The sequence below is a fragment of the Actinokineospora sp. genome, assembly GCF_052390155.1.
GTDB lineage: Bacteria > Actinomycetota > Actinomycetes > Mycobacteriales > Pseudonocardiaceae > Actinokineospora.
Genome location: NZ_JBQTHF010000002.1, coordinates 56,135 through 112,038, shown reverse-complemented (window position 1 = coordinate 112,038; position 55,904 = coordinate 56,135). Strand labels below are relative to the sequence as shown.

At 70.5% G+C, this 55,904-nt stretch carries 55 protein-coding genes and 1 pseudogene (2 of these 56 running past the window's edge); 26 read left to right on the top strand and 30 right to left on the bottom strand.

The genetic code is table 11. From position 1 onward, the window contains the following. Window positions 1–1,312, top strand: the 3' portion of a protein-coding gene (gene groL, locus ACT4N7_RS00580; protein WP_444826527.1) for a chaperonin GroEL. It extends 311 nt beyond the left edge of the window; the window shows 1,312 of its 1,623 coding nt (coding positions 312–1,623); its start codon lies off the left edge, out of view; its stop codon occupies window positions 1,310–1,312. Window positions 1,313–1,428: 116 nt separating this feature from the next. Here the strand turns inward: groL and ACT4N7_RS00575 are convergent, their stop codons facing one another. The 12 genes from ACT4N7_RS00575 to ACT4N7_RS00520 all read right to left on the bottom strand — a co-directional run bounded on the left by ACT4N7_RS00575 (window position 1,429) and on the right by ACT4N7_RS00520 (window position 11,232). Further along, window positions 1,429–1,848, bottom strand: a complete 420-nt coding sequence (locus ACT4N7_RS00575; protein ID WP_444826526.1) for a VOC family protein — start codon at window positions 1,846–1,848, stop codon at window positions 1,429–1,431. 64 nt (window positions 1,849–1,912) lie between these two features. Continuing rightward, on the bottom strand, window positions 1,913–2,209 hold the full coding sequence (locus ACT4N7_RS00570; protein WP_444826525.1) for a hypothetical protein: 297 nt from the start codon (window positions 2,207–2,209) through the stop codon (window positions 1,913–1,915). Window positions 2,210–2,224: 15 nt separating this feature from the next. Further along, window positions 2,225–2,884 (bottom strand): hypothetical protein, encoded by a 660-nt coding sequence (locus ACT4N7_RS00565; RefSeq protein ID WP_444826524.1) that lies wholly within the window; start codon window positions 2,882–2,884, stop codon window positions 2,225–2,227. 17 nt (window positions 2,885–2,901) lie between these two features. Continuing rightward, window positions 2,902–3,153: a hypothetical protein gene (locus tag ACT4N7_RS00560; RefSeq protein ID WP_444826523.1), complete on the bottom strand. Its 252-nt coding sequence runs from the start codon at window positions 3,151–3,153 to the stop codon at window positions 2,902–2,904. A gap of 159 nt (window positions 3,154–3,312) precedes the next feature. Beyond that, the gene (locus ACT4N7_RS00555; RefSeq protein WP_444826522.1) at window positions 3,313–4,575 is read right to left on the bottom strand and encodes an ABC transporter substrate-binding protein; all 1,263 of its coding nucleotides are present in this window, start codon (window positions 4,573–4,575) and stop codon (window positions 3,313–3,315) included. After that, window positions 4,572–5,768: a branched-chain amino acid ABC transporter permease gene (locus tag ACT4N7_RS00550; protein WP_444826521.1), complete on the bottom strand. Its 1,197-nt coding sequence runs from the start codon at window positions 5,766–5,768 to the stop codon at window positions 4,572–4,574. Before ACT4N7_RS00550 ends, ACT4N7_RS00555 begins: the two co-directional genes overlap by 4 nt. Next, on the bottom strand, window positions 5,761–6,639 hold the full coding sequence (locus ACT4N7_RS00545) for a branched-chain amino acid ABC transporter permease (RefSeq protein ID WP_444826520.1): 879 nt from the start codon (window positions 6,637–6,639) through the stop codon (window positions 5,761–5,763). The genes ACT4N7_RS00550 and ACT4N7_RS00545 overlap by 8 nt, the downstream gene beginning before the upstream one ends. Further along, entirely contained in the window at window positions 6,636–7,433 is a 798-nt protein-coding gene (locus tag ACT4N7_RS00540) for an ABC transporter ATP-binding protein (protein ID WP_444826519.1), read from the bottom strand. The genes ACT4N7_RS00545 and ACT4N7_RS00540 overlap by 4 nt, the downstream gene beginning before the upstream one ends. Next, a complete protein-coding gene (locus ACT4N7_RS00535; protein ID WP_444826667.1) occupies window positions 7,430–8,242 on the bottom strand; it encodes an ABC transporter ATP-binding protein in 813 nt (270 codons plus the stop codon). Before ACT4N7_RS00535 ends, ACT4N7_RS00540 begins: the two co-directional genes overlap by 4 nt. A gap of 188 nt (window positions 8,243–8,430) precedes the next feature. Further along, entirely contained in the window at window positions 8,431–9,051 is a 621-nt protein-coding gene (locus tag ACT4N7_RS00530) for a response regulator (RefSeq protein ID WP_444826518.1), read from the bottom strand. Further along, window positions 9,048–10,229, bottom strand: a complete 1,182-nt coding sequence (locus tag ACT4N7_RS00525; protein WP_444826517.1) for a GAF domain-containing protein — start codon at window positions 10,227–10,229, stop codon at window positions 9,048–9,050. Before ACT4N7_RS00525 ends, ACT4N7_RS00530 begins: the two co-directional genes overlap by 4 nt. A gap of 55 nt (window positions 10,230–10,284) precedes the next feature. Continuing rightward, window positions 10,285–11,232, bottom strand: a complete 948-nt coding sequence (locus tag ACT4N7_RS00520; protein WP_444826516.1) for an o-succinylbenzoate synthase — start codon at window positions 11,230–11,232, stop codon at window positions 10,285–10,287. Window positions 11,233–11,270: 38 nt separating this feature from the next. Here ACT4N7_RS00520 and ACT4N7_RS00515 point away from each other — a divergent pair, with 38 nt between their 5' ends. The 3 genes from ACT4N7_RS00515 to ACT4N7_RS00505 are packed head-to-tail and all read left to right on the top strand — an operon-like array spanning window position 11,271 to window position 13,099. Beyond that, window positions 11,271–11,792, top strand: a complete 522-nt coding sequence (locus ACT4N7_RS00515) for an NADAR family protein (RefSeq protein ID WP_444826515.1) — start codon at window positions 11,271–11,273, stop codon at window positions 11,790–11,792. Window positions 11,793–11,833: 41 nt separating this feature from the next. After that, entirely contained in the window at window positions 11,834–12,271 is a 438-nt protein-coding gene (locus tag ACT4N7_RS00510; protein WP_444826514.1) for a PPOX class F420-dependent oxidoreductase, read from the top strand. A gap of 21 nt (window positions 12,272–12,292) precedes the next feature. Further along, window positions 12,293–13,099, top strand: a complete 807-nt coding sequence (locus ACT4N7_RS00505) for a serine hydrolase domain-containing protein (RefSeq protein WP_444826513.1) — start codon at window positions 12,293–12,295, stop codon at window positions 13,097–13,099. Window positions 13,100–13,156: 57 nt separating this feature from the next. On the opposite strand, the gene ACT4N7_RS00500 is transcribed toward ACT4N7_RS00505, so the two are convergent. Continuing rightward, the gene (locus ACT4N7_RS00500; RefSeq protein ID WP_444826512.1) at window positions 13,157–14,818 is read right to left on the bottom strand and encodes a DNA repair helicase XPB; all 1,662 of its coding nucleotides are present in this window, start codon (window positions 14,816–14,818) and stop codon (window positions 13,157–13,159) included. A gap of 229 nt (window positions 14,819–15,047) precedes the next feature. On the opposite strand from ACT4N7_RS00500, the gene ACT4N7_RS00495 reads away from it, so the two are divergent. Next, entirely contained in the window at window positions 15,048–15,596 is a 549-nt protein-coding gene (locus ACT4N7_RS00495; protein ID WP_444826511.1) for an LppU/SCO3897 family protein, read from the top strand. 180 nt (window positions 15,597–15,776) lie between these two features. After that, window positions 15,777–16,571: an LppU/SCO3897 family protein gene (locus ACT4N7_RS00490; RefSeq protein WP_444826510.1), complete on the top strand. Its 795-nt coding sequence runs from the start codon at window positions 15,777–15,779 to the stop codon at window positions 16,569–16,571. Between the two features lie 51 nt (window positions 16,572–16,622). On the opposite strand, the gene ACT4N7_RS00485 is transcribed toward ACT4N7_RS00490, so the two are convergent. The 5 genes from ACT4N7_RS00485 to ACT4N7_RS00465 form a co-directional block, all read right to left on the bottom strand. Continuing rightward, the gene (locus ACT4N7_RS00485) at window positions 16,623–17,414 is read right to left on the bottom strand and encodes an ABC transporter ATP-binding protein (RefSeq protein WP_444826509.1); all 792 of its coding nucleotides are present in this window, start codon (window positions 17,412–17,414) and stop codon (window positions 16,623–16,625) included. A 4-nt stretch (window positions 17,415–17,418) separates the two neighbouring features. After that, window positions 17,419–18,201, bottom strand: a complete 783-nt coding sequence (locus tag ACT4N7_RS00480) for an ABC transporter permease (protein ID WP_444826508.1) — start codon at window positions 18,199–18,201, stop codon at window positions 17,419–17,421. Then, complete coding sequence (locus ACT4N7_RS00475; protein ID WP_444826507.1) at window positions 18,198–18,908, bottom strand: ABC transporter permease; 711 nt, start codon at window positions 18,906–18,908, stop codon at window positions 18,198–18,200. Before ACT4N7_RS00475 ends, ACT4N7_RS00480 begins: the two co-directional genes overlap by 4 nt. Before the next feature lie 91 nt (window positions 18,909–18,999). Next, a complete protein-coding gene (locus ACT4N7_RS00470; protein ID WP_444826506.1) occupies window positions 19,000–20,040 on the bottom strand; it encodes an ABC transporter substrate-binding protein in 1,041 nt (346 codons plus the stop codon). A 419-nt stretch (window positions 20,041–20,459) separates the two neighbouring features. Further along, window positions 20,460–21,494 (bottom strand): ABC transporter substrate-binding protein, encoded by a 1,035-nt coding sequence (locus ACT4N7_RS00465; protein WP_444826505.1) that lies wholly within the window; start codon window positions 21,492–21,494, stop codon window positions 20,460–20,462. Between the two features lie 632 nt (window positions 21,495–22,126). On the opposite strand from ACT4N7_RS00465, the gene ACT4N7_RS00460 reads away from it, so the two are divergent. Genes ACT4N7_RS00460 through ACT4N7_RS00445 form a run of 4 tightly spaced genes read left to right on the top strand, consistent with a single transcriptional unit; the run spans window position 22,127 to window position 26,851 of the window. Continuing rightward, window positions 22,127–25,102 carry a nitrate- and nitrite sensing domain-containing protein gene (locus tag ACT4N7_RS00460; RefSeq protein ID WP_444826504.1) on the top strand — a complete coding sequence of 992 codons (2,976 nt, stop codon included), beginning with the start codon at window positions 22,127–22,129 and terminating at the stop codon, window positions 25,100–25,102. Then, window positions 25,099–25,524, top strand: a complete 426-nt coding sequence (locus ACT4N7_RS00455; RefSeq protein WP_444826503.1) for a roadblock/LC7 domain-containing protein — start codon at window positions 25,099–25,101, stop codon at window positions 25,522–25,524. The genes ACT4N7_RS00460 and ACT4N7_RS00455 overlap by 4 nt, the downstream gene beginning before the upstream one ends. 30 nt (window positions 25,525–25,554) lie before the next feature. After that, complete coding sequence (locus tag ACT4N7_RS00450) at window positions 25,555–26,265, top strand: DUF742 domain-containing protein (protein WP_444826502.1); 711 nt, start codon at window positions 25,555–25,557, stop codon at window positions 26,263–26,265. Next, on the top strand, window positions 26,246–26,851 hold the full coding sequence (locus ACT4N7_RS00445; RefSeq protein ID WP_444826501.1) for a GTP-binding protein: 606 nt from the start codon (window positions 26,246–26,248) through the stop codon (window positions 26,849–26,851). Before ACT4N7_RS00450 ends, ACT4N7_RS00445 begins: the two co-directional genes overlap by 20 nt. 56 nt (window positions 26,852–26,907) lie before the next feature. Here the strand turns inward: ACT4N7_RS00445 and ACT4N7_RS00440 are convergent, their stop codons facing one another. Beyond that, window positions 26,908–29,151: a helicase-associated domain-containing protein gene (locus ACT4N7_RS00440; RefSeq protein ID WP_444826500.1), complete on the bottom strand. Its 2,244-nt coding sequence runs from the start codon at window positions 29,149–29,151 to the stop codon at window positions 26,908–26,910. A gap of 70 nt (window positions 29,152–29,221) precedes the next feature. Here ACT4N7_RS00440 and ACT4N7_RS00435 point away from each other — a divergent pair, with 70 nt between their 5' ends. From ACT4N7_RS00435 to ACT4N7_RS00420, 4 genes are read left to right on the top strand one after another with little or no spacing between them, the layout of a single operon-like run. After that, a complete protein-coding gene (locus ACT4N7_RS00435; protein ID WP_444826499.1) occupies window positions 29,222–29,404 on the top strand; it encodes a hypothetical protein in 183 nt (60 codons plus the stop codon). Between the two features lie 51 nt (window positions 29,405–29,455). After that, window positions 29,456–30,850, top strand: coding sequence for an NAD-dependent malic enzyme (locus ACT4N7_RS00430; RefSeq protein ID WP_444826498.1), 1,395 nt, complete (start codon window positions 29,456–29,458; stop codon window positions 30,848–30,850). An 18-nt stretch (window positions 30,851–30,868) separates the two neighbouring features. Continuing rightward, complete coding sequence (gene moaC, locus ACT4N7_RS00425; protein WP_444826497.1) at window positions 30,869–31,348, top strand: cyclic pyranopterin monophosphate synthase MoaC; 480 nt, start codon at window positions 30,869–30,871, stop codon at window positions 31,346–31,348. Then, window positions 31,345–32,328, top strand: a complete 984-nt coding sequence (locus tag ACT4N7_RS00420; protein WP_444826496.1) for a molybdenum cofactor biosynthesis protein MoaE — start codon at window positions 31,345–31,347, stop codon at window positions 32,326–32,328. The genes moaC and ACT4N7_RS00420 overlap by 4 nt, the downstream gene beginning before the upstream one ends. Before the next feature lie 231 nt (window positions 32,329–32,559). Here ACT4N7_RS00420 and ACT4N7_RS00415 read toward each other — a convergent pair whose 3' ends face one another. From ACT4N7_RS00415 to moaA, 3 genes are all read right to left on the bottom strand, one after another. Next, window positions 32,560–33,201: a transglycosylase family protein gene (locus ACT4N7_RS00415; RefSeq protein ID WP_444826495.1), complete on the bottom strand. Its 642-nt coding sequence runs from the start codon at window positions 33,199–33,201 to the stop codon at window positions 32,560–32,562. A gap of 441 nt (window positions 33,202–33,642) precedes the next feature. Further along, entirely contained in the window at window positions 33,643–33,903 is a 261-nt protein-coding gene (locus ACT4N7_RS00410) for a MoaD/ThiS family protein (protein ID WP_444826494.1), read from the bottom strand. Window positions 33,904–33,905: 2 nt separating this feature from the next. Beyond that, window positions 33,906–34,964: a GTP 3',8-cyclase MoaA gene (gene moaA, locus ACT4N7_RS00405; protein ID WP_444826493.1), complete on the bottom strand. Its 1,059-nt coding sequence runs from the start codon at window positions 34,962–34,964 to the stop codon at window positions 33,906–33,908. Window positions 34,965–35,099: 135 nt separating this feature from the next. Here moaA and ACT4N7_RS00400 point away from each other — a divergent pair, with 135 nt between their 5' ends. Then, on the top strand, window positions 35,100–35,498 hold the full coding sequence (locus ACT4N7_RS00400; RefSeq protein ID WP_444826492.1) for a TOBE domain-containing protein: 399 nt from the start codon (window positions 35,100–35,102) through the stop codon (window positions 35,496–35,498). 96 nt (window positions 35,499–35,594) lie between these two features. Next, complete coding sequence (locus ACT4N7_RS00395; protein ID WP_444826491.1) at window positions 35,595–36,461, top strand: metallophosphoesterase; 867 nt, start codon at window positions 35,595–35,597, stop codon at window positions 36,459–36,461. Between the two features lie 23 nt (window positions 36,462–36,484). Here ACT4N7_RS00395 and ACT4N7_RS00390 read toward each other — a convergent pair whose 3' ends face one another. After that, window positions 36,485–36,859, bottom strand: a complete 375-nt coding sequence (locus ACT4N7_RS00390; RefSeq protein ID WP_444826490.1) for a YccF domain-containing protein — start codon at window positions 36,857–36,859, stop codon at window positions 36,485–36,487. A gap of 97 nt (window positions 36,860–36,956) precedes the next feature. Here ACT4N7_RS00390 and ACT4N7_RS00385 point away from each other — a divergent pair, with 97 nt between their 5' ends. From ACT4N7_RS00385 to ACT4N7_RS00370, 4 genes and pseudogenes are all read left to right on the top strand, one after another. Continuing rightward, window positions 36,957–38,615: an AMP-binding protein gene (locus ACT4N7_RS00385; protein WP_444826489.1), complete on the top strand. Its 1,659-nt coding sequence runs from the start codon at window positions 36,957–36,959 to the stop codon at window positions 38,613–38,615. Window positions 38,616–38,771: 156 nt separating this feature from the next. After that, a pseudogene (locus ACT4N7_RS00380) lies at window positions 38,772–40,141 on the top strand (fatty acid desaturase). Window positions 40,142–40,210: 69 nt separating this feature from the next. Then, entirely contained in the window at window positions 40,211–40,822 is a 612-nt protein-coding gene (locus ACT4N7_RS00375; protein WP_444826488.1) for a TetR/AcrR family transcriptional regulator, read from the top strand. A 49-nt stretch (window positions 40,823–40,871) separates the two neighbouring features. Next, a complete protein-coding gene (locus ACT4N7_RS00370) occupies window positions 40,872–41,483 on the top strand; it encodes an HAD family hydrolase (RefSeq protein ID WP_444826487.1) in 612 nt (203 codons plus the stop codon). Here the strand turns inward: ACT4N7_RS00370 and ACT4N7_RS00365 are convergent. Next, the gene (locus ACT4N7_RS00365) at window positions 41,480–41,671 is read right to left on the bottom strand and encodes a hypothetical protein (RefSeq protein WP_444826486.1); all 192 of its coding nucleotides are present in this window, start codon (window positions 41,669–41,671) and stop codon (window positions 41,480–41,482) included. The two genes, ACT4N7_RS00370 and ACT4N7_RS00365, sit on opposite strands and share 4 nt — an antisense overlap. Before the next feature lie 197 nt (window positions 41,672–41,868). Between ACT4N7_RS00365 and ACT4N7_RS00360 the strand changes: the two genes are divergently transcribed. Then, window positions 41,869–42,255: a cold-shock protein gene (locus ACT4N7_RS00360; protein WP_444826666.1), complete on the top strand. Its 387-nt coding sequence runs from the start codon at window positions 41,869–41,871 to the stop codon at window positions 42,253–42,255. A gap of 4 nt (window positions 42,256–42,259) precedes the next feature. Here the strand turns inward: ACT4N7_RS00360 and ACT4N7_RS00355 are convergent, their stop codons facing one another. The 3 genes from ACT4N7_RS00355 to ACT4N7_RS00345 form a co-directional block, all read right to left on the bottom strand. Continuing rightward, window positions 42,260–42,715 carry a DUF2771 family protein gene (locus ACT4N7_RS00355; RefSeq protein ID WP_444826485.1) on the bottom strand — a complete coding sequence of 152 codons (456 nt, stop codon included), beginning with the start codon at window positions 42,713–42,715 and terminating at the stop codon, window positions 42,260–42,262. Between the two features lie 10 nt (window positions 42,716–42,725). Further along, complete coding sequence (locus ACT4N7_RS00350) at window positions 42,726–44,633, bottom strand: MFS transporter (RefSeq protein ID WP_444826484.1); 1,908 nt, start codon at window positions 44,631–44,633, stop codon at window positions 42,726–42,728. Window positions 44,634–44,718: 85 nt separating this feature from the next. After that, window positions 44,719–45,507, bottom strand: a complete 789-nt coding sequence (locus ACT4N7_RS00345; RefSeq protein WP_444826483.1) for a glutaminyl-peptide cyclotransferase — start codon at window positions 45,505–45,507, stop codon at window positions 44,719–44,721. A 58-nt stretch (window positions 45,508–45,565) separates the two neighbouring features. Here ACT4N7_RS00345 and ACT4N7_RS00340 point away from each other — a divergent pair, with 58 nt between their 5' ends. Beyond that, window positions 45,566–46,495: a DUF3027 domain-containing protein gene (locus ACT4N7_RS00340; protein WP_444826482.1), complete on the top strand. Its 930-nt coding sequence runs from the start codon at window positions 45,566–45,568 to the stop codon at window positions 46,493–46,495. Continuing rightward, window positions 46,492–49,425, top strand: coding sequence for a sacsin N-terminal ATP-binding-like domain-containing protein (locus ACT4N7_RS00335; RefSeq protein WP_444826481.1), 2,934 nt, complete (start codon window positions 46,492–46,494; stop codon window positions 49,423–49,425). Before ACT4N7_RS00340 ends, ACT4N7_RS00335 begins: the two co-directional genes overlap by 4 nt. Here ACT4N7_RS00335 and ACT4N7_RS00330 read toward each other — a convergent pair whose 3' ends face one another. Beyond that, window positions 49,426–50,616, bottom strand: coding sequence for a peptidoglycan DD-metalloendopeptidase family protein (locus ACT4N7_RS00330; protein WP_444826480.1), 1,191 nt, complete (start codon window positions 50,614–50,616; stop codon window positions 49,426–49,428). It lies immediately after the preceding gene. Between the two features lie 423 nt (window positions 50,617–51,039). After that, window positions 51,040–51,324: a DUF2530 domain-containing protein gene (locus ACT4N7_RS00325; protein WP_444826479.1), complete on the bottom strand. Its 285-nt coding sequence runs from the start codon at window positions 51,322–51,324 to the stop codon at window positions 51,040–51,042. Window positions 51,325–51,341: 17 nt separating this feature from the next. Between ACT4N7_RS00325 and ACT4N7_RS00320 the strand changes: the two genes are divergently transcribed. From ACT4N7_RS00320 to ACT4N7_RS00310, 3 genes are all read left to right on the top strand, one after another. Then, the gene (locus ACT4N7_RS00320; protein ID WP_444826478.1) at window positions 51,342–52,802 is read left to right on the top strand and encodes an NCS2 family permease; all 1,461 of its coding nucleotides are present in this window, start codon (window positions 51,342–51,344) and stop codon (window positions 52,800–52,802) included. A 91-nt stretch (window positions 52,803–52,893) separates the two neighbouring features. Then, window positions 52,894–53,331 carry a MarR family winged helix-turn-helix transcriptional regulator gene (locus ACT4N7_RS00315; RefSeq protein WP_444826477.1) on the top strand — a complete coding sequence of 146 codons (438 nt, stop codon included), beginning with the start codon at window positions 52,894–52,896 and terminating at the stop codon, window positions 53,329–53,331. Window positions 53,332–53,468: 137 nt separating this feature from the next. Further along, the gene (locus ACT4N7_RS00310) at window positions 53,469–54,725 is read left to right on the top strand and encodes an MFS transporter (protein ID WP_444826476.1); all 1,257 of its coding nucleotides are present in this window, start codon (window positions 53,469–53,471) and stop codon (window positions 54,723–54,725) included. Window positions 54,726–55,011: 286 nt separating this feature from the next. On the opposite strand, the gene ACT4N7_RS00305 is transcribed toward ACT4N7_RS00310, so the two are convergent. Then, window positions 55,012–55,904: the 3' portion of a glutamate--cysteine ligase gene (locus ACT4N7_RS00305; RefSeq protein ID WP_444826475.1), read on the bottom strand. It continues 607 nt past the right edge of the window; only the last 893 of its 1,500 coding nucleotides appear in the window; the start codon falls outside the window, past its right edge; its stop codon occupies window positions 55,012–55,014.

The following is a 55,904-nucleotide window of genomic DNA, read 5'->3' as shown; positions in this document are numbered from 1 at the left end:
CAACGTCGCCGCGGGCGCCGACCCGATGGCGCTCAAGCGCGGCATCGAGCAGGCGGTCGAGGCCGTCATCGAGCAGCTCCACAAGTCCGCCAGGGAGGTCGAGACCAAGGAGCAGATCGCGGCCACCGCGTCCATCTCCGCGGGCGACACCACCATCGGCGCGCTCATCGCCGAGGCGCTGGACAAGGTGGGCAAGGAAGGCGTCATCACCGTCGAGGAGAGCAACGCGCTCGGCATGGAGCTTGAGCTCACCGAGGGCATGCGCTTCGACAAGGGCTACATCTCCGGTTACTTCGTGACCGACCCCGAGCGGCAGGAAGCGGTCCTTGAGGACCCGTACATCCTGCTGTACGGCTCCAAGATCGCCTCGGTCAAGGACCTGCTCCCGCTGCTGGAGAAGGTCATGCAGTCCGGCAAGCCGCTGCTGATCATCTCCGAGGACGTCGAGGGCGAGGCCCTGGCCACGCTGGTCGTCAACAAGATCCGCGGCACGTTCAAGTCGGTCGCCGTCAAGGCCCCCGGCTTCGGCGACCGCCGCAAGGCGATCCTGCAGGACATCGCCACCCTCACCGGTGGCCAGGTCATCAGCGAGGACGTCGGCCTCAAGCTGGAGAACGCCGACATCGCGTTGCTGGGCAAGGCACGCAAGGTCGTCGTCACCAAGGACGAGACCACCGTCGTCGAGGGTGCGGGTGACGCCGAGCAGATCCAGGGCCGGGTCAACCAGATCCGCGCCGAGATCGAGAAGTCGGACTCGGACTACGACCGCGAGAAGCTCCAGGAGCGGCTCGCCAAGCTCGCGGGCGGTGTCGCGGTCATCAAGGCCGGTGCCGCCACCGAGGTCGAGCTCAAGGAGCGCAAGCACCGCATCGAGGACGCGGTGCGCAACGCCAAGGCCGCCGTCGAAGAGGGCATCGTCGCCGGTGGCGGCGTGGCTCTGCTGCAGGCAGCCGAGGCCGCTTTCGCGGGCCTGAAGCTTGAGGGCGACGAGGCCACCGGTGCCAACATCGTCCGCGTCGCCGTCGAGGCGCCGCTCAAGCAGATCGCCATCAACGCGGGCCTTGAGGGCGGTGTCGTGGTGGAGAAGGTCAAGGGCCTTCCGCACGGCCACGGCCTCAACGCGGCCACCGGGGTCTACGAGGATCTGCTCGCCGCGGGCGTGCCGGACCCGACCAAGGTGACCCGCTCGGCACTGCAGAACGCCGCGTCGATCGCCGCGCTGTTCCTCACCACCGAGGCAGTCGTCGCCGACAAGCCCGAAAAGGCCGGAGCCGCCGCCGGCGGCGACCCGACCGGCGGCATGGACTTCTGATCCACGCCGTTTAGTCTCCACAGCCAGAAGGCCCGGCCCGCAGCACGCGGGTCGGGCCTTCTGGCTGGTTCCGGGGTTTGAACACCCGTCGGCGGTTTCAGCCCTGGGGTCGGGTCCTACGCGGGGGCGAACAGTTCCAGGGCGATGTTGTCCGGGTCGCGGAACTCGATCAAGTAGCCCGCGCCGACGTCCTTGACCGGTTCGTGCGCCACGCCGAGTTCGTCGAGCCGTGCCGCGGCCGCGTCCAGGTCGGCCCGGCTGGTCACGGTGAAGCTGAGGTGGTCGAGGCCGATCCGGTTCTCGTCGAACCGGTCGCCGGGTTCGGCCATCGGGCGCAGGCCGAACAGTCCGCCGGGAATCCGGTAGATCACGCCACCGAACAGGAACCAGAGTTGCTCGCGCTGCTCGTCGGTCGGGTCGGCGGGCAACTCGAAGGCGACGTCGAAGCCGAACACCGAGTCGTAGAAGGCCCTCGACCGCGCGATGTCGGTCACGGTGAGACGCACGTGGTGGTAGCCGGTCACTGGAATGCTCATGTCCGCATGTTTTCATCGACCCGCTGGTCACGCCGTCTCGAACAGCCGAAGTCACATCCGGGCCCTATTCGACCTTCGCGAACCACCCGCCGGGCTTGGGGGCGGGCAGGCCGGTCACCCGCGACATCGTGTGCTCCATCTGCTCGGTGACAATGGCGTTGACGGCCCGGAACGCCCAGTCGTCGGTCTCGCTGGAGAAGCGGTCGTCGCTGAACATGTCCGTGCTGGGCATGTAGAGCTCCATCCGGCGCAGTGCGCGGTCGTTCGGCCGGAAGTTCACGATTCGCTCGCGGAGCAGGGTGAACCAGCCTGCCGGGGCATCCTTGAACTCCGCGGTGAACACGTTCTGAGTCGGTTGCATCGTTTCGCTCCCTTGTCACAGTCCGCTGTCTTGCTCGGCCAAGCCCTGCTGGGCGATCTCGGCCATTTCCTGGGAGACGAGGAGATATACTTCGTCGATGAGCCCGGGCAGTGAGTCCTCGATGTCCTGGAGTATGTCGTTGCCCAGCATGTCGTTGTAGATGTTGCTGTTCAAGGTGTCCAGGTATTCGGCGAGTTCGGCGTCGGTCATCTTCGTGAAGGGCATTCCCCAGAGCGGGATGAAATCGGAGTCCAGGGCCGCGCTCTTGCCGTCGCCGTCGTATTCGGTCTGGTAGTCCGCACCCCATGCCTCGGTGAGCCGGGTGTTCACCTCGTCCGGCCAGCCGGTGCCGAAGATCTCCTCCAGCCTGCCCCGTTGATCACTGGTGACCCAGCCGAACGCGTCGCCGTCTTCCGCGGCGTCCTCGCCGGAGTCCGAGCCCGCCCTGGCCTCCGCGATGTTCTCGACCATCGTCGTGATCTGGGCGCTCACCACCTGGTGGGCTTCCTGCAGGTGACCGTCGATCAACTGGCGCAGGATGGCGTCGGCGTCCTTGCTCTCCCAGAGCGCCGGGTTCTGCTCCGGCCCGTTGCTGCGCACGTAGTCGGCCGCCGCGGCGTTCCCGGTCGAGTCGAGCTGGTTCGCCAGGTCGTCGACGATTTCTTGGAGCGACATCTACCTGTCCTTTCCGGCTAGGAGGAAAACCAGCTCGAAATTCGGTCCGAGAAGCTGCTCACCGAACTCTCGATGGAATCCCGGTAGTTGTCGAACGTCGACTCGACCGCGATCTGGACCATCGACTCGGTGCTGAAGTCCGCACCGCCGATGTCATAGTTCAAGCTCGGGTCATTGGCCTCAAGAAGACTCGCGAGGGCGAAGTAGCCGTTTTCGCGCAGGCCATTGGCTGCTTGCTGGGTGTAGTAATCGTCCTGAGGTTCCGACATGTCACAAGACGCTGCCGGCCAGGCCGCCCGCAGGCTAGGCGCCGTCAGATACCCGTTAGGGCAACCGTTTTTGCCTCAGCCGGGACCCGGCGTTGCCCACAACAGAACATGCCCTGAAGGAGTTCCTTCAGGGCATGTTCCCGCACAGTCCAGCGGTGGCTACTTCTCGTGCGGCGCGGTGTAGTCCTTGGCGTCAGCGGCCTCGAACAGCGGCTTCACGTACTTGAGGCCGCCCTCCGCCGAGGGGTCCGCCTGGGCGACATAGACCCGCCGCGTCGCCGGGGCGCCGGGCTTGGAGAAGTCCAGGTCCGCGACCAGGTCGTCGGTCTTGGCCGACGTCGTCTGCTTCAGGGCCGCCGCGATGCCGTCGCGGGTCAGATCCTTGTTCTCGCACGCCTTCCTCAGCACCGAGCCCCACACCTCGCCGACCGCGTAGCCGTAGGGGACACCGGCGTTGGCCGTCTCCTTGTAGGTCGCCTTGTACTTCATGGCGACCTCCTTCGCCTTGGGCAGGTCGGCGGAGAACGGGACGCTGCTGGCGACGACGAACAGCTTGTCCAGCGCGCTCGCGGCCGGGCTCTTGAGCAGGGCCGGGTCGAACACCGGGTTGTTGCCCAGGATCGGGACGTTCAGGCCGAGCGCCTTGTTCGCCGCCGCCGCCGAGCCGGTCTGGGTGGGCGTGGTGGTGAGCAGGATGGCCTTGACGCCGTCGCCCTTGAGGCCGGTGACGATGTTGGTCAGGTCGTTGTCGGTCGAGGTGACCTTGACTTCCTTCACCGTCATCTTGTGCTTCTCCGCGTAGTACTTCGACCCGCGCAGACCGTTCTTGCCGTACTCGCCGTCGATGTAGATGTGCCCGACGGTGTCGCCGTCCTTGAGCATGCCCTGCTCCTGCAGGTAGGACAGGCCATCGATCATCTCGACGTCGTAGGTGGTGCCGACGATCATGACGAACGAGTTGTCCAGCAGCTCCGACGACCACGACGCGGGCGCCGCGACGACCTTGTCCGAGGACAGGTTCTGCTTCAGCGCCGCCACCACGGGCGAGCCGAGCATCTGCACGAAGCCGAGGATCTTCGGCTCGATCTGCGGGTAGAGGGTCTTCGCGGTGTCGGCCTTGTAGCCGTGGTCGACGGTCTCCAGCTTGACCTTGCGCCCGCAGACGCCACCCTTGTCGTTGAAGTCCTTGGCCCACAGCTCGTTGCCCTGGGTGATGCCCAGCCCGAGGGTCTTGAACACGCCGGTCTTGTCGGTCATCGCACCAAGGGTGATCTCGGTGTCGGTCACGCCGATGCCGGTCTTGACGCCCGCGGAGTCCGGCCCGGACGAGCCGGTGTCGGCGGCCTTGGTGCTGCACGCGGACAGGACAAGCACTGTGGAAAGCGTCGCACTCGCGGCCAGGCGCGTCGATCTGCGCGTCATGACTGTTCCTCCTGGGAAGATGATCTGGAATCGCCGCGGCGGTTGGCACCGCCACCGAGCCTGCCCGTGATCCGCCGGCCGATCGCCGCCAGACCCCCGGGTTCGAACAGCACGACGAGGATGATCGCCGCCCCGTACACGAACGAGCTGATCAGGATGGGGGTCAGCGCCCCGCCGCCGGTCTCGGTGAACCAGCCGTACTCGGCCGAGTACAGCGCGAGCGCCTGCGGCAGGCCGTTGACGATGAGCGCGCCCACCACCGCGCCGGGAACCGAGCCGAGCCCGCCGATGATCACCATGGCGAGGAACGCGATGGACACGTTGATGCCGTAGGTGCCGTACTCGCTCTCGTCGGGCTTGAGGATGTCGAACCACAGCGCGGTCATCACGCCCGCGAGGCCCGCGTAGGCCGACGACACGGCGAACGCGCCCGCCTTGACCCTGGTGACGCTGACGCCCATCGCGGTGGCGGCGGCCTCGTTGTCGCGCACCGCGCGCCACGACCGCCCCACCCGGCCGCGGATCGCGCCGCGGGCGAGCAGGAACGCGATCGCGGTCAGCACCAGGAACAGGTACCAGGTGCGCTCCGCCTGCCGGATCGGCACGCCGAGCAGCTCGATCTCGGGGCCGCCGTTGGTGAACGGGAATCCGAACAGCTCGAACGGCGCGGGGGTGCGCCCGGTGGACGTGCCGCCGGTCAGCGTCTCCGCGGACTGTCCCAAGTAGAGTCCGAGGAACACCAGCGCCAGCGACGCCACGCCGAGGTAGATCCCGCGCAGCCGACCGGCGACGGGGGCGAACGCAAGCCCCAGCAGCGCGGCCAGCAGCACCGCGCCGACCATCGACAGTCCCGGGTCCAGGCCGAGGCCGAACACCCGCTCGTCGTCGGTCGCCCCGGCGAGGACGCTGTAGCCGGTGGCGCCGACCAGCAGGAAGAACGCGTGCGCCAGCGAAAGCTGGCCTGCCTGGCCGACGAGCAGGGTGAGCCCGATCGCGCCCACGCCGCCGATCATCATGTACTGGCCCGCCTTGAGCCACGCCGTGTCCAGGTACAGCGGCAGCATGGCGAGCACGACGAGCAGCGCCACCCACGCGCCGCGGCGGACCCAGCGGCCCGGTCCGCGCACGTCGACGGTGGGCCGTGGCGGGGCGGCCGGTGGCGCGGCCGGGGCTTTCGTCACGGTGTCAGACACGTGTGCTCTCCCTTGTCCCGAACAACCCGGACGGCCGCACCACGAGCACGACCAGCATCACCAGGAAGACCGCGCTCTTGGAGAAGTCGAAGGAGATGTACTCCGCGGACAGCGCCTCGGCCAGGCCGACGACGAGTCCGCCGACCACCGCGCCCGCGGTGGAGTCGAGCCCGCCCAGGATCGCGGCGGGGAAGGCGGCCAGCGCGATCGAGTGCGTGCCGCGCGAGAGGCCCGCGCCGGAGAAGTCCTGGGTCGCGATGAACAGCACCGCGACGCCCGCCAGCGCGCCTGCCACCAGCCACGCCGTCGCGGTCACCCGGGACGACCGGATGCCCATCAGCGCCGCCGCTTCCCGGTTCTCGGCCTGCGCGCGCATCGCGACGCCCCAGTTCGAGTACCGGAAGGCCAGGAAGAACGCGGTGATCAGCACCGTGCTGACGCCCAGCGCCACCAGGTGCGTGCGGAACAGGGTGATCGCGCCGACCTGGATCGGCTGCGCGTCCCAGGTCTCGCCGAGGAACGGCAGCGTGACGCCGAGTCGGCGCACCACTTCCTCGGTGATGATCACATCGAGCCCGATGGTGAGCAGCGCCAGGCTGTTCGCGTCCGCCAGGCGCGACCGCGACAGCAGCAGCCGCTCCATCGCCAGGGCCAGCACGCCCGCGCTGACGATGCCGACCAGCGCCGCGCCCGCCCAGCCCAGCGCGTCCCGGGTGACCACCACGATGTAGCCGCCGAACAGGACCATCGAGCCGTGCGCGAAGTTCACCACCTCGGTGGCCTTGAAGATGATCACGAAGCCCAGGGCGAGCAGCGCGAACACCGCGCCCTTGCCCAGGCCGTTGACCACTAGCTGCAGGAAGGTGTTCACGCCGTGGCCTCCGTGCCCAGGTAGGCCCGGACGACGTCCGGGTCGGACTGCACCTGGGCCGCGGTGCCGTCGGCGATCCGTTTGCCGAAGTCGAGCACGGTGACCCGGTCGGCGATGCCCATCACCAGGCTCATGTCGTGTTCCACCAGCAGGATCGAGATGCCCAGCGCGGTGCGCAGGTCGCCGATGGTGGCCGCCATCTCGGCGGTCTCGGCGGCGTTCATGCCCGCCGCGGGCTCGTCGAGCAGCAGCAGCGACGGTTCCACCGCGAGCGCGCGGGCCATGTCGACCCGCTTGGTCGCGCCGTAGGGGAGCGCGGCGACCGGGACGTGCAGCACGTCGCCGATGCCGAGGAACGCGCAGATCTCCGCGGCCCGCTCGGCGTGCCTGCGCTCCTCGCGGACCGTCCACGGCAGGCGCAGCCCGCCGGTGATGAAGCCGCCCTTGGTCAGCGCGTGCCTGCCCAGCATCACGTTGTCGAGCACGGTGGAGTGCGCGGACAGCGCGGTGTTCTGGAACGCGCGGCCGACGCCGATCTTGGCCAGCTTGTGCGCGCGCAGCTTGGTCAACTCGGTCTCGCCGAACATCACCCGGCCCGACGTCGCCCGGTAGACCCCGCTGATCACGTTGAAGCAGCTCGACTTCCCGGCTCCGTTCGGGCCGATGAGCGCGTGCACGGTGCCGGGGACCACGGTGAACGACACGTCGTCGAGGGCGCGGATGCCGCCGAAGGTGAGGGTGACGTTCTCCACCCGCAGCTCGGCGAGGTCCGCGCGCGTCTGGGTCGCGGTCATCCGGCCCACCTCGACAGCTCGCGCACGCCCGCCCGGTGCTGCCGCGCGTCGCGCGCCTCGGCCTCGGCGGTCGCGTCGGACTCGGCGTGTCCGCCCAGGTAGAGCCGCTGGACGTCGTCGCTGGCGGACAGGTCGGCCGCGGTGCCCTGTAGCGCGATCCGGCCGACCTCCAGCACGGCGGCGTGGTCGGCCACCCGCAGCGCCATCACCGCGTTCTGCTCGACCAGCACCACGGCGGTGCCCTGGTCGTGGATCTCGCGGATGATCTCGCCGATCCGGGCGATGACCTTGGGCGCGAGGCCCAGCGACGGCTCGTCGAGCAGCAGCAGCCGCGGCGCGGACATCAGTGCCCGGCCGATGGCCAGCATCTGCTGCTCACCGCCCGACAGCAGGCCCGCGCGCTGCTTGGCGCGCTCGGCGAGGACGGGGAACAGCTCGTGCACCCGCTTGCGGGCCGCGGTCCGCGCCTCGGCGGTGCGGGCGCCGATGCCGCCCGCCCGCAGGTTGTCCTCCACGCTCATCCTGGCGAACACCTGCCTGCCCTCGGGCACCCCGACCACGCCGAGGTGCACGATGGCCGCCGGGTCGAGCCGGTCGATGCGCTTGCCGTCGAACTCGACCGAGCCCGCCAGGACCGACCCGCGGTGCAGCCGCAGCGTGCCGGAGATAGCGCGCAGCAGCGTCGACTTGCCCGCGCCGTTGCTGCCGAGGACGGCGAGGACACCATCGGCGGGGACTTCGAGATCGACGCCGTGCAGAGCGGCCACGGAGCGCCCGTAGCGCACCTGGAGGTTGCGCACGTTCAGCAACCTGGCCTCCTTGCTGTTGGTGACTTGGGTCACTGGGGCCGTTAACGTGGGCGCAATCGTGGTGCCGACTCTGCGGATTTGTCACCCCCATGTGGAGAGGTAGGGGGCAAATCGTGCTGCGCCCGTGACTGGCATGGTGGCAAACCACACGACTGTCCGATCGGGAATGGTCCGCCAGTACCTTGCGATCAGAGGAGTCCGGCCTCACTCGCCTTGCCGATCGCCTCGACCCGATTGCGGGCCCCGAGCTTGTGCAGCGCGGATTGCAGGTAGGTCTTGACCGTGTTGCGGGTCAGCCCGGTCGACTCGGCGATCTCGGGATTGGTCTGGCCCTGCGCGGCCAGTCGCAGCACCTCGTACTCGCGCCGGGTGAGCCCGCTGCGGGCGAGCGCGGCCGAGCGGGCGTCCGCGCTCGGCATGATCCGCGGATCGATCACCCGCTCGCCGCGTAGCACCCGGCGCAGGGCGGACACCAGGTCGGTGCCCGCGACGTCTTTGAGCAGGCAGCCGTCCGCGCCCGCGTCGAGCGCGGCCTGCAGGCCCTGGTGGTCGCTGTGCGCGGTGAACACCACGATCCGCGTCGGCGGGTGCACCTTGCGCAACTCGGTGATCACCTCCGGGGCCAGCATGTCCGGCAGCCGCAGGTCGAGCAGCACCAGGTCGGGCCGCAGTTCGCCGACCATGCAGATCGCCGCGCGGCCCGACTCCGCCGCGCCGACCAGCTTGAGCGCCGGGTCCGACCGCAGCAACAGCGTCACCCCGTCCCGGACGACCGGGTGGTCGTCCACGACCAGCACGTTCACCGTCATATCGGGTCGCGCTTCTCGACGTCCGGCAGCCAGGCCCGCAGGGTGGTCCCGCCGTCGTCGTCGCGCACCAGGCTCACCCGGCCACCGAGGCGCGCCGCCCGCTCGGCGAGCGCCCGCACACCCATGCCCGAGCCGACCGGCGCTTCGTCCGACGCGGTCGGCACGCCGTCGTCGGCCACGACCACCTGGACGCCGTCGTTGCTCGCGCTCAGGCTCACCACCACGGTGTACGCGCGGGTGTGTTTCTCCACGTTGAGCAGGCCCTCGCGGACCACCGACACCAGCAGCGCGTTGCGCTCGACATCGAGTGGGCGCAGCGACCCGAGCTGCACGAACCGCGCGGTCACGCCGCTGCGTGCCTCGAACGAGCGGCAGTGCTCGGCCAGTTCGACCGGCAGTGCCCGCTCCGGCGTGGACTCCGACAGCGCCAGCAGCGACTCGCGCAGCGCGCTGGACGCGGCCGAGACGTCCCGCTCCAGCCGGTGCAGCCGCTCGGCGAGGCCGGGGTTGTCGCTGATCGACGTGTGCAGGTCGCGGACCTGGGCGCCGATGGAGAACAGCATCGCGCCGACCGAGTCGTGCAGCGCGGCCTGCATCCGCTGTCGCTCACCGGAAACCGCTCTGTCCTTTGTGGAGTCGGCGAGGGTGGCCAGGTGTAGCGCGCGGGCCGCCTGCGCGGCGACGTTCTCCAGCCGCTGGACGGCGTCGTCGCCGAAGTCGGCCGATTCGCGCAGCGCGGCGTAGGCCACCGCGACGATCCGCGAGCCGGTCGGGTCGATGATCGGCACCGCCATCAGCGCGGACAGGCCCTCGCCGCGCACCTGTTGGTCGAACTGGTGGGTGATCGTCGGCGCGGTGACGTAGTCGCTGACCCGCACCGGCTTGCCGAGCGCCACCACCTGCCCGCCGACCCCCTGGCCGAGCGGCACCGCGAGGTTCTGCAGCGAGTCGGTCCGGTTGCCCGCGAGCCAGCGGATCACCGCGACGTCCGGGGTCTCCAGGTCGGCGACGAACCCGGCGTGCACGCCGACCACGTCCCGGATGAGCCGGGCCGTGCCGTTGAGCGCGACCACCCGGTCGAGCACGGTCAGCAGGCCCTCGCGTTCGTGCAGGAGCGCGTCGAGGACATTCTCCTGATCGCTCACCCGCTCCGCGGCGCCACGGTCCCTGACCGACATGCGGCCCACCATGACACACCGTGGCCTGCCCGTATATCCCCGTTCGGAGAGTGGATCACTCGCCGAACGCGGCAATCCGGTCGAGCCGGGCCAGCCACCGCGCGCGCGTGTCGTCGTCGGCCTCGGTCAGCGCGTCCGGCGCGGGCGCGGTGGCGGGCACGGGCAGCCAGCCGTCGACCGGGCGCAGGGGCTCGGTCACCGTGTCGGCGGTGAGCAGCGAGAGCGTGCCGAGTCCGCAGGCGTGGTCCAGCCTCGGCAGCGCGCCTGCCAGCGCCAACCCGGCGGCGAGGCCCACACTGGTCTCCAGCGCGGAGGACACCACACACGGCAGCCCGCACGCCTCGGCGACCGCCAGCGCGCGGCGTACCCCGCCCAGCGGCGCCACCTTGAGCACCGCGATGTCCGCCGCCCCCGCCACGGCCACCCGCAGCGGGTCCGCCGCCCGCCGGATCGACTCGTCGGCCGCGATCGGTACGTCGACCCGGCGGCGCACCAAGGCCAGTTCCTCGATCGTGCGGCACGGCTGCTCGACGTACTCCAGACCGCCCGCGGCCCGGTCGAGCGCGCGGATCGCGGCCACCGCGGCGTCGACGTCCCAGGCGCCGTTCGCGTCGACCCGGACCAGACCGCCCGGCCCGAGCGCGTCGCGCACGGCGGCCACTCGCGCACAATCGTCCACAAGGGATGTTCCGGGGTCGGCCACCTTCACCTTGGCCGTGCCGCAGCCCGACGCGGCCACGAGTTCGTGCGCCCGCTCCGGCGAGACCACCGGCACGGTGCAGTTGACCGGGATCCGGTCGCGCACGGGCGCGGGCCACCCGCGGTCGGCGGCCTCGCGGGCACTGTCCAGCCACGGCACGGACTCGGCGTCGTCGTAGTCGGCGAACGGGCAGAACTCGCCCCAGCCCGCGGCGCCGCGCAGCAGCAGACCCTCGCGCACGGTGATGCCGCGGAACCGGGTGCGCAGGGGGATCGCGTAGACGCGGGTGTCGTCGGGAAACACCCGCGCATCGTGGCATGTTGCCGACTAGCTTCACCGAGGTGTCCACACCACGCCTGGACGACCTGCTGGCCCGCGAGCGCGCGGGTGCGCCGGTCGAGTTCCTGTTCTTCTGGGGCCACCGCCCCGCCGCCGACGGCCGGATCACCAAATCCTGCCTGAGCCAGTGGTGGCGGGCGGGCTTCGACCTCGACGGCGACCACTACCGCACCGCCGAGCACTACATGATGGCCGCCAAGGCCCGCCTCTTCGGCGACGCCGCCACCGCCGCCCGCGTGCTCGCCGCCGAAGGTCCCGACGAGGCCAAGGGCCTTGGCCGCAAAGTCGTCGACTACGACGACGCGGTGTGGCGCGCGCACCGCTACGACATCGTGGTCCGCGCGAACGAGGCCAAGTTCGGCCAAAACCCGCGGCTGGCGGCCTTCTTGCGGGCCACCGGCAGCGCGGAACTGGTCGAGGCCAGCCCGCTCGACGCCGTCTGGGGCATCGGCCTCGCCGCCGACAACCCGGACGCGGACGTTCCGTCCCGGTGGCGCGGGCTGAACCTGCTGGGTTCGCGCTGATGGACGTGCGTGATCGGCTGGGATGATGCAGTGTCGGCGGCATGTACCACATGGACCGCGCCGAGTGGCTCGACTTCGTCGGCCACGGCACCCGCACCGGCAAGCTGGCCACTGTCCGCGCGAACGGCGCCCCACATGTGGCGCCGATCTGGTTCCTCATCGATACCGCTGCGGACGTCGACCGGATCGTGTTCACGACCGGCGCGGACACCGTGAAGGGCAAGGCTTTGCGCCGCGACCCGCGCTTCGCGATGTGCGTCGACCTGGAGTCGGCGCCGTACAGCTTCGTCCAGTTCCAGGCGGAGGCCGAGCTGTCCGAAGACCTCGACGTGATGCTCGACTGGGGTACTCGCCTCGGCGCCCGGTACATGGGCGCGGACGCGGCCGAGGCGTTCGGCCGACGCAACACCGTGCCGGGGGAGCTGCTGGTGTTCGGCACCATCACCAAGACGATCGCCCTGGCTGAGATCGCCGACTAGCGGCTCTCGTAGGGTCGCGCCATGCGGAGCTTGCAGGCGGTGGCGCAATGGCCGGTCGACAACGTCGCGGTGGCGGTGGTCGCGGCGGACGGGTCGCTGCTCGGCAGCCACGGCGACCAGGACCGGCCGTTCCGGCTCGCGTCGGTGACGAAGCTGCTGTCGGCGTACGCGGTGCTGGTGGCGGTGGAGGAGGGGGCGGTCGAGTGGGATCAGCCCGCCGGGCCGCCTGGGTCGACGGTCCGGCACCTTGCCGCACACACGTCTGGTCTGGCGTTCGACTCGCCCGCGGTGCAGGCGGCGCCCGGTAGTCGGCGGATCTATTCCAACGCAGGGTTCGATGCTTTGGCCGCTGCCGTGTATGCGGCTTCGGGTATTCCGTTCGCCGACTATCTGCGTGCGGCGGTGTTCGAGCCGTTGGGGATGACGGCGTCTGTGTTGACGGGGTCCGCGGGGGCGGGCGCGGTGTCCACGTGTGCTGATCTTGTTCGGTTCGCCGCCGAGTTGCAGGCGCCGTCGTTGGTGTCGACGTTGGCCGCGGCGACGGGGGTGGCGTTTCCCGGGGTGAACGGGGTGCTGCCGGGGTACGGGATGCAGAAGCCGAACGATTGGGGGTTGGGGTTCGAGATTCGGTCCGCCAAGAGTCCACATTGGACTGGTGAGTCGAGTTCGGGGCGGACGTTCGGGCATTTTGGGCAGTCGGGAACGTTCTTGTGGGTCGACCCGGATGCCGGTGTGGCCTGTGTGGCGTTGGCTGATCGAGACTTCGGGGAGTGGGCGGTGCGGGCTTGGCCGCCGTTCACGGACGCTGTGCTGGCTGATCTCGGGTGACGGGCGGCCCTGTGGGTCGGGGTGCGCTGGAAGTGGTGGGGTCGAGGGGTGCGTGGGTCAGGTGACCTCGGGGATTGGGGGACCCAGGAGGTCGTCCGCGTCGCAGATTCGGTAGGCGTAGCCCTGTTCGGCCAGGAAGCGTTGGCGGTGGGCGGCGTACTCGGTGTCCAAAGTGTCTCGTGAGACGACCGAGTAGAAGTGGGCCTGCCTGCCGTCGCCCTTGGGGCGGAGCAATCTGCCCAGGCGTTGGGCTTCTTCTTGGCGGGAGCCGAAAGTGCCGGACACCTGGACGGCCACCGACGCCTCGGGGAGGTCGATGGAGAAATTGGCCACTTTGGACACCACCAGGGTCGGCACCTCACCCCGGCGGAAGGCGTCGAAGAGGGCTTCGCGTTCCTTGTTCCTGGTGGAGCCTTGGATGATCGGTGCGTCCAGGGCGGCACCCAGTTCCTCAAGCTGGTCCAGGTACGCCCCGATCACCAGCGCGGGCTCGTCGGGGTGGCGGGCCAGGATCGACTTGACCACCGCCGTCTTCGTGCCCGCCGTCGAGCAGAGTTTGTAGCGCTCCTCGGGTTCGGCCAGCGCGTACAGCATGCGTTCGTTCTCGGTGAGCGTGACGCGCACCTCGGTGCATTCGGCGGGGGCGATCCAGCCCTGTTCCTCGATGTCGCGCCACGGGACGTCGTAGCGTTTCGGGCCGATCAGGGAGAACACGTCGCCTTCGCGGCCGTCTTCGCGGACGAGGGTGGCCGTCAGGCCGAGCCGTCGGCGGGACTGGAGGTCGGCGGTCATTCGGAAGACGGGCGCGGGCAGCAGATGGACTTCGTCGTAGACGACCAGGCCCCAGTCGCGGGAGTCGAAGAGTTCCAGGTGGCGGTATTCGCCTCGGGTCTTGCGGGTGACGACCTGGTAGGTGGCGATGGTGACCGGGCGGATCTCCTTGCGCTCGCCGGAGTACTCGCCGATCTCCTCTTCGGTGAGCGAGGTCCGCGCGATCAGCTCGCGTTTCCACTGCCTGCCCGCCACGGTATTGGTCACCAGGATCAGCGTTGTCGCCTGAGCCTTGGCCATCGCGGCCGCGCCGACCAACGTCTTGCCCGCACCGCACGGCAGCACGACCACGCCGGAGCCGCCCGCCCAGAACGAGTCGACAGCCATTCGCTGGTAGTCGCGCAGTGCCCAATCGGCCTCGACGAGGCTGATCGGGTGTGCTTCGCCGTCGACGTAGCCCGCCTGGTCCTCGGCCGGCCAGCCGGCCTTGAGCAGCGCCTGCTTGAGCCTGCCGCGCTCGCTGGGGTGCACGAGCACGGTGTCGGGGTCGATCCGATCGCCCAGCATCGGCGCGATCTTCTTGTTCCGCAGCACCTCCTCCAGCACGGCCCGGTCGATGGTGGCCATCACCAGCCCGTGCGCGGGACTGTTCTGCAGCGTGAGCCGCCCGAACCGGCCCATGGTGTCCACGATGTCGATCAGCAGCGGCTGCGGCACCGGATAGCGCGAGTACGTCGAGAGCGCGTCGACCACCTGCTCGGCGTCGTGCCCGGCCGCCCGCGCGTTCCACAGCGCGAGCGGCGTCACGCGGTAGGTGTGCACGTGCTCGGGGGCGCGCTCCAGCTCCGCGAACGGCGCGATGGCCATTCGGGCGTCATTCGAGCCGGGGTGGTCGATCTCCAGTAGGAGGGTCTTGTCGGACTGCACGATCAGCGGGCCGTCGGTCACGTGTCCCCTCGCTCTTCGGTTCGGCACTAGTGTCGCAAACGCCGAAGAGGGCCAGGGTAGTCCCGGGCACAGTTCGGTAACCGTGGTTGCCAGGCCCGGGGGCCCGGCGGCTACCTTCCACGCGGCCGTACCCCACCACCGCAGAGGCGACACGCATGAGCGAGCTAGCGAGCGAATCATTGATACAGGGCGCCCGCGAGCGGCATCACCGAGCCTGCGAGGGGATGGCATGAGTAACCCCGTTGACCAGGAGGACCAGACCCCGGACGAGAGTCCGGTCGCCACGGCCAAGCCCCGCAAACTCATGCCGGTCTGGCTCATCGCGCTCGTCGCGGTGCTCATCGCGGGCGGCGGCTTCCTGGTCTACCGGTACGTCCTCGCCGACCCGTCCTACGCCGAGGGCGAGTGCGCCGCGGTCACCGGCGTCGACGACACGGCCAAGGTCGATCTCGTCGACTGCGGCGACGAGTCCGCCACGTTCAAGATCGCGACCAAGAAGGACGCCGACGAACTGGGCTGCCCCGAGGGCGCGTACCGCGAACTGCGCAACACGGACAACCTGCTCTGCCTGATGCCCAACTTCGCCGCGGGCAAGTGCTACGAGGCCGACGACGCCAACCAGTCGTTCCGCGTCACGGGCTGCGAGTCGACCGAGGCGATCAAGATCACCGAGGTGATCGAGGGCTCGACGGACCCGACGCCGTGTCCCGGCAGCAACGGACTCGGCTACCCGGAGCCCCCGCTCGTGTTCTGCATCCAGACACCGACCGCGCCATAGTCGACTATCGCGTTCGGACAGTCACGGTCAGTGATTCACCGGCGTTTTTCGCCGGTTCGCGCCCCGGTTGCCGGGGCGGCACGCTAGATTGCACCGCCGCAGGGGTCGCGTCCTATGGGGGGTTTGCGATTCTCGCGGTATCGCAGACTCCGTTGTTGGAACTCCACGAGGTGTACCCAAATGTCCAACCCGCAGCAGCCGGGCCAGTTCGGTTCTCCCCAGGGCGGGCAGCCGCAGCAGCCCTACAACCAGGGGCCGTCGACGCCCCCCGGCGGTCAGCCCACTCCGCCGCCCTACGGCGGCCAGCAGCCCCCGCCCTACGGCCAGCAACCCGGCCAGCAGGGCCAGCCGGGCCAGCCGGGCCAGCCCTATGGCCAGCAGCCCGGTCAGCCGGGCCAGCCCTACGGCCAGCAGCCCCCGCCCGGCGGCTTCCCGGCCGCGCCGCCGCAGCAGGGTGCGCCCGCGAAGAGCAAGGGCAAAGGCAAGATCGTCAGGATCGTGATCGGCCTCGTCGTGCTGATCGCGGTCGGCGTCGGCGTGTTCGTCTACTTCAACAAGTCGGCGGCCACCGCGGGCGTGGGCGACTGCATCAAGGTCAACGACGCCAGCGCGACCAACGCCGACGTCGAGAAGATCGACTGCAACAGCGCGGACGCGGTGTTCAAGGTCGCCAAGAAGCTCGACAGCAGCGCGGCGACCTGCCCCACCACCGGTGACTACCTGGAGTACGAGCAGAGCGGCCAGGGCTCCGGCTTCTCGCTGTGCCTGATGCTCAACGCCAAGAAGGGCGACTGCTTCTCCGACCTGACCAAGGCCGACCAGGCCAAGAAGGTCGACTGCGGCGCCGCCCAGTTCGAGGTGCTGGAGGTCGTCGAGGGCAAGTCCGACGCGTCGGCCTGCGAGGGTGTGGAGGGTGTCAACGACGGCTATATCTACTCCGAGCCTGCCGTGGTGATCTGCGGGAAGAACCCGTAAGACCGGAATCCGAGGGGCCCTTCGACCTGGTCGAAGGGCCCCTTCCGGCTATCAGCGAACAGGTTGCTGCTCGACAGCCTTGGGGACGTTCTGCAGCAGCCCGGCGACCTTCGCCCGCAGCTCCACGAACCGGTCGCTGGAGCGGGTGGTGATCTGGTCGCGGTCCGCGCCGAGGGCGACGTCCAGGGCGGCGACCACGGTCGCGGGCGACTTCGACAGCACGAGCACCCGGTCGGCCAGGTAGACGCTCTCGTCGATGTCGTGGGTGACCAGCAGCACCGTGGTGTCCTGCTCGCGGCGCACCCGCAGCAGCAGGTCCTCCAGCTCGAACCGGGTCTGCGCGTCGACCGAGGCGAACGGCTCGTCCATCAGCAGCAGCGCGGGCCGGTAGGCCAGGGCGCGCGCGATGGCCACCCGCTGCTGCATGCCGCCGGAGAGCTGCCACGGGTACTTGCGCACCGCGTCCCGCAGGCCGACCGCGGCCAGCGCGTCCGCGGCCCGCTGCCTGCGCTCGGCCTTGGCCAGTGTGCGCAGGGGGAACTCCACGTTCCGGGCCACCGTCAGCCACGGGAACAGCGAGCGGCTGTAGTCCTGGAACACGACAGCGAGGTCGGCGGGCACCCCGTCGACCGGGGTGCCGTGCAGGCTGATCTTGCCGCGGCTCGGCGTGATGAGCCCGGCGATGGCGCGCAACAGCGTCGACTTGCCGCAGCCGGACGGTCCGACGACGCAGACGAGTTCGCCCGCCTCGACGGTGAACGACAGCCCGTCGATGGCGTCGTGGGCGCCGTCCTTGGCCTGGTAGGTGTGTCCGAGGTCGGCGACTTCGAGCATGGTGGTCACGCGGTCATCCTCCGGTAGCCAGGGACTGCGCCTCGAACGAGTGCCGCGGCTGCCAGGCCAGGGCACGGCGTTCGAGCATCAGCAGCGCGATGTTGAACAGGTAGCCGAGCACGCCGAGCAGCACGATCCAGGCCCACATGGTCGGCAGCTCGTAGTCGCGCTGGGCCTGGACGAGCTGGTAGCCGATGCCGTTCTCGGAGCCGACCAGCTCCGAGATGACCATCAGGATCACCGCGATGGACAGGCTCAGCCGCAGCCCGGCGAAGACCTTCGGCAGCGCGGAGGGCAGCACCACGCCCAGCGTCCACTGGAGCTTGGACAGCCGGAACGCGCGGGCGGTCTCGACCTTGGTCGCGTCCACGCCGCGGGCGCCGTCGACGGTGTTGAGCAGCACCGGCCAGATCGCGCCGAAGACGATGGTGGGCCACTGCATGCTCGTCGCGCCGACCGAGGCCACGAAGAACGGCACCAGCAGCGGCGGCGGGATGGACCGCATGAAGTTGAACAGCGGGCCGAGGTAGGCCATCGCGGTGCGGGACCGGCCGAGCAGGATGCCCAGCGCGATGCCGATGAGCCCGGCGATCGCCCAGCCGCCGAGCATCCGGCTCACGCCCGGCACGATGTCGTCGCCGAACGCCGAGGAGAACCAGACTGTGCGCGCCGTGGCGGCGATCTCCGATGGCGGCGGGAAGAACTGGCTGGCCGCGGACCGGGTGGCCAGCTCCCAGACGCCGATCATCACGAAGAAGAGCACCCAGCGCTGGGCGAAGCCGCCGACCAGCCTCATGAGCCGTCCCCCCTGGGCGCGTTCCAGGCGAACAGCCTCGCGTGCAGCCGTTCCAGGCCCGCGTTGGCGGCGTAGCCGATGAGGCCCGCCAGCACCGTGGCCGCGAGCACCTGGTCCATCTGGCTGCCGCCGCTGCTGGCCTCCAGGACGAACGTGCCGATGCCCTTGGTGCCGCCCGCGAACAGTTCGGTGCTGATCGCCACGGCCAGCGCGATGGCGAAGGAGAGCCGGACGCCGGTGAGTACGAACGGCGCCGCGCTGGGCAGCGCGACCCTGGTCAGCACCCGGGTTCGGCCGGTGCCGAACACCCTGGCCGTCTCCACGTGCAGCGGGTCGAGTTCGTCGAGCGCGTACATGGTGTTGAACAGGATCGGCCAGAGCGCGCCGTACACCGCGAGCGTGATCTTGGTGTCCGGCCCGGTGCCCACCAGCAGCAGGGCCAGCGGGATGAGCGCGACCGACGGGATCGGCCGCAGGAACTCGATGACCACCATCACGGCCCGCCGCACAGCGGGGACGCTGCCCAGGACGAGCCCGGACGGCACCGCGATGGCGATCGCGATGGCCACGGCGATGACCGTGGCGAGCACTGTGGCAAGGGCCGCGCGCAGGAACGTCTCGTCGCCGAGCAGTCGCACCATCGTCGGCAGTACGACGCTCGGCGGCCGCAGGTAGAAGCTCGGCACGAGATCGGTCCGGCTGGCCACTTCCCACACCGCGAAGAGGCAGGCCAGACCGATCAGGCTCCGGGGAACTCGGGGCCCACGACTCACTGTGTACGGCTCCTCACCGCAGAACTCACTTGCCCGCGTTGCCCGCGTTGAAGATCATCGTGCGGACGTCGAGGGGATCCTTGAGGGCGCCGAACTCCGCCATCAGGTTCGCCACCCGCTGGATGCGGATGGGCTCCAGCGAGGTCGGGTAGTTCGACAGCGTGACCAGGTTCGCGGTCTGCTGGTCGATCTTGGCGTGCTTGACGAACATCTGCTCCATTTTGGCCCGGTCGGCGCCGTCGGCCTGCGCCTTGGCGAGCGCGCGCTGGAAGGCGAGGATCGTCTTCGGGCTGGTGGTGGCGAACTTGCCGGGCCCGGCGACCGCGAAGTAGCCCGACAGCGGCATGTCGGCCGTCGGACCGGAGGTCACGTCGAACACGGGCACCGCGCCGAGCCTCTTCATCGCCGTGGTCACCCACGGCTCCACGACCACGGCACCGTCGACGTCGCCGCGCTCCATGGCCGGGATCATCTCCGGGAACGGCATCTCGATCAGGGTCGAGTCGAAGAACTCGACGCCCTGGGTCCTGAGCACCGCCCGCGGCGCGAACTCGGCCATGCTGTTGCGCGAGACGAGCGCGATCCGCTTTCCGGGCATGTCGGCGGGCTTCTTCAGGGGCGAGTTCGGCGGGGCGACGACCGCGGCGTGGCCGGGCTTGCCGGAGAGCGCGTCCGAGAGGATCTTGAAGTCGGCGACCTTCTTGCTCTGCAGCAGCAGCGGCACCGGGTAGGACGAGTACGCGACGTCGAGGTCGCCGTTGACGATGCCGTTGACCGTGGCGGTGTTGTTCGGCATGACGACCGGCTCGACGTCGAGGCCCTCGGCCTTGAAGTAGCCCTGCTCGACGGCCCAGTGGAACGGGGCGACGTCGACGATCGGCAGCACACCGACCTTGATCTTGGTCTTCTCCAGCCCGGCCGACGCGCTCGACTGCGCCGAGGAGGACTCCCCGTCGTCACCGCCGAGCAGGCCGCAGCCGCTGAGCGTGGCGAGCGTCGTCATGGCCAGAATCGCGATCGGCAGACGGACGCGGGCGACCCGTTTGGCGGTAACGCGTCGAAGCATTGGAGCCTCTCCCCGGAAGGTGGGTAATTGTCGAGGTGCTGATTGCCCTGGATACTAGGTCACCCTCAGGAGGGGCGAGTCCCAGGTGACTATGAGTAAACACCTCACCCCTTCAGGTGAACCCTCATAATCGCCTGCGACCCGCCGCCGAGCGGCCCGCGAACGCGAGCAATCGTCGGGCGGCGGCGCGTCTAAGCATCGGTGCCTCCTCCTCGGATGAGGTGGACGGGGTGTCGACACGCATGATTGCCCGTACAACCATCCGAGTGACGTCCGAGTGGCGCAATTCACACCCATAGGAACCGGTCGACTACGTGCTGTAGTTCATCGGGGGAGCCTCCCCAGCGAGCAGTCCGGCCTGCCGCGTGGATGCGGCAGGCCGGACTGGGGGCTTGCGGGCGCGCCGTGGCGCACCTGGGTTACTTACCGCTGCTGCCTGAGTTGGCGATCATCGTGGACACGTCCAGGCGGCCCTTGATCACGCCGAACTCCTCCATCAGGTTCGCCACCCGCTGGATGCGGTTGGCCTCCAGGGAGGTCGAGTAGGTGGAGATGGTGACGAGCTGGGCGGTCTGCTGGTCGATCTTGGCGTACTTGACGAACATCGGCTCCATCTTGGCCCGGTCCCCGCCCTCGGCCTGCGCCTTGGCCAGCGCGCGCTGGAAGGCGGCGACGGTGTTCGGGCTGGTGGTGGCGAACTTGCCGTTGCCGCCGACGGCGATGTAGCCGGACATCGGCATCTCGGCCGTCGGGCCGGACGCGCCGTCGAACACCGGCACCGCACCGAGCCGCTTCATCGCGGTGGTCACCCACGGCTCCACGACCACGGCGCCGTCGACCGAGCCCTTCTCCATCGCCGGGATCATCTCCGGCAGCGGCATCTCGACCCACTGGACCTGGGAGAAGTCCACGCCCTGGGTCTTCATGACGGCCATCGGGGCGAGGTCGGTGAAGCTGTTGCGCGCGGTGATGGCGATCTTCTTGCCGGGCATGTCGGTGGGCTTCTTCAGCGTCGAGTTCGGCGGGGCGACGACCACCAGGTGGCCGGGCTTCGCGGCCAGCGCGTCCGCGACGATCTTGATGTCGGCGACCTTCTTGCTCTGCGCGAGCAGCGGCGCCGGGTAGGACGCGAAGGCGATGTCGATGTCGCCGTTGATGATGCCGTTGATGCTGGCCGGGCCGGACGCCATGACGACCGGTTCGACCTCAAGGCCCTCGGCCTTGAAGTAGCCCTGCTCGATCGCCCGGTAGAACGGCGCGACGTCGACGACGGGGAGCACGCCGACCTTGATCTTGGCCTTCTCCACCCCGGCCGAGCTCTGCGGCGCGGCCGATCCCTCGTCGTCGCCGCCGAGCAGGCCGCAGCCGCTGAGCGTGGCGAGCAGCGTCACGGCCAGAGCGGCGATCGGCAGACGGACGCGGGTGATCCGTCTGGTGGTAGCGCGTCGAAACATCGGAGCCTCTCCATGGGTGGAGGTGAATTTTTGTCGAAGTTGGGTGGTCCCCGGACATCAGGACGCACTCTAGAGTCACCAGGTCCCTGTCACAAAGCGTGTGCGATAGTTCCGTTGCGGTGAACTGCCTCACTTAGTCGGGTGATCCTGTAGGCCCAAGCAGGCGAATTGTGCGGGCGGGCTGACCTGGGACTTACGGTCCGTGACAGGCCGGGTGGAGGTAGGCAAGGTATTCCGCCATACGGGGGACCTTGATGGTGGGAAATGACACTGCCCGTACACACTTGCGTAATCTCGGACTAGTGGACTCCCTGATACGGGGTGTGATGATGCCCTGGAAGGGTTACATCCTGCCGTAGACTTCGCTACCTTCTGTGTCCACAGTGCGGCATACGCTCGGCTGAGCGGTTGGGAGAGCAGCGCGTGATGTTCGCGGGTATCGACGGGCGGGCACGACCTGCCCGGCAGACCCTGGTGGTCTGCGTGTCCGTGCGCTCCCGCGTGCCGCACCGCGGTCGTTGTCCGTTCGAGCCGGCCTCCGAGTAACGGGCTCAGATGCGAGGAGAGTGCACGCAGTGCCCGACCACACCGCGGGGGTCGAACGGGGCCCGGGGAAAGACGGTGGTGCCGCTGTGTCCGAACTAGGGACCACCGGGCGCAAGCCCGCCGCTCGCAAGACCGTCGAAGGTGGTGCGCGCTGGCGCCTGCGCAACTGGCGACTCCGTACCAAGCTGATCGCGGTCCTGCTCGTGCCCGTGATCACCGCGATCGCACTCGGCGTACTGCGGGCCAAGAGCGAACTCGACCGCGCGGACACCTTCGAGGACGCCGCGATCAGCGTCAGCGCCACCCTCGACGTGGTCGCCCTCGTGCACGACCTGCAGAACGAGCGCAACGTGGTCGTCGCGTACGTGGCGGCGGGCCGCAGCGGCGACACCAGCGTCATGCAGGGCCAGATCCAGCGCACCAACGCCGCGCTCGCCCGGCTGTCGCAGGCCGCGCAGAACGTCACCACGTTCCGCGGCGATGTGCTCACCCGGCTGGCAGTGAGGCTCAACGCCATCGAGTCGGTCCGCAACGCCGCAATCGGCAGCGCGTACCCCGATGTCGGCGTCTACCAGGCATACACCGCGCTGCTGGAGAACATCCTCGCCGCGGGTTCGGAGTTCTCCGCGACCCTGGCCCAGCCCGAGATCACCAAGCTCGCCGGCGCGTCGCTGAGCATCGTGCAGGCCAAGGAGTTCCTCGGCAGGCAGAACGCGATCATGATGATCGCCGCCGCGCGCGACTTCTTCCCGTCGAGCATGCTCGACCAGGCCCGGGCCGCAGGCGCCAGCTACACCGCATCGATCGAGGGCTTCCGGGCCAACTCCGACGCCGCCGAGGCCCAGTTCTACTCCGACACCTACAGCGGCGCCGAGGTCGACGACCGCGAGCGGATCAAGCTCACCGCGTTCAACCGCGCCGAGCAGAACCTGCCGCTGGGCATCGCCGCCGACCGGCTCATCGTCGACGCGCGGGCCACCGCCGAGGCGCTGCGCAAGGTCGAGATCACGCTGCTGGAGAAGCTGCGCTCCAAGGCGAGCCAGTCGGCCGAGGTCGCCAAGCAGAACGCCTACCGCGACGCCGCGATCGTGGCCGCCGCGATCCTGCTCGCGCTCATCGTCACCCTGGTCGTCGCCCGGTCGCTGCTGGTGCCGCTGCGCGTGCTGCGCCGCGACGCGCTCGACGTGGCGAACCGGCGGCTGCCGGAGACGGTGCAGCGCATCCTCGCCGACCCAGACCCGGTGGAGGCGTCCAAGAACGCCGTGGAGCCGGTCCCGGTGTTCACCCGCGAGGAGACCGGCCAGCTCGCCCGCTCCTTCGACGCCGTGCACGACCAGGCGGTTCGGATGGCGACCGAGCAGGCGCTGCTGCGCGACAACATCAACTCGATCTTCGTCAACCTCTCCCGGCGCAGCCAGACCCTCGTCGAGCGCCAGCTCTCCCTGATCGACCGGCTGGAGCAGGACGAGCAGGACCCCGACCAGCTCGCCAGCCTCTTCGAGCTCGACCACCTCGCGACCCGGATGCGGCGCAACAGCGAGTCGCTGCTGGTGCTCTCCGGCTCCGGCCTGAGCAGGCAGCTCAGCCGCCCGGTGCCCGCCGCCGAGGTCGTCGGCGCCTCGGTGTCCGAGGTCGAGCAGTACGCCCGGATCGAGGTGCTCTCCTCGCCGGACATCGCCGTGCAGGGCCGCGCGGTCTCCGACCTGGTGCACCTCATCGCGGAGCTGCTCGACAACGCGACCTCGTTCTCCGAGCCGGAGAAGAAGGTCTACGTGCGGATGGCCGTGACCAGGAAGAAGGAACTGGCCATCCAGATCACCGACTCCGGCGTCGGCATGAACGACGACGAGATCGAGAACGCCAACGCCCGTCTCGCCGACCCGCCGGACCTCGACGTCGCGGTGACCAGGCGGATGGGCCTGTACGTGGTCGCCCGGCTGGCCAAGCGGCACGAGATCAAGGTGCGACTGCGCGACAACGAGGACATCGAGGGCGGCCTCATCGCCCGGATCACCGTCCCCGCCGCGCTGGTCCAGACCGCGGCGTCGACCCCGCAGAACAGCCTGATCTCCCAGACGCCGAGCGTCGGCGACACCGCGGCCAAGGCCAGCGGCATCGCGGGCGCGTTCACCGGCAACATGCCGCGGGTGCGCTCCGAGGGCGGCCTGCTCAGCGAGTCGCAGGTGGACCGCCCGGTGGAGCAGGTCGCGGGCTACCCGGCCTTCCAGCCGCAGTTCGCCCAGCAGAACAGCCTCGGTGTCGACGACACCGGCGGTTGGGGTCCGCCCGCCTCGCAGGAGGAGATCAACGCCCGGCTCAACGGCCATGTGTACGACGACAGCACGGTCGGCCTGTTCGGCGCGCCGATGCCCGAGCCGGAAGGCCCGTACGACGCGCCCTACGTCGAGCCCCCCGTGCTGGACGCACCGCGCAACGGCACCTCCACCTACACGCCGGTGACCCCGCGCGGCGACCACTCGGAGCGCATCCTCGACGCGCCCACCGAGCGGCTGCCGATCTACGAGGCGGTCCTGTCGCAGTGGTTCGAGGCGGGCGACACCGGCGCCACCCCGCATCCGAAGGCCGCCAACGGCATCGCGGAGCCGGTTGTCGAGGAGACCGAGCCGCCGATCGAGGCCGAGGTCGAGCCGGTCGCGGCCGACGAGATCGACCAGGACGCACCGGCAGTCGAGGTGGCCGTCGAGGCCGAGCCCGTCGAGCCGCCCGCGCCCGAGGTAGACCCCTGGACGTCGCCCGGCGACGACGGGTGGCAGCGGGCTCGGGCCCTGCTGGACACCTCGGCCGACACGGCGAAGACGACGGCCGGACTGCCCAAGCGGGTGCCCAGCGCCCACCTGGTACCCGGTTCGGCGGCGCCACGGGAGGTGACCGCCGACCATCCGGCGGTTCCTCCGCTCCCGCCCCGCACCGCGGACGCGATCCGCGGCCGCATGTCGAGCTTCCAGCAGGGGGTCCGGCGGGGCAGGCATGCCCTGATCGACGCTTACGCTGGTGACCAGACCGGTTCAGACGAGAGCCGCCAAGACGAGGAGCAGGAGTGACGACCCCGTCCGTAAACCAGCCCGGCAGCTTCGGGTGGCTCATCACAGATTTCGTCCGCCAAGTGCCCGGTGTGGCACACGCCGTGGTGGTCTCCGCAGACGGACTGCTGCTCGCCGGATCGCAGGGCCTGCCCCGCGACCGCGCCGAGCAGCTCTCCGCGGTGGCCTCCGGCCTGGTCAGCCTCACCGCGGGCGCCGCGCGGTGCTTCGAGGCGGGTGGGGTCAACCAGACCGTGGTCGAGATGGACCGTGGGTACCTGTTCCTGATGTCGATCTCGGACGGCTCCTGCCTCGCGGTCCTGGCCGCGCCGAACTGCGACATCGGCCTGGTGGCGTACGAGATGACGCTGCTGGTCGAGCGGGTCGGCCAGCAGATGACGCCTGAGCTGCGTGCGCAGCTACAGGGCACGCAGCGCAGGTAAGCGCGGCAGAGACGGCGGGGTGAGTACGCGATGAGCACGGGCCGCAGAGCCACCGGCAGGCGTACCGAGGACGACTTCTCCTATCGGGACCTGTTCGACACGGACGCCGGCTTCGGCACACCCGGCGGCAGGTCCCGTGACCTGGTGGATGAGCCCGAGCGGAGGCTGGCGGACATGTCGGAGCGAGGTTGGGAGGACCTGCCCGAACACGGACTCGGCGATCCACCGAACCGGTTCGACATCGACGGCTTCCGGGCCAGACTGTTCGGCGGGCCGAGCGCGACCCTCTACGGCGACCCCGGCATCCCCGCGCAGTCCGACTGGGACAGCAAGGAGATCCCTGCGGTCCCCGAGCACGATCCAGAGCCGGAGTTCACCGAGCCCGCCCCGCACGAGACCGGGTCGCTGGTCCGCCCGTACACCAAGACCGGGGGACGCACCCGGTCCGCATATGATCATGACCTCGCGATCGAGGCGCTGGTTTCCACCAGCGAGCGCGGCCGGATTCCAGACGGCGCGGTCCGCCCCGAGTACCGGTCCATCTGCGGCCTGTGCCTGGACACCCGCTCCGTCGCCGAGGTGGCCGCGCATCTGCGCCTACCGCTCGGTGTCGCCCGGGTTCTCATCGGTGACATGGCAGGCATGGGCCTGGTCTCGATCCACCAGAGCGGCATGGTCGTGGGCGACCGGCCGTCGATCGAATTCATGGAAAGGGTGCTCAGTGGGCTCCGCAGGCTCTAGTCCTCTCAGCGCGCGCGGCGCGGTCCCACAGCCGACCACTTCGGCCAAGATCGTGGTCGCAGGCGGCTTCGGAGTGGGCAAGACGACCCTGGTCGGCTCGGTGTCGGAGATCGTGCCGTTGACCACCGAGGCTGTCATGACCGAGGCCAGTGTGGACGTCGACGACCTGTCGTCGACGCCGAACAAGACCACCACCACGGTCGCGATGGACTTCGGCCGCGTGTCGTTGGACTCCGACCTGATCCTGTACCTGTTCGGCACGCCCGGCCAGCACCGGTTCTGGTTCATGTGGGACGACCTGGTGCGCGGCGCGATCGGCGCCGTGGTGCTGGTCGACACCCGCAGGCTGGCCGACGCGTTCGCCTCGATCGACTTCTTCGAGGACCGCGGCCTGCCCTACATCATCGCGCTCAACTGCTTCGACCGTGTCCTGCACCACCGCATCGACGACGTGCGCGAGGCGCTCACCGTCGAGCCGTCGGTGCCGATAGTGACCACGGACGCGCGCGACCGCGACTCCACCAAGGAGACGCTGATCACGCTGGTCCAGCACGCCATGCAGCAGCGCATGTCGCGAGCTGTCTGACGGGATTCGTCCGCGGCGGCCGCTTCCCCGGCTCAGGGGAGGCGGCCTTCGCTGTGTCAGTTCTCCACCAGGGCGGCGCTGGTGATCCGGTGGATCGGCAGCCTGCGGATCTCGTCGCTGGTCGGGTCGCGGCCCTCCAGGATGCCGCCGCCGATGCGCAGCGGTTCGAGCACGCGCTGGCTGGCCACCCCGTGCGCGTCCACCAGGCCCACCCAGATCCGGTGACCCGACCGGGTCGCCTCCTGCAGCAGCGCCATCGTTTCGGCCATGTTCGCCCCGGTCGAGGACACGGTGCGCCCCCGTCGGCTGTCGGCCGCCCGGTCACCCGCCCGCATCGCCGACACCAGGTCGGTGAACTGTTCGGCGTCGGGGACCCGGGGGGTGGCCGTGCGGCGGGTGGCGCGGGCCGGGGTCTGGATGCGTCGCCCGCTCGGCCGCAGGTCGACCACCTGCCCGTCGGCGCCCTCGGCGGCGGGCGCGAACCCGGCCGCGCGCAGGTCGTCCAGGATGTCCACCAGCGGCAGCGGGCTCACCAGCACCGTCGGCGCGATCTTGCGCAGTCGCAGCGCCGCCGCCACCGGGCTGGCCGCGACCTCGGCGATCAGCGCCGGGTCGTCGCAGCGCAGGAACGACGCCGCGGCCCCGCCGCGCAGCCTGCCGTGCCGACGGGCCACGTCGTCGATCATGTACTCCAGCGCCTGCGGGATGGCCGTGCGCGAGCGGGTGCGAAACAGTTCGTGCAGGTCGGCGGCAGTGCGCCCGGCGTCCAGGGCGCGGCGGATCGACGCCTCGCTCACCCGGTACACGGTGGCGCTGCCCGCGGACTCGACGTCGGCGGTCTCGGTGATCCGGGCCGCCAGGTGCGGCTCCAGCGGCCCGGGCGCGACCACGGTCAGGTCGGCCTGCACCAGCACGTGGTCGATCGGCGCGGGCATCGCCTCGGCCATCCGCTTCGCCGCGGGCGCGGGGCCCTCGTCGAGCAGCGCCCGGCCGGGACCGGTCAGCGCACCGAGCGCGACCACGCCCAGCGCCGAGCCCTCGGACAGCGTCCAGCGCACGATCTCGTCGCGCAGCCTGCCGCCGCGCCGGGGGGCCCGCCAGGCCAGCACCGCCGCCAGCTCGTCCGGCTCGGCCACCCCGGTGCCGGACGGCAGGTCGGCGAGCGCGGCCAACACCCGGGCCCGCTCCAACGGCGCGACCGGGCGGCGCAGGTCCTCCGAGAGCGGGGCGAGCAGCCGGTCCTTGGTGTCGCGCAGGCCGCCGAGGCCGGGCAGCCGCGGCAGGTCGAGCCAGGCCGCGGCGAGCGTCGCCCACCGGGCGCCGGGGGCGGCGGCCAGCCACACGTCGGCGTGGTTGGTGGGCACCCACTCGGGGCTGAGTGTCTCGCTGTCGGCGACCAGGGTCGCGCCGGTCGCCAGCTCGACGAGCAGCGTCGCCTGCCGCTCGGAGATGTCCAGCACCCGGGTCAGCTTGCGCAGGTCGCGCACGCCGAGTCCGCCCGCCTTGAGTACCTGCGGCGGCTCGTCGGACCACAGGCGCAGCAGGGTTTCCATGTGCCGCAGCGTTTCCAGTGCTTCGCCCGCCGCCGTCGCGTCCACAGTGGACGATTTGTGCCTGTTCGTCCGCAGCGCGGGCTCGACCAGCGACGGCGTGCCCGTGTGGTCGCCGCGGATGGCCACGCCGACCTGGCGGGGCAGTTCCACGGTCTCGGCGTCGCGGCGCAGCAGCAGACCGCGGGCGAGCAGTCGCTGCACGGGGGTCGCCGCCTTGTCCAGGGTGACCACGACCGCGGCGTCCTTGGTGCGCCCGAACGGCTGGCCGCTGGCCAGCGCGGTCAGCACCTTGCGCTCGTCGTCGCCGATCTCGGCGAGCAGCGCCGTCAGATCGACCCCTTCCAGCGCCGCCGACATCCGGCTCGGCCTCGCCGGGAACAGCCCGCCGACCTCGCCCGCGGCGGGCACCAGCGACACCGCGTCGTCCTCGCCCCAGGCCAGCGCCACCTCGCGCAGCCGGTCGACCGCGGCCCGAAGCTGGTCCGCGGGCACCTCGGTCGCCAGGTCGGCCACGGCGGCGGGCGCCCGCTCGGCCCCCGCGGCGAGCAGCGCGTCGAGCACGGCGAGAGTGCGGGTGTCCAGGCCCTCGGCCGCTCTGGCCACCGACGCCCGGCTGCTCGCCCGCGTGGCCAGCACCGTCGTGTCGGCCGGGCGGGGGGTGGCCAGGTCGGGCCGGGCGCGCAGCACCTTGGCCAGCGTCTGGTCGTCCTGGGCGCGGAGCCAGTCGGTGAGCGTGGGGCCGGACACCTGACCACGGTATACGCAGGCCCGGTCCGGTAACCTTCGGTACTCGCTGAAGTGACCGGAGGAGGACCCCGTGGCGAAGGCCGCCAAGAGCCACCGCGTCGATCCCGACTGGGCGGGCGACGACGACCATGGCACGCACCCGGTCAGCGAGCTGACCTCCGACCGGCAGGGCGCGATGTCCCCGTTCGGCGACCTCGCGTTCCCGCTCGACTCGGTTCCCTACGAGCACCCGGTCACCGAGATCAACCGGTAGGACTAGGCTCGCTCTCCAGTTCCAGACAACGTCGTTTCGGGAGAGTCAGCCATGCCCGTGCCCGGTCCCGGCTACTCGATCACCGTCCGGGTCGAGGCCCCGTCGTCGGCGAGCGCCGCGGGCGACCTGACCAGCGCGGTCGGCCGGGTCGGTGGCGTCATCACGGCCTTCGACGTCGTCGAGTCGCACCCCGACCGGGTCGTCGTCGACATCACCTGCAACGCGGTGTCGGCCAACCACGCCCGCGACATCACCGACGCGCTCGAAGCGCTGCCCGGGGTCGCGGTCCGCAAGGTGTCCGACCGGACGTTCCTGATGCACCTCGGCGGCAAGATCGAGGTGCACGCCAAGGTCGCCCTGCGCAACCGCGACGACCTCTCCCGCGCCTACACCCCCGGCGTCGCGCGCATCTGCCAGGCCATCGCCGAGAATCCCGACGACGCCCGGCGGCTGACGATCAAGCGCAACACCGTCGCCGTGGTCACCGACGGCTCGGCCGTGCTCGGCCTCGGCAACCTCGGCCCAGCCGCCGCGCTGCCGGTGATGGAGGGCAAGGCGGCGCTGTTCAAGAAGTTCGCGGGCGTCGACGCGTGGCCGGTGTGCCTGGACACCCAGGACACCGAGGAGATCATCCGCACGGTCGAGCTGATCGCGCCCGTGTACGGCGGCATCAACCTGGAGGACATCGCGGCGCCGCGCTGCTTCGAGATCGAGGCCCGACTGCGCGAGAAGCTCGACATCCCGGTCTTCCACGACGACCAGCACGGCACCGCGATCTGCGTGGTCGCCGCGCTGCGCAACGCCCTGCGGGTGGTCGGCAAGTCGCTCGCCGACTGCCGGATCGTGGTGTGCGGGGTCGGCGCCGCGGGCTCGGCCATCATCCGGCTGCTGCTGCAGCGCGGCCCCGGCGACGTGCTCGCCGTCGACGTCGACGGCATCGTGCACCCCGACCGCGGCGACACCGACCCGAACCTGCGCTGGGTCGCCGAGAACACCAACTCGCGCCGGGTGTCGGGCTCCCTGCACGACGCGCTGGTCGGCGCGGACGTGGTCATCGGGGTGTCGGCGCCCAACCTGTTCGGCGCCGAGCAGGTCGCCACCATGGCGGTCGACCCGGTGGTGTTCGCGCTGGCCAACCCGGACCCGGAGATCGACCCGCTGGAGGCGCAGAAGCACGCCGCCGTGGTCGCGACCGGCCGGTCGGACTACCCGAACCAGATCAACAATGTGCTCGCCTTCCCCGGCGTGTTCCGCGGCCTGCTCGACGCGCAGGCCCGCACCATCACCGACGCGATGCTGCTCGCCGCCGCCGACGCCATCGCCGACGTGGTCGACGGCGACCAGCTCAACGCGTCGTTCATCGTGCCCAGCGTGTTCGACACCGCTGTCGCCTCGGCGGTCGCCGAAGCCGTCCGCAGGGCCGCGGGCACGTCGCACTCCGGGTGAGGTCGTAGCATCAGCGGCGTGGGTGAACTGAGCCATGTGGACTCCGCCGGTGCCGCCCGGATGGTGGATGTGTCGGGCAAGGAGGTCACCACGCGCACGGCCGTGGCCACCGGGGTGTTCCGCACAACAGCCGAGGTGGTGGGCCTGCTCCGCCGAGACGGCCTACCCAAGGGCGACGCGCTCGCCACCGCCCGGATCGCCGGGATCATGGCGGCGAAACGGACTCCTGACCTGGTGCCCCTGTGTCACCCGATCTCGCTCTCGGGCGTGCGGGTCGACCTCGAACTGGAGGAGTCGGCGGTCCTGATCACCGCGACGGTCCGCACCACCGACCGCACCGGGGTCGAGATGGAGGCGCTGACCGCCGTCGCGGTCTGCGGCCTCACCCTGCACGACATGATCAAGGCTGTCGACCCCGCGGCAGTCCTCGACGCCGTCCGCGTCGAACGCAAGGACGGTGGCAAGACCGGCGTTTGGAGCCGAGGAGAGCAGCCATGATCGAGCCCGCGAGCGAGTCAATCTCACAGGGCGAGCCCGCGAGTTCGCTGTCACCGGGCGAGCGCGGCGCGGCCCGCGTCATCACCGCTTCCAACCGCGCGGCGACCGGCGTCTATGCGGACAAGACGGGCCCGGTCATCGCCGCGTGGCTCCGGGCGCGCGGCTACGACGTGCCGGACCCGGTCGTCGTGCCGGACGGCGCGCCCGTCGAGGCGGCGTTGCGGTCGGCGGTGTCGGCGGGTGTGGCTGTCGTGGTCACCACGGGCGGTACCGGCATCAACCCGACCGACCGGACCCCCGAGGCCACCGAGGCGGTGCTGGACTACCAGATTCCCGGCCTGGCGGACGCCGTCCGGGCCGCCGGGCTGCCCAAGGTGCCGACGGCGGTGCTGTCGCGCGGGCTGGCCGGGGTCGCGGGGCGCACGCTGATCGTGAACCTGCCGGGCTCGTCCGGCGGGGTGAAGGACGGCCTCGGCGTGCTGGAGCCGGTCCTGGACCACGCCGTCGACCAACTTCGCGGCGGCGACCACCCGCGCCCGACCGAGTCGGTGGCACCCGCGCGCGTGCTCCGCGCGGACGTCAGCGACTCCAGGATCACCGTCGAGGACCACGCCGCCCTGGTAGAGGACGACGCGGCGGGTGCCGTCGTGACCTTCGCGGGTGTAGTTCGCGACCACGACCACGGCCGGGGAGTGACCGGCCTGACCTACGAGGGCCACCCGAGCGCGAAGGACATCGTCGCGGAGGTGGCCGCCGACGTGGCTGGTCGACACCCGGGCGTGCGCGCGCTGGCGGTGAGCCACCGGATCGGCGTGCTGGAGATCGGGGACGTGGCCCTGGCCTGCGCCGTGGCGGCCGAACACCGCAAGGAGGCGTTCGTCGCCTGCGCGGAGCTGGTGGACGAGGTGAAGGCCCGACTCCCCATCTGGAAACACCAAACCTTCACCGACGGCACCGACGAATGGGTCAACTGCCCGTAGCCCGCCGCCTGCCGGTCGGGGGCCAGCGACGAGAGCCGATCCACCGACCCAGCGGCTTGCCCATTCGCCGGGTCGAGGTGGCGACGAAGTTGATCCACCAGCCCGCCGCCTGCCCGCCCTCACCTGGGGGACAGGACAACCGTGATCGAGTGGGGTCCGGGCCCTCACCGCCGGGGGTTGTGCGGCGAGGGCCCGGAGTCTTGCTCCCGCGTTGACCCGCGGGACGGGGAGCTACTTGGTGGCGATCGTCTGACCCACGAGGATCAGATCCGGGTCACCGATGTAGTCCTTGTTCAGCTCGTGCAGCGTCTGCCACCCACCGGGGAGGTTGAGCTGCTGGGCGAGCTTCGAGAGCGTGTCGCCCGCGATGACCGTGTAGTCGCCGTTCGGGTTGGACTTGCTCAGGGCGCTGGTCGCGGCGGCGGGAGCCGGGGCGGCCTTCTGCGCGACGACCTTCGGGGCGGTCGACTTCTTCGGGGTGGCCTTCTGCTGGGCGGGCTTGCTCGCCTTCACCGGACCAGCGCCTGCCTTCTTGCCACAGGTCGGCCACGCGCCGATGCCCTGGGACCTGAGCACGTTCTCCGCGACGCGGATCTGCTCCTCGCGGGAGGCGTTGTGGGCACTGCCCGAACCGCCGTTCGCCGCCCAGGTCCTCGGGTTGAACTGCAGGCCGCCGTAGTAGCCGTTGCCCGTGTTGATGCTCCAGTTGCCGCCGCTCTCGCACTGCGCGATCGCGTCCCAGTTGACGGGGGCGGCGGAAGCGGGGGCAGCGGCGAGCGCCATCGGGGCACCGACCGCGACGCCTGCGACGACGACGCGGGCGATGGTGCGTACAGCGGCGGACGGCCTGCGGTGTTTGCCTCGGTTAGCCATTTCGGTCTCTCCTCCCGCGCCTGCGAGCGTCTCGCTGGCGGGCGGGCCCGAAGTTCGGACCCGGGCGGGATTCGCACCCGGCCGCCACGCCTCGCGCGGACTCGCGCTCGTCGTGGTCCCTCGCCCCTGTCCGGAAGTTCGCTTTCGCTCGGGGTTGGTTCCCGAGAGACCGCCGGACAGGGTGTGGCGCCACGGACTCTCGGGTCGAACTCGACTGGTCGGGGCCAGCCGAATTGCGACGTTACGTAGCCGAGCGGCGTACGGGAAATTTCAAGACATGTGACGGTCATCACAGTAACGCGGTGCAAATTGCTGCGAGTAGACAAACTCGCAGGTCAGCGAGTTTTGTTTCACTGTTATGGTCCTGTGTCCTACCCGAGATATTTCACGCTGGGTGAGGCTTGCCTCACGTCCATTCGGGCCGGTTGGGCCGTTGGTGACTCAGCCGCCCGCGAACGGCGGGAGCACGTCGAGGTCGGTTCGGTTGCCCAGTGGAGCCGTCCGGTCGCGCACGGCGATCCCGTCGAGCAGGAAGCTGGACGCGCGCAATACCCGGGACAGCTCGCCGCCGTGGCGCGCCTCCAGGGTGGTCAGGGCGTCGTGCACCGTCGCGTTCGCGGGCAGCAGCACGCTCTCCTCCGCCACCCCCGCCGCGGCCCGTGCCCCGGCGAAGTACCGCACCCGCAGGGTCGTTCCGTCCACCCTCAGCCCCCGATCGCGCTCATCGGCCGCAACGGCTGGGCGAAGCCTGCCTCGTTGATCTGATGACCGGCGAGCTTGGCCCACATCGTCGACCGCCACAACTGGGCGATGTCGTCGTCGCTCGCGCCTTCGCGCAGCGGCCCGCGCAGGTCGGTCTCGGTCTGGCTGAACAGGCACGACCGCAGCGCGCCGTCCGCGGTGAGCCGGGTGCGGTCGCAGTCGCCGCAGAAGGGGCGGGTGACCGAGGCGATGACGCCCACCTCGGCCGGGCCGCCGTCGACCAGCCAGCGCTCCGCGGGCGCCGCGCCGCGCGGAGTGGGGCTCGGCGTCAGCTCGAAGCCCGCGCGCAGCATGTCCAGGATCTGTTCGGCGGTCACCATTTCCGACCGGTTCCAGCCGTGCTGCGGGTCGAGCGGCATCTGCTCGATGAACCGCAGGTGGTAGCCGTTGTCCACGCAGTAGCGCAGCAGCGGCACGGCCTCGTCGTCGTTGACGCCGCGCAGCAGCACCGAGTTGACCTTCACGGGCGCGAGGCCTGCGGACTGCGCGGCGGCCAGGCCGTCGAGCACGTCGGAGAGCCGGTCGCGCCGGGTGATCTCGGTGAACCGGTCCTGGCGCAGCGTGTCGAGCGAGACGTTGATCCGGTCTAGGCCCGCGTCGGCCAGCGAGCGTGCGCGCCGCGACAGTCCGATCGCGTTGGTGGTCATGGAGATTCGCGGCCGCGGGGTCAGCGCCGCGGCGGCCGCGATGATCGTCTCGATACCCTTGCGCAGCGTCGGCTCGCCGCCGGTGAACCGGACGTTGGTGACGCCGAGTTGCTCGACCGCGATCCTGATCAGCCTGCCGAGTTCGGCTTCGCTGAGCATCTCGCCGCCCGGCATCCAGTCGAGGCCCTCGGCGGGCATGCAGTAGGTGCAGCGCAGATTGCAGCGGTCGGTCAGCGAGACCCGCAGGTCGGAGGCGATCCGGCCGAAAGTATCGATCAGTGCGGGCGTGTCCGGCCGCGGCGCGCCATTGTTCGTACCCGGGACACCTGGGAGTCCTAGATCAACCGCTGTCACCAGATCAAGGGTAGTCGCAAACAGCACCGGGTGAGCCGTTCGGCGCAGCGAATTAATTGAACGGTCCACGTCCTTGGCGCGACATAGCCGAGTCTAGCGTGACTAGTGCGCACGTGCGGAGATAATGTCACGCTCATGCCGTACTTTCGGTTCTCCGAAGCCGCCCGATTGCTCGGTGTCAGCGACGACACCGTGCGGCGCTGGGTCGACGCGGGCCATCTCGCCGCCGAGGTGGACACCGCGGGCCGCAAGGTCGTCGCGGGCGCCGTCCTCGCCGAGTTCGCCCGCGCCAGGGCGGGTGAGATCCCCGACCCGATCGAGGCGGGCCGCTCCGCCCGCAACCGGTTCGTCGGCCTGGTCACCGCGGTCGTCACCGACAAGGTCATGGCCCAGGTGGAGATGCAGTGCGGACCGCACCGCGTGGTGTCGCTGATGAGCTCGGAGGCCGTGCGCGAAATGGGCCTCGAACCGGGCGTGCTCGCCGTCGCTCTGGTCAAGGCCACCACGGTGATCGTCGAGATCCCCGACCTGTGATCCGCCGGTATCCGAACGATCACGGCTGGTCACCGCCGGTGTGGCGCTGAGCCGATCATTGCGCGTCACCGATCCGGCTCGCCTATCGTCGGACCTGTGCAGCAAGAGAGCTCCTCGGGCACCGAGGTGAAGGCGCCACCGACCTACGTCGTGGGGGACGTGCACGGTCACCGTGCGGAACTGCTCGACGCACTGCGCACGGCCGGGCTGATCGATGGCGACGGTGCCTGGGCGGGCGGCGAGACGCACCTGTGGTTCCTCGGCGACTTCGTCGATCGCGGCCCCGACGGGATCGGCGTGATCGACGTGGTGATCCGCCTGGCCGACGAGGCCGAGCAGGCGGGTGGCCGGGTCGAGACGCTGCTCGGCAACCACGAGATCCTGCTGCTGGGCATGCACAAGTTCGGCGACACCGAGGTCCCGTCCGACTTCGGCCCGCGCAGCTTCGCCCGGAGCTGGGAGATGAACGGTGGCCGCAGCAGCGACCAGGAAGCGCTCACCCCCGAGCACCTGGCCTGGCTGATCGAGCGCCCCGTGCTGGCGCTGGTCGGCGAGCACCTGCTGATGCACTCCGACACCCTGGAGTACCTGTGCTGGGGCGAGGACATCGACGCGATCAACGCCGCCGTGCGCGCGGTGCTGCACGACGACGACCTCGTCCAGTGGTGGGACGTGTGGCGCCGCATGACCACTCGGTACGCCTTCCGCGGCGCCCTCGGCGAACAGATCGCCGACGAGTTGCTCACCGTGCTGGGCGGGCAGCGGGTCGTGCACGGCCACAGCGTGATCGCCGACCAGCTCGGCATCCTGCCGATCCAGATCGAGGGCCCGTACGAGTACGCGGGCGGCAAGGCCCTCGGCGTCGATGGGGGCGTGTTCGTCGGCGGACCGTGCCTGGTCGTCAAGCTGCCCTGGGCGGCAGCGGACGGCGAGCCGGGCGACGGCGACACGGTCGAGCAGTAGCCCGCGCGGGTTCGCCGCCGTGTTTACGTGATCGGGACGATCCGGGTGCCGAGCGGGACCAGCGACACCGGGATCAGCTTGAAGTTCGCGATGCCCAGCGGGATTCCGATGATCGTCAGACAGAGCAGCAGCCCGGTCACGATGTGCCCGATCGTCAGCCACCAGCCCGCGAAGATGATCCACACGACGTTGCCGACGAGCGACGGCGCGCCCGCGTCCCGGCGCACTTCCACGGTGCGGCCGAAGGGCCAGAGGGCGTAGTTGGCGATGCGGAACGAGGCAAGCCCGAACGGGATGGTGATGATCAGGATGCAGCAGATGACGCCCGCGAGCAGGTAGCCCAGGGCCATCCAGAAGCCGCACAGCACGAGCCAGATGACGTTCAGCAGCAGACGCACGTCCGCCAGTGTCCCGCACCCCTCCATCTGGGGCTGCAATCCTGGCCGCGACCCAGTCAGGATGGTGAGCGGGGACACAGCACACGAGGAGACGGTGATGTCGACGAGGTCAGCGCCCGCACAGCCCAGCTACACCTCTGGAACGTCCGAGGTACCGCTGTTGGGCGACACCATCGGCCACGACCTCGACCGCACGGTGGCCGCGCACGGTGACCGTGCGGCGTTGGTCGATCGGGAGTCCGGCAGGCGGTGGACCTATCGCGAGTTCGCGGCCGAGGTGGACGCGGTGGCGCACGGGCTGCTGGCGCTCGGTGTCGGCAAGGGCGACCGGGTGGGGATCTGGGCGCCGAACTGCGCCGAGTGGACGTTCACCCAGTACGCGACGGCGAAGATCGGCGCGATCCTGGTCAACATCAATCCGGCGTACCGCGTGCACGAGTTGCAGTACGTGCTCAACCAGGCGGGCATCCGCACGCTGGTGGCGGCGCCGTCGTTCAAGACGTCGGACTACGCGGCGATGATCGAGGAGGTCCGGCCGAACTGCGCGGGCCTGCGCGACGTCGTGCTGATCGGGCGGGAGTCGTGGGACTCGGTGGCGGGCAGCGTCGGCGACCCGGAGCGGCTCGTCGAGATCGGCCGCACGCTCTCCGCGGACGACCCGATCAACATCCAGTACACCTCCGGCACCACGGGCTTCCCCAAGGGCGCCACGCTGTCGCACCACAACATCCTCAACAACGGCTTCTTCGTCGGCGAGCTGTGCAACTACACCGAGCAGGACCGCGTCTGCATCCCCGTGCCCTTCTACCACTGCTTCGGCATGGTCATGGGCAACCTCGCGGCCACCACGCACGGCGCGTGCATGGTGATCCCGGCGCCCGGATTCGACCCGAAGGCCACCCTCGCGGCCGCCGCCGAGGAGAGGTGCACGTCGCTCTACGGGGTGCCGACGATGTTCATCGCCATGCTCGCCGAGCCCATGGTGGACGAGTTGGACCTGACTTCGCTGCGCACCGGGATCATGGCGGGCTCGCCGTGTCCGGTGGAGGTGATGAAGCAGGTCATCGACCGGTTGGGCATGGCGGAGGTGACCATCTGCTACGGCATGACCGAGACCTCGCCGGTGTCGACGCAGACCCGCGCCGACGACTCCGTCGACCGGCGGGTGTCCACGGTCGGGCGGGTGCACCCGCACCTGGAGGTCAAGGTGGTCGACGCGGAGACCGGCCTCACCGTGCCGCGCGGTGAGCCGGGGGAGTTCTGCACCCGGGGCTACTCGGTGATGCTGGGCTACTGGGAGCAGCCGGACAAGACGGCCGAGGCCATCGACAGCGCCAGGTGGATGCACACAGGCGACCTCGCGGTGATGGACGACGAGGGCTACCTCAACATCACCGGCCGGATCAAGGACATGGTCATCCGCGGCGGCGAGAACATCTACCCGCGCGAGATCGAGGAGTTCCTCTACACCCACCCGGCCGTGCTCGACGCGCAGGTCATCGGGGTCCCGGACGAGCGCTACGGGGAGGAACTGATGGCGTGGGTGCGGATGAAGGACGGCGCGGAGCCGCTGACCGCGGAGTCCGTGCGCGAGTTCTGCGAGGGCAAGCTCGCCCGGTACAAGATCCCGCGCTACGTGCACGTGGTCGACGAGTTCCCGATGACGGTCACCGGCAAGATCCGCAAGGTGCAGATGCGCCAGGAGGCCGTGGCGATCCTCGGCCTGGACGCCGCCGCGGCCACCGAGCACGCCTAGGCGTCCGACCTCGAACCGCCGCCCGGCTCCGCTGGGCGGCGGTTTCGTTCCGTGGACAATTAGCCCGTTCGTGTCCATTGGTTGACACGAAGCCTGCTTCGCGTCAATCTTGACGACAAGAGATGTCGAGGTTGTCACACTGGCGAGGAGGCGGTCATGACGGCGACGGTCGGCGCGCGCACGGCGGAGCAGGAAACCACCTGGCGGGACGGCAAGCGCTACGCGTGGCTGCTCGGTCTGGTCATTCCGGCCGCGCCGTTCATCGCGTGGGGGCTGGTGTCGGCCACCGGTCTCGGCCTGTTCTGGTGGACCGGGCCGATCCTGCTGTGGGGCCTGATCCCGCTGATCGACCTGATCGTCGGCACCGACCAGAAGAACGCCCCGGACGAGCTGATCGAGGCGCTGGAGGGCAACCGGTACTACCGCTGGATCATCTACCTCTACCTCCCCGTCCAGTATGTCTCGCTGGTGGTCGCGTGCTGGCTGTGGACCACGTACCCGATGGCGCTGGTCGACAAGATCGGCCTCGCGTTCACCGTCGGGGTGGTCGCGGGCCTCGGTATCAACGCCGCCCACGAGTTGGGCCACAAGAAGCAGCACCACGAACGCTGGTTCGCCCGAGTCGCGCTCGCCCAGTCCGGCTACGGGCACTTCTTCATCGAACACAACCGCGGCCACCACGTGCGCGTGGCCACCCCGGAAGACCCGGCCAGCGCCCGGTTCGGCGAGACCTTCTGGGAGTTCCTGCCGCGCTCGGTGGTCGGCAGCGCCCGCTCCGGCTGGTCGCTGGAGAAGCAGCGGCTCGCCCGCGCGGGCAGGGGGCCGTGGACGCCGGGCAACGACGTGCTCAACGCGTGGGCGATGACCGTGGTGCTGTTCGGCGCGCTGACTGTCGCGTTCGGGCCGTCGATCCTGCCGTATCTGGCGATCCAGGCGGTGTTCGGGTTCTCGCTGCTGGAGGTGGTGAACTACCTGGAGCACTACGGTCTGCTGCGGCAGAAGAACGAGCGGGGGCGCTACGAGCGGTGCGCGCCCCGGCATAGCTGGAACAGCAACAACGTCTGCACCAACGTGTTCCTCTACCACCTGCAGCGGCACAGCGACCACCACGCCAACCCGACCCGGCGCTACCAGGCGCTGCGGCACTTCGACGAGGCGCCGCAGTTACCCGCCGGGTACGCGTCGATGATCGTGTTCGCCTACTTGCCGCCGGTCTGGCGCCGGGTGATGGACAAGCGCGTGCTCGCCCACTACGGCGGCGACATCACCCGGGCGAACCTGCATCCGCGCACCCGCGAGCGAGTGCTGGCCCGGTACGGGGCCCGGTGATGGCCGCGTTCGGCTGCCCGGTCTGCGAGTACGTCTACGACGAGGCGACCGGGAACGCTCGCGAGGGCTTCCCGGCGGGCACCGCGTGGGCCGACGTCCCCGAGGACTGGTGCTGCCCGGACTGCGGGGTCCGGGAGAAGGTCGACTTCGAGGAGGTGGACGCGACACGGGCCGAGGCAGGCGGACACCGGCGGTGAAATCGGCGGGTGATCTCGGTGGTGTCCACCTAGTTGACAAGACTCGGGGCTGGTGACAACGTGGTGGGCATGACTGCCGCGCGTCCGAGGGTTCCGTTCGCCGAGGCCGCCCGGGCGCTGCTGCGCGACACCCTGCTCGCCGCCGCGGGCGATGTGCTGCGGGAGCGGGCCTGGTCGGAGATCACCATGGCCGACGTCGCCACCGCGGCCGGGGTGAGCAGGCAGACCCTCTACAAGGAGTTCGGCTCGCGGCAGGCGTTCGCGCAGGCGTACATCCTGCACGAGTCCGACCTGTTCCTCACCGCCGTCGAGGAAGCCATCGCGGCCAACGTGCACGACCCGAAACGGGCCGTGGCCGCCGCGTTGGAGGTGTTCCTCACCGCCGCCGCTGAGGAACCGCTGATCAAGGCGATCGTCGCGGGCGATGACGGCGACGGCTTGCTCCCGCTGGTCACCAACCACGCGGGCCCGATCCTCACCGGCGCCACCACGCGGCTCGCGGGGTTCCTGGCCACCAGTTGGCCCAAGGTGGCCGCGATCGACGTGCGGTTCGTCGCGGAGAACATCGTGCGGCTCGCGATCAGCCACGCGGCCTCGCCGTCCGGGTCGGCCACCGAGTCCGCGCGGTCGGTGTCGGCGGTGTTCGGTCCGTACCTCGACCACCTCGTGGCCGAGGCATGAGCGAGCTTGCGAGCGAGTCAGTGTCACAGGGCGTCCGCGAGGGGAGGCAGTGAGTCTCGCGGTCGGCTTCGACCTGGACATGACGCTCATCGATCCGCGGCCGGGCATGGTGCTGGCGATGAACATGCTTGCCGCGGAGAGCGGTCTGCGGCTGCCCGGCGAGCACTTCGCGGAGCACCTCGGGCCGCCGCTGGAGATGATCTTCCGCGGCTACGAGGCGCCCGAGGAGCGCATTCCGTGGCTCATCGACCGGTTTCGGGCGCTCTACCCGGAGATCGTCGTCCCGGCCACGGTCGCGCTGCCCGGCGCGGCTGCCGCGCTCGACGCGGTCCGGGCGGCGGGTGGGCGCACCCTGGTCGTCACCGGCAAGCACGGCCCCAACGCCGCGCGCCACCTCGCCGCGTTCGGGTGGCAGGTCGACGTCCTGGTCGGCGAGCGTTGGGCGGCGGCCAAGGGCGAGACACTGCTGGAGCACGGCGCGTCGGTGTTCGTCGGCGACCACGGCGGCGACATGGCGGGCGCCCGGGTCGCAGGCGCGGTGGCTGTGGGCGTCACGACAGGCCCGTGTGACGCGGCGGAACTGCGCGCGGAGGGCGCCGACGTCGTGCTCGCCGCGCTGACCGAGTTTCCGGCCTGGTTCACGGGATATCTCGCGTGCTAACGCCGCCGCACGACGTGCGCGACGCCGACGATCAGGCCGATCGGCAGGCCCATCGACACCGCCCACAGCCAGGGCGCCTGCCGGTTCATCGCGGCGAGCACGAAGATGGCCACCACCGCCAGCAGTCCCACGGCGAACAGCGCGAACGCCACGCTCAGCGTGCGGGTGTCACGAGCGCGAACGGTCATGGGCGCCAGGATAGTTCGCCCTCAGCGAAGAACCGATGTAACGCCCACCCCGGCCAGAGGCGAACTAACCCGCGCGTCCCGCTGTGGCCTAGGCTGACAAGACGCGTCCCGGGTACGCCCCAGGGCGCGTTCGTCTTGCGCGGGACGAGGTCCGTGGCGCGCGGACGAGACGAGTCGACGAGGGAACGGTGAGATCAGTGCCGACCGGCAAGGTCAAGTGGTACGACGCGGAGAAGGGCTTCGGGTTCGTCACGCAGGACGGCGGCGAGGACGTCTACGTCCGCGCGTCCGCGCTGCCCGCGGGAGTGCCCGGGCTCAAAGCGGGGCAGCGCATCGAGTTCGGCGTCGCCGACGGGCGCCGCGGCCCGCAGGCGCTGTCCGTGCGGCTGATCGACCCTCCGCCGTCCATTGTGGAGGCTCGCCGCCGCCCGGCGGAGGAGTTGCACGGCCTCGTCGAGGACATGATCAAGATGCTGGAGTCCACGGTCCAGCCCGACCTGCAGCGTGGGCGCTACCCCGACCGCAAGGTCACCAAGCGCATCGCCGAGGTCGTTCGGGCGGTTGCTCGGGAGCTGGACCCGTAAACCGTCAGGTATTGACCTTCAGCATCCAGTAGCCGCTGACCAGGAGCTGGTCGCCGTTCGCGACGGCCAGCTTCTGCACCCCCGCGAACAGCAGCCGCTCGGCGTTGTCGGGGAGCCGCAGGGTGTAGGCGAGCTGGTTCTCGCGCGGGAAGATGATCCGGCTGCTCGCGTCCACCCGCTGCCCGTCGCGGTCGAGGTAGGAGAACACGACGCCCCAGGGGCTTTGGGCGACGTCCGAGGGCACCGACACCTGCACCGGCCTGCCCTTGCGGATGCGCAGTTCGGCCGCGGCGTCGTCGTTGCGCAGACAGGCCGTGGCGCCGATCTCGCAAAACACCTGCGGCGCGGTGCGCGCCGTCTCGCCGTCAGCGAAGAACGTGACCTCGGGCGGTGGTGGGGCGGCGCACCCGGCGAGCCCGACGACCGCGCAGGCGAGGACTGCGATCAGGGCACGGCGCACGCAGTGGACCCTACGGCTCGCGCCGCGGCGGCGGCGGCGGACCCTCGCGCAGCTCGGTGGCGGGCGTCGCGAACCGTCTGCCCGACGTCCCGGTGCGGCTCGGCCGCGCGGGCCGGTCGCCGCCGAGGCCCGGGATCAGCGACGCCCCGCGCCGCGTCATCAGCGTCTGGGTGAGGCCGACAGCCAGCAGCACCGACACCACCAGGAACCCGACCCACCAGATCGGCGGCAGCAGCACGCCGATCGCGCCGCCGAACACCCAACCCATCTGCAGCACCGTCTCCGAGCGGCCGAACGCCGACGCGCGCGACTCCTCGGGCAGGTCGTCCTGGATCACCGCGTCGAGGCTGTTCTTCGCCAGCGCGCTGGCGACCGCGCCGACCAGCCCGACCATCGCCGCCGTGACGATGCCCGCCGCGAACGCGGCGATCACGGTCGAGACGAGCGCGCCGATCACACAGCCCAGCACCACCTGCTCGGGGTTCCCGACGTGGATGCGCGCGCCGATCGCGTTGCCGCCGAAGCTGCCCAGCCCCGCCGCGGCCGCGATCAGCCCGAGCAGCAGGAGCTGCTGGACGGGCGCGGCCTCGTGCTGAGCGCGCACCGCGAACGCGGCGAACATCATCAGGAACCCGGTGAGCACGCGGATGGTTCCGTTGCCCCACAGGGAAACCACGACGTGCCTGCCCATCGGCTGGCGTCTCGGTTTGTCCGGGTGCGCGCTGATCGACGCGGGCACCTCGCCCTCGGTGACCTCCACCCAGGCCGGGATGCGCAACGCCTGCACGGCACCGGCCACGCAGACCACGGCGGCGAACCACAGCGCGCCCGGCGAGTCGAAGATGTTGGCGAACAGCACCGCGACACCGCCGAACACACCGCCCGCGGCCAACCCGAACACCGTTAGTCGCGCGTTGGTCTTCGCGAGCGTGATCTCCGGCGGCAGGACTCTGGGCGTGATCGACGCCTTGAGCACGGTGAACGACTTGGACAGCACCATCTTGCCGAGCGCGGCAGGGTAGAGCAGCCAGTCGCCGAAGTGCAGGGCCATGATCACGCACATCAGCGCCTGGCCTGCCGACGCGGCGCACATGGCGAACCGGCGGCCGCGCTGGATGCGGTCGAGCGCGGGCCCGATGACCGGCGCCAGCAGCGCGAACGGGGCCACGGTGATCAGCAGGTAGAGCGCGACCTTGCCCTTGCTCTCGCCGCTGGCCGCCGAGAAGAACAGCGTGTTCGCCAGCGCCACGGCCATCGCCGCGTCGCCAGCGTAGTTGAGCATGGTGGCGTAGGTCAGCGAGGTGAGGCCGGACTTGTCGGCGCCGTCGGCGTTGGCCGCCTTGCGGAACGCGGTCACCGCCTGGCCGGTGAGCTGCCTGCCGCGCATGGCCGCGACCCGGGTCACGGTCAGCTTCTTGGGGAACTGCGGCGCCCCCGGCGCGAGCCGGTCGTCGCGCTCGGGTGCGAGTTCGTCTCGGCGGTCGTCCCGGTAGCCGTCCCGGTCATCCCGGCGGTCGTCCCGGTACTGCTCCCGCCGGTCGTCCGGGTACTGGCCCCGGTGATCGTCCCGGTACTGCTCGCGGCGGTCGTCCCGGTAGTCGTCGCGGTAGCGGTCGCCGTAGGTCTCGTACTCGACGTCCTCGGGCTGCTCCAGCCTGCGCGTCGGGTTGCGCCGTGGGCGGTAGTCCTCAGGCGGGTAGCGGTGGGGTGGGGGGATGGCGTGCGTGGGCGGCTCTTGGCGGCCCCAGCCCCGCGGCGCCCGGTGCGGCGACTCCGGCTGGGGCGGCGGCTCAGGAGTCCGCCAGTCGGGCTGTGGCGCCGACGCCCAGCCCTTCTTGCCCTTGCGGCCCGAGCCAACCCGACCGGCCCGGCCGCGGCGGCCGGGCGGTGGTTGATCTGCGGAACCGGAGCGAATCACGTTATCCATCCTGCCGTAAGAAGAGCCTGTCCAGTACAGGGACGTGCGAGGCCGCCCCGGGATGCCTAGTGGTCACGACCATCCACTAGTTACTGTCCGTACCGAAGCGGATTCGGAACATCTTCGGCCAGAGCTTGCCCGTGACCAGGAACTCGTCGGTGCCCGGCAGGTTCGCGATACCGTTGAGCACGTCCGTGCTTGACCGCTCGTGCGGTTCGAGCAACCCGGACAAATCGATGATCCCGGTGACCGTGCCGGAGGCCGGGTCGATCCGCACGATCTCGTCGGTCTGCCACACGTTCGCGTAGACGGTGCCGTCTACGCACTCCAGTTCGTTGAGCTTGCTCACCGGGCCGGTGTCGGCCACCACCCGCACCTCGCCGCGCGCCGCGAAGGTGTCGGGGTCGCGGAAGGTCAGCTTGTCGGAGCCGTCGCTCATCACGAGCCTGCGCCCGGGCGCGTCGAAGCACAGGCCCCAGCCCTCGCCCTGGTAGCCGACCCGGCGCCGCTCGGCCAGGCTCGCCCGGTCGCGCTCGATGGCCACGCCCTGCTGCCAGGTGAGCTGCCAGATCCGGTCGTCCACCACGGTGATGCCCTCGCCGAAGAGATCGCCGGGCAGCGCGGCGCGGCGCTCGACGGTGCCGGTCTCCGGGTCGGTCGCGCGCAGTTCGGACTTGCCCGCGAGCCCCGTGCCCTCGTAGAGCACGCCGTCGACCAGCTCCAGTCCCTGGGTGAACGCGGTCGTGTCGTGCGGCCGCTCGTCGAGCACCTCGACGCGCAGTCGGGGGGTGTCCTGGGTGGGCCCAGGCGCGTCCGCGGCGCACCCGGCGGCGAGGCAGGCGAGGGCGGTGGCGGCGGTCAGACGGGCGAGCACACCTCCAGCGTGACACGGCTGCAACGGCCCGCGGGGTCGTGGGGCACAATCTGGTGTGATGACCTCGACGCCAGCACCAGAAGCCGTGACCGACCCCGCGCTGCTCGCGGCGGTCGAGTTGGCGCGCGCCGCCGCCCAGGCCCAGGCCGGGGCGGAGGTGGGCGAGCACGTCGGCGTGGCGCCCGAGGACTCCGCCGCCGCCACGTACCTGTTCGAGGCGGCCAAACCCGGCTACCGGGGCTGGCGCTGGGCGGTCACCGTCGCGGCCGCGGGCGACGGCAACGCGGTCACCGTCAGCGAGGTTGTGCTGCTCCCCGGGCCGGACGCGCTCACCGCGCCCGCCTGGGTGCCGTGGCAGGAGCGGGTGCAGGCGGGCGACCTCGGCGTCGGCGACCTGCTGCCCACCGACCCCGACGACCCACGCCTGGTCGCGGGGTACGTCCAGTCCGACGATCCGGCGGTCGAGGCGACCGCGCTGGAGGTCGGGCTCGGCCGGGTGCGGGTGCTGTCCCGGTTCGGCCGGATCGACGCCGCCGACCGCTGGCAGGGCAGCGACTTCGGCCCCGAGGCCGAAATGGCCCGCAGCGCCCCCGCGCACTGCGGCACGTGCGGCTTCTATCTGCCGGTGGCGGGTTCGCTCGGCGCGGCCTTCGGCGCCTGCGGCAACGAGATCGCCCCGGCGGACGGCCGAGTGGTGCATGCCGAGTACGGCTGCGGCGCCCACTCGGAGGCCGACGTCGAGCAGGTCTCCCCGGTCCTCGTGGCCGACCTGATCTACGACGACGCCCTGCTCGATGTCGAGACCACCGCTCGCACCGAGCCGGTGATCGCCGACGTCGAAGTCGTCGACGAGCCCGCCGAGGACGAGTCCGCTCCCGTCGACGCGGTGATCGAGGCCGCGGTGATCGAAGACGCGGTGATCGAAGACGCGGTGATCGAAGACGTGGACGGGCCGGTCGTCGAGGACGAGTCTCGCCCGGTCGAGTGAGCGCCGACCCGTTCGGCACCGCGTCGCTGCGGGACTCGGTCCTGGGCGCGTGGGCGTCCTCGCCCACGCGGTTCCGGGAGGACGCCAACGCCGAGGAAGACCTCTACCTCGGCGGCTACCGCGACCGCCTGCTGGTCGAACTCGCGCAGAACGCCGCCGACGCCGCCGAGGGACCCGGCACGCTGAGACTGTCCCTTGTGGACAACGAGCTGCGCGCGGCCAACACCGGACGCCCGCTCGACGCCGCCGGGGTGGCGGCGCTGGCCTCGTTGCGGGCCTCGGCGAAGCGGCGGGCGCAGGGCGTGGGGCAGTTCGGCGTGGGGTTCGCGGCGGTCCTTGCCGTCACCGACGCGCCGCGCGTTGTCTCGATTGACGGTGGCGTCGCGTTTTCCGCCGACCAGACCCGTGCCGCCGTCGCGGACCAGCCCGATCTCGCGGCCCGGGTGGCCGAGCGGGACGGGCGGGTTCCCGTGCTGCGGCTGGTCTGGCCGGTCGGGGCCGAGCAGCCGCCCGCTGGGTTCGCGACCGAGGTTCGGCTGCCGCTGCGGGCCGGGGTCGACGGCGCCGCGCTCCTGGCGGAGTTCGCCGTGCAGGCCGTCGATCTCCTGCTCGCGCTGCCCGCACTCGGCAGACTGGAAATCGGCGACGCCACCTGGTCCCGGGTCGACCTCGACGGCCATCGGGTCGAGATCCATGGGCAGGCGGGCGTCGCGAACTGGTTGGTCCATCGCACGGCGGGCGTGCTTCCCGAGCAGGTCACCCGAACGCTGGGCGTCGAGGCGCGGGAGCGTCCGCAGTGGACAGTGTGCTGGGCCGTGCCGGTCAACGGAACCGTTGTGCCGCAAGCACTCGGCGCAGACGTACTATACGCCCCGACGCCGACCGACGAACGGTTGTCGCTGCCCGCGCGGCTGGTGGCCACGCTGCCGATCGAGCCGACCCGGCGGCGGTTGCTGCCCGGACCGGCGGCCGACGCGGTGCTCGCCGAGGCGGCACGGGCCTACCCCGATCTCGTGGCGCTGGTTCCGGCCGAGCACCGCACCAAGCTGGTGCCGATCCCCGGGTTCCCGGTGTCCGAAGTGGACGATCGACTTCGCGGGCTGCTGCTTTCCGCGCTACGCCAAGCAGTCTGGCTGCCCGCCGCGGTGACGGGTGAACTCGCGCCCGTCCGGTCGCGGGTGCTCGACGTGGTGGCGCCGGGACTGGCCGACCTGCTGTCCGAGGTGATCCCGGACCTGGTGGTGGGCCCGCTGTCCGAGCCCGCCCACGCGGGCGCGCTTGCCGCGCTGGACGTGCGGCGGCTGCGGCTCGCCGAGGTGGTCGCGGCCATCACCGGCACCGCGCGGCCCGCCACGTGGTGGCACGCGCTCTACACCGCGCTCGCCCCGGTGGTGGACACCGACGCGACCGCGCGGGAGGAGTTGGGCGGCCTCCCGGTGCCGCTCGCCGATGGTCGCACGCTGCCCGGACCGCGCGGCGCCATCCTGGTCGACGGCGACGACGAGCTGCTCGACCTGTTGGCGCACGCCGAAGTCGGCGCGCTGCGCGTCGTGCACGCGGCCGCGGCGCATCCGATGCTGGAGCGGTTGGGGGCCCGCCGCGGCGGTGCCGTCGACCTGCTCGACGCGGGCGGCCTGCAGGACGCGGTGGAGCGCAGCCTGGACGACGCCGAGTCCGGTGTGGACGTTCGCGGCCTGGTGTCGATCGTGCTGCGCCTGGTGCGCGACGCGGGTGTCCGCGCGGGGGAGCGCCCGTGGTTGGGTGCGTTGGCCCTGCCCGATTCCGTGGGCGACTGGCGTCGCGCCGACGAGTTGGCGCTGCCCGGCTCGGGGCTGCTCGACGTGCTGGACGAGGACTCCCCGGTCGGCGTGCTGTCGGCCGACCTCGCCGCCGAGTGGCCCGACACTGTGCTCACCGCGCTCGGCGTGCTCGACGCGTTCGCGCTGGTGGTCGACGAGGCGCCCACTGGTCCAGACCACGATCTGGCGGACGAGGCGGCCTGGTGGGACGCCCGGCCCGAGCCCCCGGCCAGGGTGCTCGCCGTCCGCGACCTCGACCTCGTCACCGACGACGCCTGGCCGCGCGCGCTGCGGCTGCTGGCAGGCGAACCCGAGACCTGGCGCGCACTGCACGAACCAGGTGGCCACACCGGCTGGTGGATCGCGCGGCACGCGCTGCTCGACGGCGCCGCGCCCGCCGACTGGCGGATGCCGGACGCGGACGAACTGGCCGGGCTGTACGACCCGGTGCCCGATCTCGGGATCGACGCCCGGGTCCTCGCGGCTGTCGGCGTCCGCTCCGCGCTGACCGTCGACACCGCCGACGACGCCGAGGATCTGTTGTCCCGCTTGGCAGATCCCGATCGCGCCGTCCCGCCAGGGACCGTACTCCGGGTGCACGCCGCGCTGGCAGACGCCGTCCTGGACGACACTCTGGACCCCGCCGATGTCCGGCTTCCCGATGGCGTGCGCACCCTGGCGGGCACGGTGACGGCCGACTGCGCGGTACTCGACGCGCCGTGGCTGCTCGCCGTGCTCACCGACGAGCAGGTGATCTCCGCCGGTCCTGACTTCGCCCTGGCCGAGCCGCTGGCCGACCTGCTCGACCTGCCGCTGGCCTCCGACGAGGTGGCGGGCGAGGTCGTGTCGGCAGGCGAAACGGTGCCGTGGGCCGAACTGGGCGCGGTCGCGGCGGCGTGCGAACTGTTGGGTGTGGACGTTCCGGCCGGTGGCGCGGTGCTGCACGACAAGCTCGTGGTGCGCACCGCGACCGGCGAGCGGCCGGTGCCGTGGTGGGTCGTCGACGGCGTGGCGCACTGCGCGGACACCCCCGAGGCGCTGTCGCGCGCCCTGGCCTGGACCACCGACGGCTGGGCCGATCGGCACACGGTCGCGGCGCTGCTTGAGGACCCGGCGCACTACCTCGTCTGACTACCGGGGACACGCAGGCGCGGGCGGCCCGACGACGAATCCGTCGCTGATCCACTGGCCACTGTCCAATTTGTCCCAGAGGGTGGTCGACCCCCGGATGCCCCGCACCCGGCTGCCGCGAGCCGAGCAGGTGACGCGGACGACGGTGCCACTGGTGACCTGACCGACGACGCGGTACCTCGACCCGGGCCCCTCCCGCAGGTTCACCGCGGCGTTCTGGCCCGCGTCGACCGTGCTCGTGGGCAGCACCGGGGGCGGCCCCGGCGGTGTGGTGGCGCCGTAGTTGACGAGGCGCCCGCCCGGCCGGACTCGTCTTCCGTCGTGCTCGGCCTGGCCCCGATACGGGGTATCGCCCTCGGTGAAGGTCCAGCCGCCGATTGTCCGGCCGCCGACGCCGATATGGCTATCGCCGTGCAGCAGCGAGAAATGCACGTGCGCCCCGGAACTGGAACCGCCACAGGGCAGGCCATTGCCGGTCTTGCCGAGATAGGTGCCGACCTGCACATCGGCGCCGTCGGCCAATGTGGTCAGATCGGTCATGTGGTAGTAGGTCGTGCTGTATCCATTGGGATGCACCACTTTGACCAGGCCGCTGCCGTTGCGCACACAGCTCTTGTAGACCTTGCCGGGTCCGGCCGAAAGCACTCGGCCGTCGCCGCCGTTGAAGTCGATCGAGCTGAATGGCGGGACCGCCGCACTGTTCCCGTGCGGCCCGCCGCCCATGTACCACGCGACACCCGTCGGCCAGGGCAGGGATAGGCCGGTGTCCGCCGGAATCTCCTGCGCGTTCACCTGGTTCTCGGTGAACAGTTTCCGCTCGCTGTCGGACACGAGTCCGGCCGGTGCCCGGCCGACCAGGTCGACGAAGTCCGTGCTGCCGCTGAGCGCGGTCACCCACCGGCCGTCGACCTTGTGCGCCACGAACAGCGAACTCTGCGGCGTGCCGTGTGCCGCCGCGGACAGCGGGACCGTGGTCGAGCCGAATGCCCACGTGCCGCTGACCTGGCGCGTCGTCTCCACGACCGGTGCGGCGCCCGAGCGCTCGACGCCCGGCTTGGCCAGCGCCGCGGTGCTGACGGACTCGGTCAGGTCGGCGGTTGCCGCCGCGTTCGCGGGCGCCGGAAGAACGAGGACGCCCACACCGACGACGGTCACGGTGAGCAGGCGTGTTTTCACCAACAGGTATTTCATGCTGATCTTCTCCTCGCCGGGGAGTGCGAAAGAACGCCGATTCGGCGCAGCGGAAAACGGCGTCGAGTCGGCCAGGCGAAAAAGTCACGCCTGCGCACTCAACGCAGCGGTGCAGAGCGGGAGCCCCAGTTAACGGACTATCGCGATAAGCGGGCTAAACCGCGGTCGGCGGCATAGCGCGATATTGCCCGGTCCACGGCGGACGGGTGGTGACAAATCATTCGTGCCTCCTGCAGGGGTGCGCCGCAATCGGCACGGGAGGAACTATGCATTTGTGTCGCCGCTCCCAGGAGTGGGCGGCTGGATGCATAGTTACCCACGATCGGGTGAAAAACAACCCCTATCGAGCAGGAACACACAGACTCGCGCCAGTGGCGATCAGAAGGTAATCAATCCCCTGCGCAGCGTGAGAGAAACGGCCCGCTAATTGATCTTCTGTGCGCCCCGGTCGCCCCGGTTCGAGGCACGCCGCTGCCACCCCATGATCAAGCCCCCTACTATGCCCAGTGCTACGCCGGACAACGCCGTCCACAACCAGATGGGCGGGGTCTTGTCGAAGCCGTAGCGGGCTATCAGCAGCACCACCGCCACCACAATCCACGCACCGGTGACGACGTACACGAGGGGGCCGAGCGCCAGCAGCCGCTGCGGGAGCGGTGGAGTCGGGCGCAGGGACTTCTTCGGTTGCTCTTCCGCCGGTCCAGCCACAACCGGGAGGCTACGGCATGGCAACAGACACCACGCCCCGCTCCGCACTCGACCGCTTCTTCAAGATCAGCGAGCGCGGATCCACCACGTCCAGAGAGGTCCGCGGCGGGCTCGTCACATTCGTGACGATGGCCTACATCGTGGTCCTCAACCCGCTGATCATCGGCAGCTTCGCCGCCGACGACACGGCCGCGCACAAGGACCTGTTCGGCGGCATCCTCCCGGTCGACCAGGTCGCCGCGGTGACCGCGCTGGTGGCCGGGGTGATCACGATCCTTTTCGGTCTCGTCGCCAACTACCCGTTCGCGCTGGCCACCGGGCTCGGCATCAACACGTTAGTCGCGGTCACCATAGCGCCGCAGATGACGTGGGCCGAGGCCATGGGGCTGGTCGTGGTCAACGGCATCGTCGTGCTGCTGCTGGTGATCACCGGGGTGCGCACCGCCGTGTTCAACGCCGTGCCGCCCGCGCTGAAGTCGGCGATCGCGGTCGGCATCGGCCTGTTCATCTGCCTGATCGGCCTGGTCGACGCCGGGTTCGTGCGCAGGCTGCCCGACGCGGCCATGACCACTGTCCCAGTAGGACTCGGGATCAACGGCTCGATCGCGTCCTGGCCGACCCTGGTGTTCGTGGTCGGCCTGCTCGTCATGGGCATCCTCGTCGCCAAGCGGGTCAAGGGCGCGATCCTGATCGGCGTGGTGGTCGCCACCGTGCTGTCCATCGTGATCGAGTCGATCGTCGACGCGGGACGGTCGCTGGGCGTCAACCCGAAGGGCTGGAACCTGGGCTACCCGGCGCTGCCCGACGAGGTCTTCGGCCTGCCCGACCTGTCGCTGCTCGGCGAAGTCTCGTTCGGCGCGTGGTGGCGGGTGCCCGCGCTCACCGCCGCGCTGCTGGTGTTCACCCTGGTGCTGACCGACTTCTTCGACACCATCGGCACCATGACCGGCCTCGGCAAGGAGGCCGACCTGATCGACAAGGACGGCCAGCTCCCCGGGGTCGGCAAGGCGCTGTTCGTCGACGGCCTCGGCGCGGTCGCGGGCGGTGTGGCGTCGTCGAGTTCCAACACCGTCTACATCGAATCGGCGTCGGGCATCGCCGAGGGGGCGCGGACCGGGTTGGCGAACGTGGTCACCGGCCTGCTGTTCCTGGCCGCCATGTTCTTCACCCCGCTCTACCAGGTGGTGCCGATCGAGGCGGCGGCGCCCGCGCTGGTCGTGGTGGGGGCGCTGCTGATCGGGCAGATCCGCGACATCGACTTCACCGACTTCACCATCGCGCTGCCCGCGTTCCTGACGATCGTCGTCATGCCGTTCACCTACTCGATCGCCAACGGCATCGGCGCGGGCTTCGTCAGCTACGTCCTGCTGCAGGCGGTCACCGGCAAGGCGCGCGGCGTGCACCCGCTGCTGTGGGTGGTGGCCGTGGCGTTCGGCTTCTACTTCGCCATCGGCCCGATCCAGGCGGCCTTCGGCTGATCCGCCCGACGCGCACCCCCGCCAGGGTGGCCGGGGTGCGCGCCGGGGTAATTCGGCCGCCATCGTTGTTTAGTGAGGTATGCTAACCATCGTGGCGGAGGAGTCTGAGGCGGCGGATCGAGCGCTCACCAGCCGGTTGCGGCTGGCGGTGGTGCGGCTCAACCGCAGGCTGCGGGCCCAGCGCACCAACGACTCGGTCACCCTGACCCAGATCTCGGCGCTGTCGTGTCTGCACAAGTGCGGGCCGCTGTCGCCGGGGGAGTTGGCGGCGAAGGAAGGCGTGCAGCCGCCGTCGATGACACGGGTGATCGCGGCGCTGGAGGAGATCGGCTACCTCAGCCGCAGCCCGCACCCGAGCGACGGGCGGCAGGCGATCGTCGCGCTCACCGAGGCGGGCAACTCCTACATCGAGGCAGACATCTCCGCCCGCGAAGCGTGGCTGGACAAGCGGTTGGCCGAACTCGACGACACCGAGCGGGCGACGCTCGCCCAGGCCGCCGAGATCATCGACAGGATGGCGGGGCAGTAGAACCAGTGCCGGGACGTGCGGGTGGTACCCGAGAGCAGCGGTCCGATCGCGGCTCGACACCACCGCCCATCCGGCGGGCGCAGACTGTCCCAGTAGGACAGTCTATTTCGGACATTCAGACGACGCCGAAGCCGGGCATGTTCACCTCGCTTCGGGTGCGCAACTACCGGCTGTTCGCCGCGGGCAACCTGTTGTCCAACCTGGGCACCTGGATGCAGCGCATCGCCCAGGACTGGCTCGTCCTCGTGCTCACCGACAACGATCCGCTGGCCTTGGGCATCGCCGCGGCACTGCAGTTCCTGCCGACGGTCCTGCTGTCGCTGTGGGCAGGCGTGCTCGCCGACCGGCTCGACAAGCGCAAGCTGCTGATCTGGGTGCAGGTCGGAATGGCGCTGTGCGCGGTGGTTCTTGGCGTTCTCGACGTCACGGGCGTGGTCCAGGTCTGGCACGTCTACGTGCTGTGCGTCGTGCTCGGGGTGTTCTTCGCGGTCGAGGTGCCGGTGCGCCAGTCTTTCGTCGCCGAGATCGTCGGCCGCGCCCAGGTGACCAACGCGGTCGCGTTGAACTCCACCAGCTTCAACCTCGCCCGCGTCGTCGGCCCGGCCATCGCGGGCGTGATGATCATCCTGATCGGCACCGGCTGGCTGTTCCTGGCCAACGCCGCGCTCACCGGCGCGGTGATCATCGGGCTGCTGCGGATGGACCCCGCGAAGCTGCACCGGTCGCCGAAGATCCCGCGGCGCAAGGGGCAACTCCGCGAGGGCCTGAGCTACGTGCGCCAACGGCCCGACATCCTGTCGGTGATGGTGCTGGTGTTCTTCGTCGCCACCTTCGGCATGACGTTCTTCGTCACCCTCGCGGTGGTGGCGGCCAACGTCTTCCACCAGGACGCGGCGGGCTACGGCCTGCTGTCCACCGCGCTGGCGGTCGGCACGTTCACGGGCGCGCTGTGGGCGGTGCGACGCAGCGCCAAGGGCAGGCCGCGGACCCGGCTGCTGCTCGGTTCCGCGTTCGGCTTCGGCGTGCTGGAGATCGTGGTCGGGTTCATGCCGACCTACACCACCTTCGCGATCGCGCTGGTGCCGGTGGGGTTCGCCGTGATGACCTTCATGACCACGGCGAACGCCACCGTGCAGCTCGCCGTGGCGCCGGAGATGCGCGGCCGGGTGATGGGCCTGTTCATCCTGGTGTTCGTCGGCGGCAACCCGATCGGCGCGCCGATGACGGGGTGGATGGCCGACCAGTGGGGTGGCCGGTCGCCGTTCGTCATCGGCGGCGCGATCGCGGCGCTGGCCGCGGTGGCCTGCGGCGTGGTGCTGATCCGGCGCGGCGGTGTGCGCCTGCCGGTCACCCGGTGGGGCAAGCTGCGCGTGCTGCGGACTCAGAACTTGTAGGTCGCCGAGACGCTGGTGATCCAGCCCTGGGTCTGCGTGTTCACCTTGGTGTGCTGGATCTGTGTGCTGATCTGGACGGCAAGGCCGGTGTTGGAGGGGTGCTGCTGCCCTTTCGGGTGAAGGACTTGCCGACCTACCAAAGTTAGGCTAACCTAAGTCTCGTCGCTTCGTGGTGGGAGTGGCAGTCAGTTCGGGAACAGCGAGACCCCCGCACCCTGCGTCCGGTGCGGGGGTCTCGCCTTTGGGTCGACTCGCCGGTCGGCGCGGCGGCGGTTCGGGGACGGGTTCAGACGTCGATCGGCCAGGTGTGCACGGGGTCGCCCGCGTCGCTCAGGTCGATGTAGCGGCGCAGCATGCCGACGAGCGCCGCGTCCCGGTCCAGGCCGCGCGATTCCAGGAGCGCCACCGTGTCCCGCTGCCATGACGACCCGGTGCGCCGGGCCAGGCAGCGCTGTTCGATCACGCCGAGATAGCGCTCGCGGACGCGGTCGGCCACGCCGCAGTCGCGCAGGCCCTCGTGCGCCATCGGCAGCAGCTTGCGCAGCACCAGCTCGTCCGGCGGCACCCAGCCGATGCCCGGCCAGTACAACTGCGCGCCGAAGGCGTGTCTGGCGCCCGCGTGCAGGTTCTCCTCGGCGGCCTGGAACGACATCTGGGTCCACAGTGGACGCTCCTCGGCGGTGAGCGCGCGCTGGGCGCCGTAGAAGAAGGCCGCGTTGGCGATCAGGTCGATGATCGTGGGACCCGATGGCAGCACCCGGTTCTCCACCCGCAGGTGCGGCACGTTGTCTGTCACGTCGTACACCGGCCGGTTCCAGCGCCAGATCGTGCCGTTGTGCAGCCGCAACTCGGCGAGCCGCGGCGCCCGGCCGGAGTCCAGTGCCTCGAACGGGTCCTCGTCGTCCACCTCGGGCAGCAGGCCGGGGAAGTAGCGCACGTTCTCCTCGAACAGGTCGAAGATCGAGGTGATCCACCGCTCGCCGAACCACACCCGCGGCCGCACACCCTGGTTCTTCAGCTCCTCCGGCCGGGTGTCGGTGGCCTGCAGGAACAGCGGGATGCGGGTCTCGTGCCAGAGCGCTTTGCGCAGCAGGAACGGCGAGTTCGCCGCGATGGCCACCTGCACGCCCGCGAGGCACTGCGCGGCGTTCCAGTTGGGCGCGAAACTCTCCGGCGGGA

Excerpts from the sequence above, each read along its gene's own strand:
- ACT4N7_RS00465 (WP_444826505.1), bottom strand. The coding sequence starts at position 21,494 with ATGTTTCGACGCGCTACCACCAGACGGATCACCCGCGTCCGTCTGCCG.
- ACT4N7_RS00530 (WP_444826518.1), bottom strand. The coding sequence starts at position 9,051 with ATGACGGTGAACGTGCTGGTCGTGGACGACCACCCGGTCGTCCGGGAC.
- ACT4N7_RS00415 (WP_444826495.1), bottom strand. The coding sequence starts at position 33,201 with ATGGCTAACCGAGGCAAACACCGCAGGCCGTCCGCCGCTGTACGCACC.
- ACT4N7_RS00525 (WP_444826517.1), bottom strand. The coding sequence starts at position 10,229 with ATGTCGGTCAGGGACCGTGGCGCCGCGGAGCGGGTGAGCGATCAGGAG.
- ACT4N7_RS00375 (WP_444826488.1), top strand. The coding sequence starts at position 40,211 with ATGACTGCCGCGCGTCCGAGGGTTCCGTTCGCCGAGGCCGCCCGGGCG.
- ACT4N7_RS00310 (WP_444826476.1), top strand. The coding sequence starts at position 53,469 with ATGTTCACCTCGCTTCGGGTGCGCAACTACCGGCTGTTCGCCGCGGGC.
- ACT4N7_RS00400 (WP_444826492.1), top strand. The coding sequence starts at position 35,100 with ATGCCGTACTTTCGGTTCTCCGAAGCCGCCCGATTGCTCGGTGTCAGC.
- ACT4N7_RS00420 (WP_444826496.1), top strand. The coding sequence starts at position 31,345 with ATGATCGAGCCCGCGAGCGAGTCAATCTCACAGGGCGAGCCCGCGAGT.
- ACT4N7_RS00510 (WP_444826514.1), top strand. The coding sequence starts at position 11,834 with ATGTACCACATGGACCGCGCCGAGTGGCTCGACTTCGTCGGCCACGGC.
- ACT4N7_RS00365 (WP_444826486.1), bottom strand. The coding sequence starts at position 41,671 with ATGACCGTTCGCGCTCGTGACACCCGCACGCTGAGCGTGGCGTTCGCG.
- ACT4N7_RS00430 (WP_444826498.1), top strand. The coding sequence starts at position 29,456 with ATGCCCGTGCCCGGTCCCGGCTACTCGATCACCGTCCGGGTCGAGGCC.
- ACT4N7_RS00570 (WP_444826525.1), bottom strand. The coding sequence starts at position 2,209 with ATGCAACCGACTCAGAACGTGTTCACCGCGGAGTTCAAGGATGCCCCG.
- ACT4N7_RS00340 (WP_444826482.1), top strand. The coding sequence starts at position 45,566 with ATGACCTCGACGCCAGCACCAGAAGCCGTGACCGACCCCGCGCTGCTC.
- ACT4N7_RS00505 (WP_444826513.1), top strand. The coding sequence starts at position 12,293 with ATGCGGAGCTTGCAGGCGGTGGCGCAATGGCCGGTCGACAACGTCGCG.
- ACT4N7_RS00490 (WP_444826510.1), top strand. The coding sequence starts at position 15,777 with ATGTCCAACCCGCAGCAGCCGGGCCAGTTCGGTTCTCCCCAGGGCGGG.
- ACT4N7_RS00320 (WP_444826478.1), top strand. The coding sequence starts at position 51,342 with ATGGCAACAGACACCACGCCCCGCTCCGCACTCGACCGCTTCTTCAAG.
- ACT4N7_RS00495 (WP_444826511.1), top strand. The coding sequence starts at position 15,048 with ATGAGTAACCCCGTTGACCAGGAGGACCAGACCCCGGACGAGAGTCCG.
- ACT4N7_RS00555 (WP_444826522.1), bottom strand. The coding sequence starts at position 4,575 with ATGACGCGCAGATCGACGCGCCTGGCCGCGAGTGCGACGCTTTCCACA.
- ACT4N7_RS00575 (WP_444826526.1), bottom strand. The coding sequence starts at position 1,848 with ATGAGCATTCCAGTGACCGGCTACCACCACGTGCGTCTCACCGTGACC.
- ACT4N7_RS00480 (WP_444826508.1), bottom strand. The coding sequence starts at position 18,201 with ATGAGGCTGGTCGGCGGCTTCGCCCAGCGCTGGGTGCTCTTCTTCGTG.
- ACT4N7_RS00560 (WP_444826523.1), bottom strand. The coding sequence starts at position 3,153 with ATGTCGGAACCTCAGGACGATTACTACACCCAGCAAGCAGCCAATGGC.
- ACT4N7_RS00565 (WP_444826524.1), bottom strand. The coding sequence starts at position 2,884 with ATGTCGCTCCAAGAAATCGTCGACGACCTGGCGAACCAGCTCGACTCG.
- ACT4N7_RS00385 (WP_444826489.1), top strand. The coding sequence starts at position 36,957 with ATGTCGACGAGGTCAGCGCCCGCACAGCCCAGCTACACCTCTGGAACG.
- ACT4N7_RS00470 (WP_444826506.1), bottom strand. The coding sequence starts at position 20,040 with ATGCTTCGACGCGTTACCGCCAAACGGGTCGCCCGCGTCCGTCTGCCG.
- ACT4N7_RS00450 (WP_444826502.1), top strand. The coding sequence starts at position 25,555 with ATGAGCACGGGCCGCAGAGCCACCGGCAGGCGTACCGAGGACGACTTC.
- ACT4N7_RS00330 (WP_444826480.1), bottom strand. The coding sequence starts at position 50,616 with ATGAAATACCTGTTGGTGAAAACACGCCTGCTCACCGTGACCGTCGTC.
- ACT4N7_RS00540 (WP_444826519.1), bottom strand. The coding sequence starts at position 7,433 with ATGACCGCGACCCAGACGCGCGCGGACCTCGCCGAGCTGCGGGTGGAG.